Here is a 56,907-nt window from a genome sequence, read left to right as displayed (position 1 = left end):
CGCGGGCCAGAGCGTGTGCGTGCTGCGCAGGGTCTGCACCTCGCCGTTGGGGTCGGCGTAGGTGGCTTCGAGCACCAGGTCCTGCGCCTGGCGCGCGGCGGGCACGTTGTCGATGGCGATGCGGCCCGTGCCATTCTTGTCGAGCGTGAGCGGCAGCTTGTCGGCGATCACGCGCGTATCGCGGCTGGCAGCGGGCTCCTCGTCGTCGCTGGAATCACCGGATTGGCCCTTCCTGCGCGGCGGCTGGAAGCTGAAGGCGTCGAAGTCGCCGAACTGCAGGGACTTGCCGCGCACCATGGCCGACACGCGCACGGGCAGCCCGGCCGCGCCGCCGCCCGCCACGTAGCCGACCTGCACGTCGGTGGGCACGGAGCGCGCGCGCACCAGGGGCTTTTCTCGGCCGGCGCCACGCGGCCTTCGAACACCGGCAGGCGGAATTCCTCCACGCGGAAACTGCCGGACTCGAAGGACCGGCCCTCGCCCACGCCGCGCAGCTCCACCTGGTACAGGCCCAGCTTGGCCGCCGGCGGCACGGCGAATTCGCTGGTCGCGGACAGGCCGCCCGTGCCCGTCTTGCGCCACGCGAGCGGCTGCATGAACTGCTGGCCGCTGCCCACGTGGGTGATGACGAGCTGCTCCGGACGCGCTTCGGGCAGCGCGAAACCGCGGCTGTTCTGGGCGCGCAGCAGGTGCTTCATCGACACGGTCTCGCCCGCGCGCAGCAGCGTGCGGTCGAAGACGGTGTGGGCCACCTCGTCGGGGCGCGGCTCGCTGCTGGTGGGCACGTTGAAGCGCCAGGGCTCGATGCCGCGCTGCCAGTCGCTCCAGGTGAAGGCCATGTCGTCTTGCGCACGTGCGCTGACGAAGTAGGCATTGCGCCACTCGCCTTCGCCGTGGCACTGGGGCGGCTCGGGCGACAGACCTTGCAGCGCGGCCACGCCATCGGCGTTGGTGGTGGCCGTGGCCAGCTCGCGCCCGTCGCAGGCGGACACGCGCACCTTCGCGCCGGCCACGGGCTGGCCCTTGTCCAGCGTAGTCACCCAGGCCACGGCGTTCTCGCGGCCCAGCTTGAAGTGCACGCCCAGGTTGGTCACCAGCGCCGTGGTGCGCACGTACATGGTGCGCGACGCGCCGTGGCGCTCGTCGAGCAGCGACTGGCCGAGCAGCGGCGAAGCGATCTCCACCACGTGGAAGCCCGCGGGCAGCGGAATGCCCACGACCTCGAAGGGGCGCGGATCGCCACTGGCGGGCTTGGGGATGTCCAGCGTCTTCACGCCTTGTGCGCCCGCGAGCAGCGAGAGCATGCGCGTCTGCACGTGGTTTTTGTCGCCCTCTTCCAGCACCTTGGGCAGCGGGCCGCTCACGTCCCGGCCGGCCTGCTTGCGCGAGACGGCATAGGCGTCGTAGCGCTCCACCTTGCGCATCCAGGCGATGATGTCCTTGTCGCTCTCGGGCTGGAGGGTGCTGACCTTGCCCGCGCCGGGCTGCAGGCCCTGCACGGCGAGCTGCGCCTCCACGTTGCGCAGCGTGACGGGCAGCAGCGCCGGGCCATCGGGTCCCTCGGCATAGCGCTCCACCACGCCGAAGGGCGACGCGGCGAACTTGGCCAGCGGCGGCATGCCCCCGTGGCCACCTGGAGCGGGAAGCTCTGCGCGTTGACCAGCGGGCGGCCCGACGCGTCCTTGAACCCCGCGGGCAGCTCCAGCGTGAACTGCGTCTGCGCGGCCAGCGGCGCGGGGAAGGTGATGCCGGTGACGACGGAGTCGCCCTCGGCGCCGTCCTCGACCGTGGGCGCGAACGTCTGCCCGCCGCCCTTGAGGCGGATGCCCTGCGCGAGCTTGACGGGCACCGGCGCGTTGAACGACAGGCGCATGGGCCGGATCGGCAGGCAGGCGGCCTGGGCGTTCTCGCGCTCGCAGCCGAAGTCGGCGCTGAAGGGCTGGCGCACCGTGAAGTCGAAGCGCTTTTCCACGCTGTTGGCCACGCCGCTCTCGGTGGCCACGCCCTTGCCGAACACGAGCTGCATCTTGCTGCCCGCCGTGAGCCGGCGCGTGCAAGCCAGCGTGGCATAGCGCAGCGGCGCAGCGGCAGCGGCCTTGTCCAGGTGCAGCGACTGCAGCAGCTCGGCGCGCTGCGCGCCTTCGATGAGGCGCACGGGAATGCGCTCGCCCACGCCGTCGGCCGCGCACCACACGTGCTCGCGCACGCTGGCGGTGGTGGCCGCGCCGTTCAGTTGCAGGACGAAGAACTGCTCCTCGTCGATGGCCTGCCAGGTGCCCGGGCGGATGTTCTGCACGAACGGCCCGCCGGTATTGAATTGATAGCTGCTCGCGCTTGACAGCTGGGCGCCGGAGGCCGATTTGAACCCTGATCGGGCGCTGACCGTGCAGCGCACGCCCGGGGGCAGGTCCTGCGCGAAGTCGTAGACCCACTCGCGCTCGCTGGTCCAGCGGCCGGCGCCCTTGGCGGCATCGGCGTCGCTGCAGGCCACGGCGAAGGGCGCGGGCGCCTTGGGGTCGCCGAACTGCACGGCGGCGGCGTCGAACTTGGCCGCCACCTGGCGCACGCGCGCCACTTCGCCCTGGGGCGACAGGCTGGTCACGGTGAGGGCCTGGGCCGCTCCGGCGGCGGCCAGGGCCAGGGACATGAGCGTTGCGTAGAGATAGGTTTTTTTCGCCATGTGCTTCAGGAAAGTTGCTGCGCAGCGCGCAAGCCGCAAGCGTAGCCCATCCCACCGCGCAGGCAACCGGCCGGATCGCCTACACGCCGCCCGGCGGGGGCCGCCCACAATGCGGTACACGCCCCTCCACGCCCTCCTTCCATGCCCGCGCCCTCCTCCACCCGCCGCTGGGAAATCGATGCCGTCCGCGGCCTCATGCTGGTGCTGATGACTCTCACGCACCTGCCCACGCGGCTGACCATGCCGCTGGGGCAGCCGTTCGGCTACGTCTCGGCGGCGGAAGGCTTCGTGCTGCTGTCGGCCTGCATGGCGGGGCTGGTGTACGGGCGCCAGGCCCTGCGCAAGGGCGTGCCGGCCATGCGCCGCGCCTTCTGGCGGCGCGCGGTCACGATCTATGCGTGCCAATCGGCGCTGCTGCTGTTCCTGTTCACGGTGATCGCCTTCATCGGCCTCAAGGTGGACCAGCCCGCCGTGACGATGCTGATGAGTTTTTACCTCGACAAGCCGCTGGAGGCGCTGGTCGGCGGCCTGCTGCTGGTGTACGAGCCGCCGCTGCTCGACATCCTGCCGCTCTACATCCTGTTCATGCTGGCCAGTCCCTGGCTGATGACCTTCGCGCTGCGCCACGGCTGGGCGCCGGTGATGGCCGCGAGCATCCTGCTGTGGCTGCTGGCGCAGTTCGGCCTGTCCGAGTGGCTCTACGGCCATTTCATCGACGCGATCCCGCTGTCGGTGCCGTTCAGCGAGACGGGCGCATTCAACATGTGGGCCTGGCAGTTCCTCTGGATCATGGGCCTGTGGATGGGCACCAGCCGCAACGACCCGCAGGCCCCGCCCTTCGCGTTCCCGCGCTGGTCTCTATGGGCAGCGGGCGCCGTGGCGCTGGTGTGCCTGGTGTGGCGGCAAGCGGTCGGGCAGGTGCCGTTCCCGCAGGGCAGCGGGCTCAATCCGCTGTTCGACAAATGGCTGCTGGCGCCGCTGCGGCTGATCGACCTGTTCGCGCTGACCGTCCTGGCGATCCGCTTCGGCCCGGCGCTGCTGGTGCGGCTGCCGCGCCTGCACTGGCTGGAGACGCTGGGCTCGGCTTCGCTCGCGGTGTTCTGCGCCCACCTGGTGGTGGTGCTGCTGGCGCTGGGCCTGCTGGGGGCCGACTACGAGCGGCCCTGGCCGCAGGACCTGGCGCTGCTGGCCGCGTGCTTCGGCACGCTTTACGCCGTGGCGCGGATCACGCTGTGGCTGGACCGGCCGGACGACGATCCCTCGCCGCCCGCGGCGCGCGGACTCAGCGCCCCGCGCTGAGGTGCACCGGCGGCACGTCCTGCGCCACGTAGGCGCCGATGACCGAGCGCCACAGGTCGTAGCCCGCGTCGTTCATGTGCAGCCGGTCGGGTCCGAACAACTCGGCACGCGGAGCGCCGTCGGCGGCCAGCATGGGGGTGAAGATGTCGATGTAGTCGCTGCGCGGCAGCGTGCGCACGTAGCCGGCCAGCAGGGCGTTGGCCTCGCGCATGCGCGGCAGCAGCGCCGCGCGCAGCGGGCTGGGCTTGATGGAGATGTAGCTGATGCGCGTGTCCGGCAGTGCCGTGCGCACCGCCTCTGCGAAGGCGCGGAAGCTCTCCAGCACCTGCTGCGGCGTGCGGCCTTCGGCCAGGTCATTGTCGCCCGCGTAGACCATCACGTGGCGCGGGCGGTACTGCACCACCAGACTCTTCACGAAATAGTGGCAGTCGTCCATGGTGGAGCCGCCGAAGCCCCGGTTGATGACCACCGGCAGCTCGCGGAAGTCCTCGCGCAGGTCCGACCACAGGCGGATGGTGGAACTGCCGACGAACAGCACGCCGCCCGGCTGCGGGGGCTGTGCCTGGTCGGCCGCGGCGAACGACTCCATGCTCGACTGCCAGCGCGCGTAGGGCGCGGGCAGCGCCTGTTCCTGCACCGTGGCGGCGTGGCCGGCCAGGGCCAGCGCCGCAAGCGCCAGGCCCATGGCGGCGCGGGCGCGTAACAGGGAAGCGGACCGGTGAAGGAGCATGGCGGTTCCAAGGGGGTGCAGCGGCGTGGGATGGATTGTGGATCCAGACATTCCCCGGAGAAACCCCTTTTTACAAATTCGCCGCGCGCCATGGCGCGCTACTGGGGCCGGAAGCCGCTGTCCCGGATGATCCTGGCCCACACGGCCGTGTAGGCATGCTCGCGCGCGGCCAGCTGCGCGGGTGTCATCGCGCCCACGGTGAGGCCCATCGCGGTGAGGTGCGCGCGCACGTCGTCCTGCGCCACGGCCCGGGCGAGCGCGTCGGAAAAGCGCTGCAGGAAGGCGGCCGGCGTGCCGGCGGGGGCGTAGAAGCCGTAGTACGGCGTGTCCTCGAAGCCGGGCAGGCCCAGCTCGGCGAAGGTGGGCACGTCCGGCAGCGCGGCCTGGCGCCTGGCGCCCAGCACGGCCACCGCGCGCAGCTTGCCCGCGCGGTGGTTCTCGATGAAGTCCTGCACCGAGCCCACGCCGGCCGGGATCTGGTTGCCCAGCATGTCGGACATCAGCGGCGCGGCACCCTTGTAGGGCACGGCCACCAAGTCCAGCCCGTAGCGCTGGCCCAGCAGCCGCACCAGGAATTCGGGCGTGGACGCCGGCGCGGGGATGCCCACGGCGCTCTTGCCACCCTTTTCGCGCCGAACCCAGTCCACGTAGCCGGTGAAACCCTGCGCCGGCGTGCCGGCGGAGAGCGCCAGCGCGTTGACGAAGGTGGCGAAGCCGCCCGCCGCCACGAAGTCGCGCGCCGGATCGAAGCCGGGGTGCTTCACCACCTGCGGCAGGATGGAGATGGTGTGGTCGTGCGTGAGGAAGACGGTACTGCCGTCGGCCGGCGCGCTTTTCAGCACCTGCGCCGCGATCTGCCCGCCCGCGCCGGGGCGGTTGTCCACCACCACGGGCACGCCCAGCAGGTCCTTGAGCCGCTCGGCCAGCAGGCGGGCGATGGCGTCGGTGCCGCCGCCGGGCGGAAAGCCCACCAGCACGCGCAGCGGCTTGGGCGCATCGGCCCAGGCAGGTGCGAGGACGCTGGCGGCAAGGGCGCCGGCAAGCAGGCGGCGGCGGGTCTGGGGCATGGCGGTTTCCAGCGAGAGACTATGAATTCAGGAGCTGCTTGCGCTCTCTACAAGCCAGTTTCAGGTAAAAAACTACCTGAATCCCTTAATTGGCAAGCGTGACCAGCTCCTCTTTTTGCATCAGGCCAGCCGCGCGCGGTGCCGTGCGATCTGCGTGCGCACCTGCGCGGGAGCCGTGCCGCCCAGCGTGTTGCGGGCATTCAGCGAGCCCTGCAGGCTCAGGGCATCGAACACGTCCTTCTCGATGGCGGGGTGGAAGCCCTGCAGCACGGCCAGCGGCAGCTCCGACAGGTCCACGTTGTGCGACGTGGCGGCCTTCACCGCGTGGGCCACGGTTTCGTGCGCATCGCGGAACGGCAGGCCCTTCTTGACCAGATAGTCGGCCAGGTCGGTCGCCGTGGCGTAGCCCTTTTGCGCGGCGGCGCGCATGGCCTCCGCATTCACGGTGATGCCGCCCTCCTTCACGCCCGCCGCGTTGGCCTGGCCGCCGATCATCTCGGCGAAGATGCGCAGCGTGTCCTTGAGCGTGTCCACGGTGTCGAACAGCGGCTCCTTGTCCTCCTGGTTGTCCTTGTTGTAGGCCAGGGGCTGCCCTTTCATCAGCGTGATGAGGCCCATCAGATGGCCCACCACGCGGCCGGTCTTGCCGCGCGCCAGCTCGGGCACGTCGGGGTTCTTCTTCTGCGGCATGATCGACGAGCCGGTGGTGAAGCGGTCGGCGATGCGGATGAAGCCGAAGTTCTGGCTCATCCAGATGATGAGTTCCTCGCTCAGGCGGCTCACGTGCACCATGCACAGGCTGGCGGCCGCCGTGAACTCGATGGCGAAGTCGCGGTCGCTCACGCCGTCCAGGCTGTTCTGGCACACGCCGTCCATGCCCAGCGTACGGGCCACGCGCTCGCGGTCCAGCGGGTAGGTGGTGCCGGCCAGCGCGGCGCTGCCCAGGGGCAGCACGTTCACGCGCTTGCGTGCATCCCGCATGCGCTCCTGGTCGCGTGCGAACATCTCCACGTAGGCCAGCAGGTGGTGGGCGAAGCTCACGGGCTGCGCCACCTGCAGGTGGGTGAAGCCAGGCAGGATCACCTCCACGTTCTTCTCGGCCACCTCGACCAGCGCCAGCTGCAGCTCGGACAGCAGGCCGTCGATCAGGTCGATTTCGCCGCGCAGCCACAGGCGCACGTCGGTGGCCACCTGGTCGTTGCGGCTGCGGCCGGTGTGCAGGCGCTTGCCGGCGTCGCCCACCAGCTGCGTCAGGCGCGCCTCGATGTTCAGGTGCACGTCCTCCAGGTCGAGCTTCCAGTCGAACTCGCCGCGCTCGATCTCCTGCGTGATCTGCGCCATGCCGCGCTGGATGTCCGCCAGGTCCTGCGCGCCGATGATGGCCTGCGCGGCCAGCATCTCGGCGTGGGCCAGGCTGCCCGCGATGTCAGCCTGCCACAGGCGCTTGTCGAAGAACACGCTCGACGTGTAGCGCTTGACCAGATCGCTCATGGGCTCGGAAAACAGGGCCGACCAGGCCTGCGCCTTGGTGGCGAGCTGGTCCTGGGAAGGCTGCGAGGGTGAAGAAGAGGACATGAGGGCAATAATTCGGAGGTTACGCGGATGCCGCGATGCAAGAAACGCAAATTTTATCGACCCGCCCCCTGCTGCCTTCCGATGCCCCGGCACCGGCCGCGCGCGCACTGGTATTCGACGCCTGCCACGTGGGCGTGGTGCTGCGCGCGGTGCTGTTCGTGGAAGGCGTGCTGGCCGTCGGCGCGCTGTTCGGCGCGGCCACGGCCGGCGAATGGCTGGCGCGCGTGTCTTTGCTCACCGGCGGCGCCCTGCCCGCCACGCTGGCCTGGCTGGTCACCGCCTGCAGCCTGAAACGCCTGCTGCAGCGCCTGCGCGAGCCGATGCAGTACGCGGCGGGCGTGCTGCTCGGCACGCTGGCGGGCCTGTACGCCTGCGGCATGCTGGCCCTGGCCGGCGCGGCGGGCGAGCAGCCGCCGTGGCTGGCCAGCGCCGCCACCGGCGCGCTGCTCTCGGCCCTGCTGGTGGCCGCGCTGGTGCTGCGCGCGCGCGGGCGCACCCCGGCCGCCACCACGGCGCGCCTGGCCGAACTGCAGGCGCGCATCCGCCCGCACTTCCTGTTCAACACGCTCAACAGCGCCATCGCCCTTGTGCGCGAGGAGCCCGCCAAGGCCGAGGCGCTGCTGGAAGACCTGAGCGACCTGTTCCGCCATGCCCTGGTGGAACAGGGCGAATGGACCACGCTGCACGAGGAGATCGCCCTGGCGCGCCGCTACCTGGACATCGAGCAGGTGCGCTTCGGCGAGCGCATGCGCGTGCAATGGGTGCTGGACCCGCGCGCGGGCGGCGCGCGCCTGCCGCCGCTGCTGCTGCAGCCGCTGGTGGAAAACGCCGTCAAGCACGGCGTGGAGCCCAGCGCGCACGGCGTGGCCAAGCTGCGCATCGCCACCGAACTGCAGGCCGGCCGCGTGGCGCTGACCATCACCAACACCGTGCCCGCGCCCCAGCCGCACGACGCGCCGCCGGGTGCGCCGCGCGGCCACGGCATCGCCCAGGCCAATGTGCGCGATCGCCTGCGCCTGCTGCACGACGTGGACTGCGACTTCCAGGCCGGCCCGCACAAGGGCCTCTACCAGGTCCGCATCTCCCTGCCCCCGAGCTGACATGCACATCCTGATCGTGGACGACGAACCCCTGGCCCGCAGCCGCCTGCGCACGCTGCTGGCCGACTGCGCGCAATGCGGCGGCGAGCACCACAGCGTCTGCGAGGCCGCACACGCCGCCGACGCCCTGGCCCAGCTGCACGCCCCCGGCGGCCGCGCCGTGGACGTGGTGCTGCTCGACATCCACATGCCCGGCCAGGACGGCCTGGCGCTGGCGCACCACCTGCAGCAGCTGCCGCAGCCGCCCGCCATCGTCTTCGTCACCGCGCACGCGGACCATGCCCTGACCGCCTTCGAGCTCGATGCGGTGGACTACCTCACCAAGCCCGTGCGCCTGCAACGCCTGCAGCAGGCCCTGGCCAAGGCGCGCCGCACGGGCGGCCCGGCCGACGCACCACCGCGCCCCGCCTCCGCGCCGCCGCCCGACGGCGAGGCGCTGGTCATCCAGACCCAGGGCCGCACCGAGCGCGTGCCCCTGGCCGACGTGCTGTACCTGCGCGCCGAGCAGAAATACCTCACGGTGCGCACCGCCCTGCGCAGCTACGTCATCGACGGCGCACTGACCGAGCTGGAAGCGCGCCACGCCGCGCATTTCCTGCGCGTGCACCGCAACACCCTGGTCTCTCGCCGCGCCATGCGCGCGCTGGAGCGGCATGTGGACCCCGACGAGGGCGAAGGCTGGGCGGTGCGCCTGCATGGGCTGGCCGAGCTGCTGCCCGTGTCGCGCCGGCAGGTGGCGGCAGTGCGGGAAGAGCTGGCGCGCTGATTTCGCTACCAATCCAATAGCTGTCAGCGCTTGCTGCATAAGCGCTGCGGTCAGTTTTTACCCAAATCCCACCGCACCTGCCCCGGCGTCATGCCGTAGTGCTGCCGGAACGCCCGGCTGAGCGCCGAGGCTTCGGAAAACCCGCAGGCGTGCGCGATGTCCGAGATACTGCGCTGCGCGTTGCGCGGCTCCTGCAGCATGGCGCGGGCGGCCTGCAGGCGGGCCGTGCGCAGCAAGTCCTGAAAGCTCGTGCCCTCGCCCGCCAGCAGGCGCTGCAGATGGCGTGCCGAGATGCCCTGGCGCTGCGCCAGCCAGTCCAGGCTGAGGCGGCCGCTGCCCAGATGGGCAGCGATGTCGGCCCGCACGGCGGCCAGGCGCACGGCGGCCAGGCGGTGCTGCTCGGCCCAGGCGGCGAAGTCCGGCGACTGGCCCACGGCCACCGCCAGCATGTCCTGCAACTGGCGCCCGGCCAGTTGCTGGCTGGCCGCGCCGTGCAGCGGGTCGGATTCGAGGAGCCTGCCGAAGCGCACCAGCAGTTGCAGCATCGGCGTGCCCTGACGCAGCACCAGCATGGGGCTGCTGCCCAGGCGCGGCAGCATGCGGGCCATGTCGCGGTGCGGCACGCGCAGCATCCATGCGGCCCCGGCCTGCTGCACGATCTGCATGGGCCGCGCCTGTGACAGCAGCGCCGCTTCGCCGGGCCGCACGCGCAGCGCTTCGCGCCCCGGCTGCTCGATAAGCATCTCCGCCGCAGGCGCAACCAGCATCAGGTCGTCCTGCCCGTCCTTGCACAAGGCCGCCGTGCGCGTGCTGCGCACGCCGCTGGCCCGCGCGCTGCCCCAGCCCGCGCCCGGCACGGTGCGCAGCGTGGCCTGGTAGTGCAAGGGCCGGTCGGCATGCAGCGGCGCGATGTCCACCCGCATCACGCCGGACAGGTAGTCGCGCATGGCCTGCAAACCACGGTCGCCCGGCAGGCCGTCCAGGCGTAGCGCCGCCGTGGGGGCCGGGGTCATGTCGGATGCTGCGGGCGGTGTGTCCATGCGCTCTGCTGCCTTCAATAAATGGCGAAGTGTTGCAGATTCCACGCCATGTCGCGTGGGGTCAATGGCGCGTCGCGCCGTGTCAAGACAGCGGGGAGGGCTTTCCGAAGAATCGCCGCCATGACCACAGCCGACCAGCGCAAGCGCAGCCTGTGAACTACCAAAACGATAGCTTCCAGCGCTTTCCCAGCAAGCGCTGGAGGCCAAGAACACTTCAAACCACAGCCATGCTCCGCGCCCTGCTTTGCACCGCCCTGACTGCCTCTACTGCGCACGCGGCCACCTTCATCGTCACCAGCAATGGCGACGCGCCGCTGGGTGGCGCCACGCACTGCGACCCCGGCAGCACCACCTGCACGCTGCGCGCCGCCATCGAGCGGGCCAATGCCAACATCGACGCGGACACCATCGCCTTCGACTTCGGCGGCGTGCCCACCACCATTGCCGTCGGGGAGCCGCTGCCCGCCATCACGCGGCCGGTGACCATCGACGGCTACACCAACGGCGGCACGCCCAACACCTCGGCCACGGGCACCAACGCCGTCATCACCGTGCGCATCGACGGCGCGAACGTCGCCACACCCAACGCGAGCGGACTGCGCTTCCTGCCGGGCGCGGCCGATTCGGTGCTGCGCGGCGTGGCGGTCACGCGGTTCAACTACACGGGCGTGCTGGTCAGCGCCAACAACATCACCAACGGCCTGAACGGCGTGCGCATCCACGGCAACTTTATCGGCACCGACGGCAGCGGCGCGGGGGACGATGCCACGGGCCTGCTGGCGAACGAGCGGGGCGTCGCGGTCTTCAACAAGGCCCTGCTCACCCGCATCGGCAGCGACGATGCCGATGCGCTGGCCAACCGCAACCTCATCGTCGCCAGCCCCGGCGGCATCGGCGTCGCCAACTACACGGGCAACAGCCAGGTGCGCAACAACCTGATCGGCACCGACCGCAGCGGCAACAGCCCGCGCGCCACGGGCACTGGCGTTGCCATAGGCGGCGACAGCAACACGGTGCAGGGCAACGTGATCGGCGCGGCGCAGCATGGCATCGACATCAGCAACGAAAGCGACGGGAACCGGCTGCAAGGCAACCGCATCGGCGTAGGCGCGGACGGCAGCAGCCCCATTGCGGGCAGCGGGCACGGCGTCTTCATCCGCAACGCGGGCAACATCAACCAGTCCTTCCCCCGCTACACCGCCGTGGGCGGCACGGGCGCGGGCGAGGGCAACACCATCGCCCACTGGGGCGGCAACGGCATCCGGTTGGAGCGCGACAACATCTACGTGGCCTACCCGCAGGGACACAACTGGCAGGGCAACCGCATCCACGGCAACGGTGCTTTAGGCATCGAAATCCTCGACACGGCCTTCAATCAGGGCGCCGACCCCGCCCAGCCCCAGCCCGTGTGGGCGCAGCGCCCGCCGCTGATCGGCGGCGCCACCGGCACCCTGGCAGACACGCAGGTGCTCTACACGCTGCTGAACGCCGACCCCAGCGCCGACTACCGACTGGAGGTGTTCGCCAACACCGCCTGCGACCCCACGGGCTACGGCGAGGGCCAGGCGTGGCTGGGCGCGACCCAGGTGCAGACCTTCCCCAGCGGCGCGGTGGCGGGCGCGCTGGCCCTGCCCGCCATGCCGCCCGGCCACACGCACGTGACGATGACGGCCACACGCATCGGCAACAACGGCTACCGCGCCAGCTCGGAGTTCTCGCGATGCGTGGCGGTGCAGGGCAACCTGCCCGCCAGCAGCCCGCCCACCGTCGGCCCCGGCAGCGCCGCCGTGCAGGTCCACCAGCCCTTGAGCCACGGCCTGGCGCAGTACGTGATCGCCACCGATGGCGACCCCATCCTGTCCTACACGCTCATGGGCGCGCTGCCGCCGGGCGTGGGCTTCAACACCGCCACCGGCCTGCTGTCGGGCACGCCCACTGCGGCGGGCGAATACGCCTTCACCTTGCAAGCCACGGACAAGGACGGCACGGCCAGCGCGCCCTTCACCCTGAGCGTGACGGCGGGACCGCCGCCGGTGGACCCCGGAATGCCCCCCGCCAATCCAGACGGTGGCGGGCAGATTGCCGCCGTGCCCACGCTGGAAGGCGGCGGGCTGGCGCTGCTGTCCCTGCTGCTGGCGGGCCTGGGTGCCGCGCGGCGGCGCGGGCGCTGATTTCTATTCCCCTCTGACTCTCTCCGAGGACGACTTGCGATGCACCTGACTTTTCCACCCCTTCGCCGCACGGCGATCTGCGCTGCGGCGCTCGCCCTGGCCGCGCTGCACGGCCAGGCCCAGGCGGCGCTGTGCACCTGGACGGGCACGGGCGGCACCAGCGCCATGTCCAACACGGCCAACTGGGACTGCGGGGGCGGCCCCACGACGGGAGACTCACTGGTCTTTCCGGCCAGCGCCCCCAGCAAGAGCGTGAATGCCGATCTGTTCGAGGCCTTTGTGGACGCGACCTTCGCGGCGGGTTATGACCTGAGCGGCACGCTGTGGGTGCACAACCTGACGGACATTACCGCGCCTTTCTCGGCCAGCGGTGCCGTCATCAGCGGCGAGGGCACTGGCTCGGTCACCATCCACGGCAGCGGCCTGGCGGAAATCGGCAGCCTCGACAGCATCGAGGCACCCGGCAACATCCAGGTGACAGGCGACGCCCATGCCCGCATCAATGCAACGGTCGTCGTGGGCGAAGGCCCCATCACCGTAGGCGCGGGCAGCCGCCTGTCAGCGGGCCAGGCCGTGAAAGCCAGCACCCTGACCGTCGCCGCAGGCGGCACGCTGGCCGTGTCCGAGCCGCCCACCGGCGCCGTGGCGGGCAGCACCGTGGGCAGCCTGACGGTGACGACGGGCGCGGCCACCCTGGCGGCAGGTTCCACGCTGGAATACCTTGCGTCCACCACCTACGACTCCGGCCACCTGGTGGCGCAAAACGGTCTGGCGCTGAACGGCGCCACGCTGCGCATCGTGGTGGAAGACCCTGCCAACCCCGACGCCATCGGCTTCATGCGCACGCTGGCGGCCTACACCGATTTCGCCCTGCTCTCGGGCCGCTTCGCGGGCCTGCCCGCCACCGGCTCGCTGATCGAGGCCAGCAACGCGCCGGGGGTGTGGTACAGCATTTCCTACGGCGTCGGCAGCAACCCGTTCATGCAGATCACGCGCGTGGCCGCACCGGCGATGCCGCCGCCGGGCCCGGGCGGCCCGGCGTCCATTCCCGTGCTGGGCCCAGCGGGGCTGGTGGGACTGTCGGCGCTGCTGGCGGGAGCCGGCGCGCGGCTGCGCCGACGGCGCGGGCGCTGACCCACGTTCTCATTGCAAGCAATCTCCTCTTGTGCCCGGCCTTCGTGCCGGGCTTTTTTTCTGCTCTGCGCAGGCAGGTGCGGGACGTCGCTGGATTTGATGGAAATGGCCTCTATCGCTTGCCATTCAAGCGCTGGCAGCTATGGTTTGGGATGCACCCAACGCACCTGCCCCGACGTCATGCCGTAGTGCTGGCGGAATGCGCGGCTGAGTGCCGATGCCTCCGGGAACCCGCATGCGTGCGCGATGGCCGGGATGGCCTTGCCCGCGTTGCGCGGCTCTTGCAGCATGGCACGGGATGCCCGCAGGCGGGTGTGCCGCAGCGCTTCCTGGTAGCTGGCGCCCTCGGCAGCCAGCATGTCCTGCAGTTGGCGGGAGGCCGGTTGCTGGCTGGCGGCGCCGCACAGGGGTTCTGGCTCCAGCAGGCGGCCATAGCGCGGCCTCACGCGCGCAACGTCGGCGTGCGGCACGCGCAGCGCCCAGGTAGCGCCCGGCACGGTGGGCAGGCGGGACTGGCAGTGCAGCGGCTCCCAGGAATACAGCGGGCTGAAGTCCACCCGAATATCATCCAAAAATCCTATGTTTTTGTATAAAAAAATATTGATTGTTTGAATGATTTTGCAGACTTAATCTCCGCCCCGAGTGAAATCGCTGTTCACCTCAGGCCCCAGCAGCGGCTCAGCAGCGACCGCCTACACCACAAACGGAGACATGTTCATGCACCACCGCACCGAACCGAAACAAGGTTCCTATTCACGCCGCCGCCTGCTCGGATTGCTCTGCGCAATCCCCGCAGCAGCACATGTGCCCGCGGCCCTCGCGAAAGCCACCTGGACGCCTGACAGGCCCGTGAAGCTCATCATTCCTTATGCGCCGGGCGGGGGGCGGATGTCGCGGGACGCATCGTCGCGCAGGCCCTGCAGACGGTTTCCACCCAGCCCTGGGTGGTCGAGAACCGCCCGGGAGCGGCGGGCAACATCACCGCCGACGTCATCTTCGCCTCCAAGCCCGACGGCTTGACCTACCAGATCACCAATCTCGACACCAGCGTTCTCAACACGTACCTGTATCCCAGCCGCAAGCAGAAGATCGAGGCCGCGATTCCCGTGGCTTCCATCGCCCGCATCGGCACGGTGCTGATGGTCCGGCCCGGGCTGCAGGTGCGCGACCTGGCCCAGCTGGCGGCCGTTGCCAAGACCCGCAGCCTCACCTATTCCTCGTGGGGCGTGGGCTGCAGCGCCCATCTGGGGGCCCTGCTGCTGGAGCAGGAGATGAAGATGCCCGCCATGGTGCATGTGCCCTATCCAGGAGGCGGGCACGCCATGCAGGCGCTGCTGAAAGGCGAGGTGGACCTGTTCCTGGCGCCCATGCCGCTGGCCATGGCGCACCGCTCGGGCAACGTCGGCGCGGTGGGCTACGCGGCGGCGCAGCGCAGCGAGCTGTGGAGCGACCTGCCCACGCTCAAGGAGCAAGGCGGCCCTTCCGTCGATCTGGGCAATTGGTTCGCCGTGTCGGCCCCGCCGCAGACTCCGCCGGCCACCATCGAAGCCGTGAGCGGTTTCATCAAGGCGGCCCTGTCCGATGCCAAGGTGCTGGACTCGCTGAAGGCGCAATCCATGGTGCCGTTCCAGGCCGACAGCGCGCAGCTGGCCCGTTTCATTGCCGATGAGAAGAAACGCTGGGGCCAGGTCATCGCCGGCGCGAAACTCAATCTGGAGTAGTGCATGCAGCCCATCGACATAGGCAAGGCCCGCATCGAGAAGGTCGTCGAGATCGCCAGCATGGATCTGGCGGCCGACTGGCTCCTGCCCAACATCCAATCCACGGACATCGACGCCGAGATCGACTGGATGGACCCCTGCTGTATCGACAAGGTCAGCCGCAAGCTCAAGCTGAGCTTCCATTCCTTCGTCATCCGCACGCCCACCCGCAACATCCTGGTGGACACCTGCAACGGCAACCACAAGGAGCGTCCCTCGATGCCCGAGTGGCACCGGTTGAACACGAACTACCTGGAAAACCTTGCGCGCCTGGGCCTGCGCCCCGAGGACATCGACCTGGTCCTGTGCACGCATCTGCATGCAGACCATGTCGGATGGAATACCCGGCTCGACAATGGCCGGTGGGTGCCGACGTTCCCCCGCGCGCGCTATCTGATGGGCCGGCAGGAGTTCGAGCACTACCACCGCCTGCATGGCGAGAATCCAGCGGCGCCCATCAACCGCGGCTCCTTTGCCGACAGCGTGCTGCCGGTGGTCGAAGCGGGCCGCGCCGTGTTCGTCGATGCCGGGGACCAGGTGGCAACGGAGCTGGGAACGGACGTGCGCCTGGAAAGCGCGCCCGGCCACACGCCCGGCAACCTGCTCGTGCATGTCTGCCACGGCCACGAGCACGCGATCATGTCGGGGGATGTGATCCACCACCCCATCCAGTGCGCGCGCCCCCATCTCTCGAATGCGGCTGACTTCAACGGCGCAGCGGCGCTGCAGACGCGCCTGAACCTGCTCGAGAGTTGCGCCGACAACTCGAAGATCCTGCTGACGGGCCATTTCGCGGGCCCCACGGCGGGCCATGTCGTCTCGCACGGTTCGGCATTCAGGTTCCGGTTCCGCACTTGAGCGCCCCGCCCGACCGGGCCGAAGTTGGCACGACAGAAGAAACACGCCGCCACGGCGCTGGAGAAACAATGCACGAGTACGTGGACTACATCATCGTCGGCTCGGGGCCGGCGGGGTCCGTCATCGCCAAAAGGCTGAGCGAGCGAAGCCATCACAGCATTTGCGTCATCGAGGCGGGTTGCGAGGACAAGGATTTCTTCATTCGCGTCCCGGTCGGCTTCGTCAAGACCCTGTACGGCGGAAAAATCACCTGGAACTACCAGACCGAGCCGGCTGCCGCGACGAACAACCGGAGAATTGCCATGCCGCAAGGGCGGGTGGTGGGCGGCTCCAGCTCGGTCAACGGCCTCGTGTATTCGCGCGGGCAGCCCGAGGACTTCGACGACTGGGAAAGAATGGGCAACGCCGGCTGGGGCTATGCCGATGTGCTGCCCTACTTCAAGCGGTCGGAACGCCGGCTGGGGCCTTGCGATCCAGCGTTCCGCGGCACGGACGGGGAATTGCCCATCACGAATCCCGACTGGACTTCGCCGCTATGCGATGCCTTCATCAAGGGGTGCGAGGAATTCGGCATTCCCTACAACCCCGACTACAACGGCAAGGACCAACTGGGCGCGGGTTATTTCCAGCGCTACATCCACAGGAACCGGCGCGTCAATTGCTCCGACGCCTTCCTGCGGCCCGCGATGCAGACAGGGCGGGTACGGCTCAAGACCGAGTCCGTGGTGTCGGAAGTCCTGTTCGAGGGCAAGCGCGCCATCGGGGTGAGGTACATCAGGCACGGCGTGACCCATATGCTCTACGCCAACAAGGAGGTGATCCTCAGTGCGGGTGCTCTTCATTCGCCCAAGATCCTGGAGCTCTCCGGCCTGGGAGACTCCGAACTGCTGAGGGGCCACGGCATCGCCGTCAAGCAGCACCTGCCCGGCGTGGGCGCGAATTTCCGCGACCACTACACGGTGCGCAGCATCGCGCGGGCGCAGAACGCCACGACGCTCAACGAGCTGTCCCGAGGGTGGCGCCTGGGCAGGGAGGTGCTCAGGTGGTTCGCGGGCCGGCCCAGCATTCTGGCGTTGAGCCCTTCGCTCGTGCATGTCTTCTGGCGAACCCGGTTCAGCCCTGTGCGCGGCGACATCCAGATCCTGTTCACGCCGGCCAGCTACAAGGAAGGCAGCAACTACGTGCTCGACGACATGCCGGGCATGAGCACGGGCGCCCGGCAGCAGCGGCCCGAGAGCAGCGGCCATGTGCATATCCAGTCGAAGGACCCGCTGCAGGCGCCGCTGCTCCAGCCGAATTTTCTCAGCCATGAGCTGGACCAGCGCACGCTGGTCGAAGCGCTGAAGCTCGCGCGGCAGTTGATGGGCTCTTCGGCGATGGCGCCTTATCTGGCGAAAGAGCTGCAGCCGGGCAAGGACATCGACACCGACGACGAATGGCTGGACTACGCCAGGCAGAAGGGCACCACCGGCTACCACATGGTGGGCACCTGCAAGATGGGTCCGCCCGAAGACCGCATGGCCGTGGTCGACCCGTCGCTGCGGGTCTACGGATGTGAAAACCTGCGCATCGCGGATGCCTCCGTCATGCCCCAGGTTCCGTCCGCCAACACGCTGGCCGCCAGCCTGATGGTCGGCGAGAAGGCCGCCGACCTGATTTTGGCGAAGTAAGGCATCCATGACTGGAGATAACGCAATGACAGCATCCATCCCCCAAGTTTTCGAATCCGTTTCGACGCTGAGCCTGATCGCGGGCCAGCGCGTGAGCAGCGGCACCCGCTTTGCCGTGCGCAACCGCTATTCCGGCGAGGCGATAGCCCACGTGGACCAGACCTCCCGCGAACATATCCAGGAGGCCGTGGCCGTGGCGCGCCGCCATTTGAAGCAGGTGCCGGACGGCTACAAGCGCTCGCGCATCCTGCGCAAGGCGGCGGACATCATCCAGGCGCGCAAGCAGCAGTTCGTGGACATCATGATGCTGGAGGCGGGATTCACCGCGGTGGAGTCGTCCGGCGAGATCGACCGCGGCCTGGATACGCTGGAAATCTCGGCCGAGGAGGCCAAGCGCATCTGCGGCGAGATGATCCCCATGGACGGCAACCCCGGCCAGAAGGACCGCATTGCCTTCACGCTGCGCACGCCGGTGGGCGTCGTGTGCGCCATCACGCCCTTCAATGCGCCGTTCAACGCGCTACTGCACAAGATCGCGCCCGCCATTGCCGCGGGCAACGCCGTCATCCTGAAGCCCTCGGGGTACACGCCATTGACCGCGAGCCTGATCTGCGACGTGTTGCTGGAGGCCGGCTGGCCCGGCGAGCTTCTCTCCCTGGTCCATGGAGAAGGCGCGGAAGCGGGGGAATGGCTGCTGGACGAGCAAGGCATCGACTTCTACACCTTCACCGGCAGCACGCGGGTCGGCCGCATCATCCAGCAGAAGGCCGGCCGCCGGCGCACGCAGCTCGAACTGGGCAGCATCGCCTGCACGGTGATCTGTGCGGATGCCGATCTCGACATGGCCTTGCCGCGCATCCTGCGCGCCACGTTCCGCAAGGCGGGCCAGGTGTGCACGTCGATCCAGCGCCTGTATGTGGCGCAATCCCGGGCCGAGGAAGTCGCGGCCAGGCTGGAACAGGCCACGCGCGCGCTCAAGAGCGGCGACCCGCGGCTGGCCGACACCGATGTGGGGCCGATGATTGCCGAGAAGGAGGCGAGGCGCGCCGAGGCCTGGGTTCAGGAAGCAATTTCCCTGGGCGCACGGCTGGTCGCGGGCGGCAGGCGCGACAAGTCCGTGCTGGAGCCGACGATCCTGTCCGATGTGCGGCCGGGCATGAAGGTGGTGGACCAGGAAATCTTCGCGCCCGTCGTGACCCTGATGCCGTTCCAGACGGTTGCCGAGGCCATCGAGAGCATCAACGCTACGCCCTATGGCTTGGCCACGGGCGTGTTCACCAATGACGTGAACACCGCCTTCTACATGGCGCGCAACCTGCGCGTCGGCGGCCTGCATGTGAACGAAACCTCCAGCTCGCGCAACGACGGCATGCCTTATGGCGGCGTCAAGGACAGCGGCTATGGCTTCGAAGGGCCGAAATACGCGATCCGCGACATGACCGACGAGAAGGTCGTGAGTTTCTCGCTGAGCGACCCCGCCTGAGATTGACCGGCGTTCCACCACGGACGCCGCCGAATTCCACCAGCGTACATGCGCCCTTCGAGAGCGCAATGGCCTGGGCTTGCCGTTCGAAAAACGAGTTCGACCGTTGTTTGATTGATTGGAGACACACCATGCATGCGAAGAAGACTTCCCGCACCTCGAAAACCATGCGCCTCGTGCTCGGCCCTTTGGGCCTGGCGTTAAGCCTGGGCGCGCAGGCCGGCGCCTATCCCGAGCGGCCCATCAGCCTGATCGTGCCGTATACCGCAGGGGGAGCGACGGACGTTCTGGCAAGAACGCTGGCCAAAGGGCTGGCCCAGGAACTGAAGCAGTCCGTGGTCGTGGAGAACGTTCCCGGCGCCGGAGGGTCGATAGGCCAGGCGCGCGTGGCCAGGGCCGCGGCCGACGGCTACACCATCCTGCTGGGCAACGTCGGGACACTGGCCGCGAATGCCTCCGTCTACAAAAACCTGCCCTACGACGTTCTCAAGGACTTCACCCCGATCGCCTCGGTGGCCGATGCGCCGCAGGTGCTCTCCGTGCGCGCCGATTTCCCGGCATCGAACCTGGATGAATTCGCCGCCTATGCCAAGACCCATGGCGCGAAAATGAACTTCGGCGATGCTGGCGTCGGCTCGGGCGCTTTCCTGGGAGGGATGCTGCTCAACGCGGGCCTGGGCATCAACATCACGCCCGTGCACTATCGCGGCGCGGCGCAGGCGACGTCCGATGTCATGGCCGGGCAGATCGACTACACGGTGGAGAGCAGCAGCACCGCCGTCAGTTCGATCGCATCGGGCAAGATCAAGGGGCTGGTGGTGCTGAGCCCGCAGCGCGTGAGCGTCCTGCCGGATGTCCCCTCGGCCAGCGAGACATCCTACAAGCATCTGAACTACACCATCTGGAACATGGTGCTGGTCAAGAAAGGCGTTTCCCCGGCGATGGCCGACACGCTCAACGCAGCCATCAACAAGACACTGGCCCAGCCGGACCTGCTGGAGCGGTACAAGCAAATGGGCCTCGCGGTTCCCAGCGCCGCGCAGCGCAGCACGCCAGGGGCGGAAAAGCTGCTGGCCGAGGAGGTGGCGCGCTGGCAGAAGCTCTTGAGCGAAGCGGGCGTGAAGCCGGAATAGCGTTCACTGGAAGGTGGAGATGGTCTTGGCCAACGCCACCAGCTTGCGGATCACGGTCTGGCTTTGGTCCATGCCCCATGCGGCATTGAAGGAAATGCGGGGAAAAGCCGGCGCGCCCTTCAGCGCAACGAGTTCGCCGCTCTTCAGCTCCGATTCCATCATGGGATAGGTCATCAGGCCGATTCCCGTGCCGCAGCGCAGCAGTTGCTTCAAGGTCAGCACGTCGCCACAGACGTCGATCTTGATGCGCAGGTTGTTCTCCTTGATGAGCTTCACCAGGATCGGATGCATGGGCGACTCCTTGGACAGCGACCACACCGGCTGCGAGCGCATCGCCTCCAGCCAGTCGACGGCGGAGTGCGCGCCGTCACGCCCCACGAGGGCGGGCGAGCCGACCAGCAACACGTCCACGGAGCCGATGGGCTCCACATGGAAACGGTCGGAGGTCAGGGAAGGCGTGGCCATGAACACCAGGTCCAGATGGCCTGTCTCCAGCTTGTTGACGCTCAGGGAGGTCTGCCCGACCTCTACGTCGAAGTTCAACTGCGGCATGGCCGCCCGCGCAGCGGTGACGAACTGCGAAAACCAGGTCTGGCCGATCAGCCCGGCAATGCCCAGGCGTATGAGCCCCGAGGCATGGGAGGCATCGTCGAGCGTGTGGATCACGTCGTCGATGGCGGCCAGCAGGGGCTTGATCTGCTGAACCAGTTCCCGCCCCTGCGTCGTCAGATCCATCCTGCGGCCGCGCTTGTGGAACACCGGAAAACCCAGCCTGGCCTCCAGCTCCCGCATGCGCGCGGACACCGTGGGCTGGGTGGTGTACATATGGTCTGCGGTGGCCTGGAAACTGCCGAGCTGTGCAATCTGGCACAGCGTCTGGAGATGCAGGATATTGATTTTCGCCATGCGGCCGTGCTCAGTGACCATGGGCCTGGCCGTGCGCCAGGCCACTCACCACCGTGACCATCACCATTCCCAGCAGCAGGAACACCACCTGCACCACCGTCTCGCGTGCCGACAGGCGCCGCTGCAGTTGCGGGATCAGGTCAGCCAGCGCCACGTAGACGAAGCTGCTGGAAGCCACGGCCAGGAAGTACGGCAGCCAGTCGTGCAACCGCTCCACAAGGAAGAAACCCGCCAGCCCCCCGAGAGCGGTCACCGCCCCGGCCAACGACACCTTGACCAGCGCCATGCGGCGGCTGGCGCTGGTCTGGCGCAGCACCAGCAGATCGCCCATATGGTGCGGCACCTCGTGCGCCAGCACCGAAATCGCCGCGACCAACCCTAGCCGCAGATCTGCCACGAAGGCCGATGCGATCAGCACGCCATCCCCAAAGCAGTGCACGCTGTCACCCGTGAGCACGGCCCATCCGCCCGCACGCGGGCCGTTGTGGTGATGGTGGTGCGACGCATGCGCGCCATGGTCGTGGCCGTGCGCTTCGCCCTGCGCATGCGGGGCTTCATGCCCATGCCCATGTTCATGACCGTGGTGCCACAGCTCCGCCTTGTCGAGCAGGAAGAAGAACACCACCCCTACAAGCAATGTGGCAAACAGGTCGTGCGCGCTGGCCTGGCTTTCGAAGGCCTCGGGCAGCAGGTGCATGAAGGCCGTGGCCAGCAGCGCGCCTGCAGCCAGGCTCAACAGGTGCTGCGGCCCCACGCGCCAGCGCCCGCCCAGGCCCGCGCGCAGCAACGCCGCGGCGACCCACACACTGCCGATGCCTGCGGCCAGAGTGGCCAGGATGATTGCTACCAATGTCATAGCTTTTAGCGCTTGCCCCTATTGGGTCGAGCGCGGATTTTCCTCGAAATTTCAGTCCATTCCGCACACGCAAAAAAAGCCCCGAAGGGCTTTGTGGCTGCGCCGTGGCTCAGGCCACGCCGTGTTGCTTGAACCAGGCCAGCGCGCGTTTCCAGCCGTCTTCGGCGGGCTCCTTGCGGAAGCTCGGGCGGTAGTCGGCATGAAAGGCGTGCGGCGCGTCGGGGTAGACCACGAATTCGGACGCCTTGGCGGCGGCCGAGCCCTGTGCCAGGGCCGCTTTCATCTTATCCACCGTGTCAAGAGGGATGCCGGTGTCTTTCTCGCCATAGAGGCCGAGCACCGGTGCCTTGAGGATGGGCGCGATGTCCAAGGGATGCTTGGGCGTGAGGTCGCTGGTCTGCCCCACCAGGCGCCCGTACCACGCCACGCCCGCTTTCACGGGGCCGTGGGCGGCGTACAGCCAGGTGATGCGCCCACCCCAGCAGAAGCCGGTGATGCCCACCTTCTTCAGGTCGCCGCCATTGGCACCGGCCCATTGCACGGCACCGTCCAGGTCGGCGAGCACCTGGGCATCGGGCACCTTGGAGACCACCTCAGCCATAAGCTTGGCCATCTCGCCATAGGCACCCGGATCGCCCTGGCGCGCATACAGCTCAGGCGCGATCGCCAAGTAGCCCGCGCGCGCGCGAAGCGGCGGCACACGTCGGCGATGTATTCATGCACGCCGAAGATTTCCTGGATGACCAGCACTACGGGCAACCCCGTCTTGCCCGCCGGCGCGGCGCGATAAGCCGGCACCTTGAAGCCGCCTACCGTGTAGTCGATTTCGCCCACGGTGAGGCCGTCGGACGGGGTCTTGATGGCGGTCTGTGCCATCACGGGCGCGGCCGCCGCCGCGTAGCCCGCGCCCAGCATCAGTTGCAGGGCGGCGCGGCGGCTGGCACCTGCGCTGGGCACGAGGGCGTCGAAGTCTTTCCTGAGGTCATCTCGCAGCATGGCGTCTCTCCTGAAGGGGTGAGCCGCCAAGTGTAGGGGTCAATCCAGCTGGATGTTCAGGGTGCGGATCAGCTCCTGCATCTTGCGCGCCTCGCTCTTGATGACGGCGTCGAACTGCTCGGGCGTCCCTGCGACGACTTCCGAGCCGATTTCCAGCCACTTGGCCTTGAAGGCCTCGTCTCCGAAGATGCCGCGCAACTCCGTGTTCAGGCGCTCGATTACAGGCTTGGGTGTTCCTGCCGTGGTGGAAATGCCGTGCCAGGCGTAGTACTCGAAATCCGGATAGCCCAGTTCGCTGATGGACGGCACCTGCGGCAGCATGGCAGAGCGTGCCTTGGTAGTGACAGCCAGGGGCCGCAGCTTGCCGGACTTGATGTGCTGCATGGAACTGCCCAGGATGTCGAACATGCTCGTGATTTGCCCTCCCATCAGGTCCACGATAGCCGGGCCGGCGCCTTTGTAAGGCACGTGGGAAATATCGATCTTCGCCATGGCCTTGAACAATTCGCCGCCCAGGTGCTGCGGCGAGCCGTTACTGGCCGAGCCGAAGGTCACACGGTTTTCGGGCTTGCGCGCGTATTCCACATAATCCTTGAAGCTGGTGATCGGGCTTTTCTCCGACACCTCCAGCACCAGCGGGAACTTGGAGATCTGCATGACCGGCGCCAAGTCCTTGACCGGATCGAAACCCAGCTTGTTGTAGAGGAACTGGTTGGCCGACAGGTTGCCGCTCGCAGCCAGCAAAATGGTGTAGCCGTCGGGCTTGGCTCGCACCACCTGCCCCGTACCGATGTTGCCGCTGGCACCCGCCTTATTTTCCACGACCACAGGCACCTTGAGCCTCTCGGAGAGCGGTTTGGCGATCAGCCGTGCCATCAAATCGGTAGGCCCGCCCGGCGGATAGGGCACCACGAACGTGATCGCTTTCGAAGGCCAGGCGTCCTGGGCTGCGGCGGCCAAAGGCAGCGCGAGCGCGGCGATGGCAAGGGCTTTTTTGAGCATGCAATGTCTCCTTTGTAGAAATTGGAAGCGTCAGCGGGCGTCGTGCGAATGGATCTGCAACGCCTCCAGGAAGCGCGAGACCATGTTGTAGGCGGCCACCGTGGCCGTCAGTTCCACCAGGCGCGGCGGCTCGAAATGCGCGGCCACGGCGGCGAAGACTTCGTCGTTCACCTGCACCTGTCGCGTCATCGCATCGGTGTAGGCCAGCACGGCGCGCTCGCGCGCGTCGAACAGCGGACAGTCCTCCCACTGCGCTAGCGCATCCAGCTTGCCCTGCGACACACCCTCGCGCAGCGCAATGGGAGCATGTTGATCCGCCTCGTAAGGTGCATGGTTGAGCAATGCCACGCGCATGATGACCAGCTCGCGCACATCGCCCGGCAGGCTGGACTTCTGACGGATGGCTGTCAGATAGCCCAGCCAGCCCTCGGCTACCGGCGCGCTGTGCAGCAGCATCTGGTAGAGGTGCAGGATGCTGCCGCGCTCGGCGGCGATACGGTCGGCCAACGGGCGCACGGCGGCGCTGGTGCAGTCGGCATAGGGAATACGGGCCACGGAGTTCGCTCCTTTGCTCTAGGGATGCCAATCGTAGGCAGAGACGATATATTTTTGAAATTCTTTGTATCTATCGATTTATCAGGTGAAGGAATGAATGTCTCCCCCAGGCAGTTGCGCATGTTCCTGGCTTTGTCGGAATCGCTGAACTTCAGCAAGACGGCGGAGCGGCTGTTCATGACCCAACCCGCGTTGAGCAAGGCAATCCAGGACCTCGAAACCACACTGGGCCTGCCCCTGTTCGAACGCACCACCCGCAGCGTGCGGCTCACCCCCGGCGGCGCCCGCATGGCAACGCTCGCGCGCTCCATCGTGGGCGAGTTCGAAACCGGCCTGCAGCGCATGCAGTCCTCGGCGGAGCGCGAGGCGCTGCAGTTATCCATCGCCTGCTGGCCGTCGCTGGCGTATGTGGTACTTCCCGATGTCTGTGCCGCCATGGAGCGGCGGTTCCGCGCACCGCAGGTCACCGTATACGACTGCGCCAACAGCGCCTGTATCCAGCGCCTGCTCGACCACCAGGCCGACTTTGCACTGGCATCCGTCGCTCCTTCGCACCCGGACCTGGTCTACGAAGAATTGCTCCGCGACCGTTTCGTGCTGCTGGCCAGCGGCAGGTGGCGCAAGCAGGTGCGCCCACGCATGCACCTCGAGGAATTGCTGGCCCTGCCCCTCATCACACTCACCGACGCCAGCACTGCCATGCGCTACATGAGTGCGGCGTATCTGCAGCGCGGCATCGAATACCGGCCCAAGATGCAAGTCGATCAGGCCACTACCGTAGCCGGCTTGGTGAAAAAAGACGTGGGTGTGGCAGTGCTGCCCTACCTGGGTGTAGTGCCCATCCTCGGTATGCGCGGCATGCAGATGTGCGAGATCGTGGACGGGCCACTGCGCTCTGTCGGCATCGTGACCCGCCGCATGGGCAACCCCACGTCGGTGGCGCTGGCGGCGATGGAGGAGGTGCGGGCCATCACGCAGCAGATGATGGCGCGGCATGCAGGCTGGATCATCCCTCCCTCACCCGGCACAGTGCGGCAAGGCGAGAAGCCGCGCCGATGAAGCGTTTTCTCCGTTCACCGATGCGTCTGGCGGCCCTGCGCCACGACGATGTCCCGCCCGACCGCGCTCGCTCTGAACGCGCCGTCCTCCCAAACGTCGATGGCCAACGTCTCGCCAGGAAATACGGGAGCGGCGAAGCGCATGGACACGCTCTCGAATGCGTCCTCGTCCACCTTGCCGAGCCTGCGCGAGACGGCATGGTTGACTGCGGCGAAGGTGCACAGCCCATGCAATATGGGCCTGTCGAATCCTGCGGCCTTGGCCGCGCCCGGGTCGCTGTGCAGGGGGTTGCGGTCGCCGTTCTGCCTGTACAGCAAAGCCTGTTCCGGGCGTGTATGCACGGTCTCCCGCCAGCGCGGCCCACCTTCCGGAAAGGAAGGCGCCGCGCGCGCCTGCGTGGGCGCGCCAGCCATGCCCCCGTCCCCGCGCAAGACATGGGTGGCCGCGGTGCGCGCCAGCAGGCGGCCGGATACCGCCTCGCGCAGCTCCTTCTCGGTATAGAGCAGCAGGCCCTTGTCGCCTTTGTCCACGGCTTCCAGCACGCGCGTCTTGCCAACAACCTCGCCGCTGGGCGGCAAGGGTGCCAACAGCGTCACCGACTGCTCCCCGTGCAATAGCCGGGTGACGTCCGCACCGATCCCCGGCGCCTTGAGCCAGAACCCCGGATAGCCCAGGACGACCGCCATGGTCGGCAGGATGCAAGGACCGTACTGTTCATCCACGTACCGGAGATCCAGCGCATCCAGCGGGTCCTGGCCCAGGCCGACCGAGAGCGCATAGACGATGGCGTCGCGCTGTGAATAGGCGTGGCGCACCTCGGGGATGTCATGCCTCAGCAGTTCTTCATAGCTCAGATGCATGGGCGCTCCACTTCAGATCGGGTCCCAGCTCAGCACGTCCGGCGAACGCTCCAGGGGATAGAAGTGCTTCTTCATCGCGGGAATGGCGATCTGCGCAATCAGCTCGGGCGTCCAGCCGTCGCCGTGGTGCACCGAGCGCAAGGGACGCGGCTGGCTCATCAGCATGATCTCGTTGGCCCGCACCGCGAAGATCTGCGCCGTCACCTCGCTGGCGGCGTCGGAGAGCAGGTAGACGGCCATGGGCGCGATCTTGCCGACCTCCATCTTCTTGAGCTTTTCCACGCGGTCGCGCTGCTGCGGCGTGTCCGTGGGGATGGAGCTCGTCATGCGGCTCCAGGCCGACGGCGCGATGCAGTTGGAGCGCACGTTGTACCGCGCCATGTCCAGCGCGATCATCTTCGAGAGCGCCACGATGCCGAGCTTGGCCGCGCCGTAGTTCGCCTGCCCGTAGTTGCCGATCAGTCCGGAGGTCGACGTCATGTGGACGAAGGCCCCGGACTCCTGCTCGCGGAAATGGGTTGCCGCAGCCCGGCTCACGAAGAAGGAACCATCCAGATGCACGGCGATGACGGCACGCCATTCGTCTTCGCTCATCTTGTGGAACGAGCGGTCGCGCAGGTTCCCCGCGTTGTTGACGACGCCGTCGATCCTGCCGAAATGGTCCACCGCGCTTTCGATGATGGCGTTGGCGCCCTTCGACGTGGCCACGGAGTCCAGGCTCGCAACTGCCTCGCCCCCCCGTTCTCGGATCTCCCTCGCCACGGCCTCGGCAGGCGAAAGCGCCTGCCCCGCCCGCTCCAGCGCCTCGCCCTGGAGCGTGACGCCGATGTCGTTGACCACCACCCGCGCGCCCGCATCCGCCATCTGCAGCGCGATCTCGCGGCCGATGCCTCCGCCCGCGCCCGTCACCACGACCACCTTGCCTTCCAGCATGCGTTCCATTGCCATATTCCTCCATCCAATCACAACAGGCCGGAGCCACCGTCACAGGGCCGAGAGCTTCGCGGCCTTGACCACTTTGTTCCACTTCTCCGTCTCAGCACGGATGAAGCTGTCGAACTCAGCCGGCGTGTCCGCCGACGGCACCGCGCCCTGCTCCGAGATCTTCTGCTGGACTTCCGGAGTCCGCAGGATCTCCACGATGGCGCGGTTCAGCTTCTCCACGATCGGCGCCGGCGTCCTGGCCGGCGCCCAGAGCCCGAACCAGGACATCACCTCGTAGTCCGGCACCCCCGCCTCCACCATGGTCGGCACATCCGCGAGCTGGGGCACCCGCGTGCCCGACGTGACTGCCAGCGCCTTGAATTTTCCGGCCTTCACGTGGGGCAGCGCGGAAGGCATGTTGTCGAAGATCATCGAGATCTGATTGCCCATCAGGTCGGCCACCGCCGGCGCGCTGCCCTTGTAGGGCACGTGCACCATATCCACCTGCGTCATCATCTTGAACAGCTCACCGGACATCTGCAGCGTGCTACCCTGCCCCGACGAGCCGAACGTCAGCTTGCCCGGGTTCGCCTTTCCGTACGCGATCAACTCCTTGACGGAATTGAACGGCGCGCTGGCGTTCACCACCAGCGCATTGGGCACCATGGCCGTACGCGTGATGGGCGCGAAATCCTTCAGCGCGTCATAGGGCATGGTGGCGTACAGGCTTGGGTTGATGGCATGCGTGCCGATCGTGCCCATCACCAGCGTATAGCCATCCGGTGCGCTGCGCGCCACCTGGGCCGTGCCGATATTGCCGCCGGCGCCCAGCTTGTTGTCCACCACCACCGCCACCTTCCAGCGCTCCGTGAGCTTCTGGCCGATCAGGCGGGCAAGGATGTCGGTGGTTCCTCCCGCGGAGAACGGCACCACGATGGTGATGGGCTTGCTCGGGAAATCGTTGGCGCTCTCGGCCATGGCCGAAGGCAGCACGCCTCCCAGGGCGAGCCCGAACGCTGCCAGGCCCGCGATGGCCCGGCGGCGCGAAGGGATCGGTTTCCCGCTGCACTGTTGATTGGCTTTCATGTCATGTCTCCTTCGTTATAGAAATGCTTTCAAAAACCCAGGGGTCGCCTGCCTCAGCCCAGTTCCACCAGAACCTGGCCTTCCTGGACGTCGTCGCCTTCCTGCACCAGAAGCCGTGCGACACGCCCGCTCGCCTCGCTCTCGACCGGGATTTCCATCTTCATGGACTCGATCTTCAGCACCTCGTCGCCGGGCCCGACCTCATCGCCCTCCCGTACCGAGCACTGCACGACCTTCCCGGACACCGTTGCGCAAACCGTTTTCATACCGTCTCCTGTTCCTTGCCTGCCATCGTCGATGGCGCTGCCTGCCGTTCCTGCAGCGCCGCGGATAAACCGTCCACCGTCATGCTCCCGCGCCTGAACGCCGGGCTCGAGAGCACCTGGGACACCATGGGGATGTTGGTCTTGATTCCCTGGATGCGCGTGCCATCGAGCGCCGCCAGCAAGCGGGCGATCGCTTCGTTCCTGTCTGCGCCATGTGCGACCAGCTTGGCGACCATCGGGTCGTAGTGGCTGCCTACGCTGTTGCCCTGTGCGTAGCCCGTCTCCACGCGAATGCCGGGCATCCGGGCGGGCAGGCTGAACTCGTGCAGCACGCCGGGAGACGGCAGAAACCGCACCGGGTCTTCCGCATAGATGCGGGCCTCGATCGCATGCCCCGCCAATGCCGGCCTGGCTGCAACGACCGAGGAAAGCAGCTCACCTCCAGCCAGCCGGATCTGCGCCTGCACCAGATCGACCCCGGTCACGGCCTCGGTCACGGCATGCTCGACCTGCAGGCGGGTGTTGACCTCAAGGAAGGAAAAGCCGGTATCGGGGGTGTAGAGCATCTCCACCGTGCCGATCACGTCGTAGCCGGCATTGCCGAGGAGGCGTTCGAGCCGGGCGCACATGTCCTCGACCGCCGCGCGCTCGATGCTCGGCGCCGGAGCTTCCTCGATGACCTTCTGGTAGCGCCGCTGCGTCGAGCAGTCGCGCTCGAAGAGCGACATGACATGGCCATGCCGGTCCGCGATGAACTGGAACTCGATGTGGCGCGGCGACTGCACGAACCGCTCCAGGTAGAGGGATGGATCGGCAAAGGCCTTGCCGGCCAGTTGGCCAGCGCGCTGCCAGCCCGCCTCCAGCGCATCGGCTGCATGCACAGGCACCATGCCGATGCCCCCACCGCCGCCGGCGGGCTTGATGAGCACGGGGTAGCCCAGCCGTTGCGCTGCGGCATGCACGGCGGCCATGTCGTCCATGGGCAGCACCGGCGAGCTATCACCCAGAGCCAGCCCGTGCTCCCGCATGAAGCTGCGTGCGGCCGCCTTATGGCCCAGCAGCTCGATCCAGCGGGGCGATGGGCCGATGAAGCAATGGCCCGCCTCCTCCACGCGCCTGGCGAAAGCGGCGTTCTCGGAAAGGAACCCATAGCCCGGATGCAGCGCATCCGCCCCCGACCTGCGCATGCATTCCAGCAGAGCCTCCTGGTTCAGGTAGCTTTCCCGCGCCGGCGCGGGGCCGATGCAATAGGCTTCCCGGGCCTGTTGCACGTAGGGCAGTTGGGCATCCGCCTCGGAGTACACGACCACGGGCTTCAGGCCCAGCGCCTCCACGGCCCGGATGATCCGGCTGGCGGCGGCGCCCCGGTTGGCGATCAGAACCTTGTTCATGGTGCTGGCACCTCCCTCATGGCCGGTAGCCGACACGCGTCTCGCCCGGCGTGCGCAGCGGCGCGGACAGCCGTGCGAACTCTTCCAGCCGCTGGCGCGTCTGCGCGGGGTCGATGATGTCCTCGATCACGAACGCCTCGGCGCTGCGGAAGGGCGAGGTGAGGCTGCGCACGCGCGCCTCGATCTCCGCGCGCTTGGCCTGCGGGTCCGGCGCGGCCTCGATCTCCGCGCGGTAGGCCACCTCCAGGCCGCCCTCGATCGGCAGCGAACCCCACTGCGCAGAGGGCCAGGCATAGCGGAAGTTGAAGCGGCTGGAGTTCTGGTGCCCCCCGCCGCGACGCCGAACGCGCGCCGCATGATGAGCGAGAACCACGGCACCGTCGCCTGCGCCACCGCTGTCAGTGCACGCACCCCCGCACGCATCACGCCGTCCTTCTCGGCCTCCAGGCCGATCTGGAAACCCGCGATATCGACTATGTTCACGACGGGCAGGTGGAAATGCTCCGCCAGGTCCACGAGGCGCACGAATTTCTCCGCCGTCTGCCGGTCCCATCCCCCGCCATAGAAGTAGGGATTGCTGGCCGCGAACACCACGGGCCAGCCGTCCACGCGCGCCAGGCCGCCGATGATGGCCTTGCCCCAGTGGCGCCCGATCTCGAACACGCTGCCCTGGTCGAACAGCGTTTCGACGATGGGCTTGATCTTGTAGACCTTGCGCGGATCCTTCGGGATGGCGTCGCGCAGCCAGGCCTGGTCCGCCACCTCGGCGGTTCCGTCGCAGCGCCCGGCCACTTCGTAGACCGACGACGGCAGGTAACTCAGGAAGCGCCGCGCCGCCGCGAACGCCTCTGCCTCCGAGGCCACCTCGTCATCCACCACGCCGTTGCGCGCATGGATCTGACTGCCGCCCAGTTCGTTCTTGGAAAGATCCTGCCCGATCTTCGCGACCACCGGCGGGCCTGCGATGAAGAGTTGCGACGTGTCCTTCACCATCACCGAGTAATGGCTGCCCGCGACGCGCGCGGCGCCCTGTCCTGCAACCGAACCCAGCGCGAGCGACACCACGGGAACACGGCTCAGGTTGCGCGCCACGTAGGGCCAGATCTTCATCTTGGGCAGCAGCGCATGCCCCATCTTCTCGATGTTCTTGACCGAGCCTCCGCCGCCCGTGCCATCCACCAGCCGCACCATGGGCAGGCGCAGGTCATAGGCCATCTGCTCGGCGAAGGCCATCTTGTCGCCCACGGCGCCATCGTTGGCGCCGCCGCGCACGGTGAAGTCGTCGCCAATGACCACCACGGGCCGCTGGTTCATCTGCGCCCGGCCCAGCACCACGTTGGAGGGTGACACGTGCTGCAGCACCCCGTTGTCGTCGTACTGGCCCGTCCCGGCAAGGCCACCCACCTCGGTGAACGAGCCTGCATCCACCAATTGTTCCACCCGCTCGCGCACGGTGAGTTTGCCGTTGCGGTGCTGCCGCTCCACCTTCTCTGATCCGCCCATGGCCTGCGCGAATTGCCTGCGCCGGTCGAGCTCCGCGAGTTCTGCACTCCAGTTCATTGCTGCTCCTGATCGTTATGTGTTGGGTTTGCGTGCGCGCCTGCTCATGGCTCCAGCACGGCACAGTCGTCTGCGCGCCGCAGCGGCACGCCCGTGCGTAGCTGCAATTGCTCGAAGGCCAGCCCCCGCACCATCCCGCGTACCAGCAGCCCCCCGGGCTGGACGTCCACCACGGCGAGATCCGTGTAGATGCGATCCACGACGCCCGCGCCGGTCAGCGGATACGTGCATTCCGGGACGATCTTGGGCGCGCCGTCCTTGTCCTGGTGCTGCATCATCACGAAGACCTTGCGGGCGCCCGCCGCCAGATCCATGGCACCGCCCACCGCGGGGATCGAGTCGGCCTGGCCCGTATCCCAGTTCGCGAGGTCGCCCCGGCCGGACACCTGGAACGCCCCCAGGATCGTCAGATCCAGGTGGCCGCCGCGCATCATGGAGAACGACACCACGTGGTCGGTGATGGATGCGCCGGGCGTGAGCATCACGGGATCCTTGGTGGCGTTCATCAGGTCGGGATCGGGCTCCTCGCCTGCCTCCAGTCCGCGCATGCCCAGGATGCCGTTCTCGCTGTGCAGCACGATGCCGCGCGAGGGATCCAGGCAGTCGGCCACCAGCGTGGGCATGCCGATACCCAGGTTCACGTAGGCATTCGGATCGATGTCCGCAGCCACGAGCTGCGCCATGCGCTCGCGCGACAACCTATGCTCGACCACGGCGAACCTCCACGACACGTTGAACGAAGATGCCCGGCGTCATCACATGCTCCGGCGGCAGGCTGCCCAGCGGCACCACCTCGTCCACCTGCGCCACGGCAAGCCGGGAGGCCATGCACATCACAGGGCCGAAATTGCGGCTCGCATAGCGGTACATCAGGTTGCCGTGCCCATCGGCGCGATGCGCGCAGACGAATGCCACGTCGCCATGCAGCGGGTGTTCGAGCACGTACCCCCGGCCGCCGAACTCGCGCGCTTCCTTGCCTTCCGCGAGCCGGGTGCCGTAGGCGGTGGGGGTATAGAACGGCCCCACGCCCGCACCGGCGGCCCGCAGGCGCTCGGCCAGCGTGCCCTGCGGGACGACTTCGAGCTCGATCTTTCCAGCCCTGTACCACTCGCCGAAAGCCTCCGCATTGGGCTTGCGGGGATTGGACGAGCGCGCGAAGGAACAGATCATCTTGCGCACCCGCCCCGCACGGATCAGCTCGCTGAGCCCGGCCTCGCCATTGCCCGCGTTGTTGTTCACGATGGTGAGTTCACGCGCGCCCGTGTCCAGCAACGCACGCAGCAGCTCCGTGGGCACGCCGGAGGGCCCGAACCCGCCGATGAGCAGCGTCGCCCCATCCCCAATGCCTGCCACCGCGGCCGGCAGCGAGGGCATCACCTTGTTCAACATGTTTTCTCCACCGAAGAGTCCAGCCCCATGCAAAGCGTCATGGCAGGGTGATGCCCGCGGTGTCCACCACCTTCTGCCACTGGCGCACTTCCTGATCCACATAGCGCTGGAATGCTGCGGACGGCTCCCCGCCGGGCTCGCCGCTCCATTCCGCGATCTGCTTGCGCACGTCGGCCTGTTTGAGGATTTCCGCGACCTCCGACTGCAGCCAGGCCACGTGCGCCGCCGGCGTGCGCGCGGGATAGAACAGGCCGAACCACGCCACCACGTTGAAGCCTTCCATGCCGGCTTCCGCCATCGTGGGCACGCCGGGCAGGCTCCTCCACGCGCTTCGCGCTGGTGACGGCCAGGGCCCGCAGCTTGCCCGCCTGTATGTGGGGCAGCGAGACTGCGACGTTGTCGAACATCATCTGCACCTGCCCTGCCAGCAGGTCGGCGACGGCGGGCGCGTTGCCCTTGTAAGGCACGGTGATCACGTCGATGCCGGTTTCCATGCGGAACAGCTCGGCCGTCATATGCGTGGACTGGCCGACGCCGGAGTTGGCGAGCGCCAACGTGCCCGGCTTTTCCCTGGCCAGGCGGATCAGCGACTTCACGTCCTGGGCCGCGACGCCGGGATTCACCACCAGCACATTGGGCACGGCAAACACCTGCGTGACCGGTGCGAAGTCCTGGGGCCCATAGTTGAGCTTCTTGTTCAGCGCATAGTTGATGGCGTTCGAGCCCACGTTGCCCATCAGCACCGTGCAGCCATCGGGCCGCGCATGCGCCACGCCCGATGCACCGATCGTCCCGCCGCCACCGGCCTTGTTCTCCACCACCACGGACGTGCCGGCGCGGCGGGCGAGGTGGTTCGCGACGAGGCGCCCCACGAGATCCGTCGTGCCGCCGGGTGCCGCCGGCACCACCATGCGCATCGACGCTCCCGGGCAGGCCGGCATGGCGGCCGGCTGGGCCATGGCGGCCGTGCAGGCCATCGCAGCCATGGCGATGCCCGTGGTCATGCTCCACGACGTTGTCATCCGTGTCTCCTTTTCTTGGTGAACCCGGTTCAGAGGGTCTGTTCTGTGCCCAGCAACGCCGTGGACTGGCTGGACAGCGTCCCGCCATTGCCATGCACCACCGCCAGATGCGGATCGTTCAGTTGCCGCTGCCCGCATTCGCCGCGCAGCTGCCGCACGGCCTCGATCATCAGGAACACGCCGTACATGCCGGGATGCACGCACGACAGGCCTCCGCCATTGGTATTGACGGCCAGCCGCCCGCCCGGGGCGATGGCACCGTCGTCCACGAACGCGCCACCCTCCCCCTTGGCGCAGAAGCCCAGGTCTTCGAGAAAGAGGATGGTGTTGATCGTGAAGGCGTCGTACAGCATCGCGAGATCGGCATCCTTCGCCCCATAGCCGGCCATCTCGAAGCAACGGCGGCCCGATTCGCTGGCGGCCGTGACCGTCAGGTCCTCCATCGAGGACACCTGCCGGTTCCAGCAGGCCGTGGCATTGCCCAGCACATAGACCGGCTTCTTCGCGAGGTCCCTGGCCCGGTCCGCCCGCGTCAGCACGTAGGCGCCTGCGCCGTCGCTCACCATGCAGCAGTCGCGCACGGTGAACGGCTCCGCCACGGGACGCGCATGGATCACGTCGTCGATGCCGAGGTCGCCGCGCAGCACCGCCTCCGGATTGCGCTGCGCCCACTTGCGCGCCGCCACCGCCACCTCTGCCAGCTGCTTGCGCGTGGTGCCGTACTGGTGCATGTGGCGCTGCGCCGCCAGCGCATAGGCCGCCACGGGCATGGGTGCGTCGTAGGGTGTTTCGAACGGCTGCGGGTCCATGACCTTGCGCACCCGGGTCAGCTCTGCGCGATTGAAGGCTGCCGTACGCTGCGTGCTGCCATAGCAGACCAGCACCGCATTGCATTGCCCCGACTCCAGCGCATGGATGGCCGGCAGCAGGTGGGCCACGTAGCTGGAGCCGCCGATCATCGTGCTGTCGATGAAGGTGGGCCGGATGCCCAGGTATTCGATGACAGGCATCACCCACATCGTGGACAGCGAGCTGCAGGTCGTGATGCCGTCGATGTCCTTCAGCGACAGCCCGGCATCCTTGACCGCATTCAGCGCCGCCCGGCTCAGGATCTCCTGTTCGGTGAAGCCTTGCGCCTCCCCGAGGCCCTCTTGCCCCACTCCGGCGATGGCCACCCGCCCGCGCAAATCGTTCAAGCGCATGGCATGGCCTCCATCCGGTCGAAAACCAGGCGGGCGCCGCCCTCCCGCTTTTCGATGCGTGCCCGCACCCGCTGGCCGATCTTCACCTCCGAGGGCAGGCAGCCCTGGACACAGCCCATGAGCCGCACGCCTTCATCGATATCGATCAGGCTGACGTTGTAGCTGCCGCCCTGCTCCGGCGAGCGGTAAATCGTGCTGGACGAATAGACGGTGCCCGCGCCCTGGGGCGCAAACCATTTCAGCGCATCCTCTCCGCAATGGGGGCAAGCCACCCTGGGATAGAAGACGGCGCGCCTGCAGTGGGTGCAGGACTGTATTTTCCATTCGCCATTTTCCAGGAACTGGAAATACAGCTTTTCAGGGCCTGCGGCTTCATCCGCCAGCATTGGATTTTCAACCACCATTTCACCCAGGCAATTCGTTGATCGGGGGGTTCGCCCATTCACCGGGCAAGAACCGTATTCGTGTCAACGCAATGTAGGCAAGCTGGTTTCCTTGAAAAATCCCCCGCTGGAACAAACACTCTTAACCCGGATTCAACTATCTCAGGGGTTATCCCCTGCCCTCATCCGGCGGGCGGCAGGCCCATCGCCTTTTCCCAAGGCGGATAGGAGGGGATCGCCTCGAGCATGTGCTCGATGAAGGTTCGGAGCCGGGGCGACTGGAATTTGCTCGGCTGGTACACCAGCTGGATCTCCGGCCCTTTGGGCATCCAGTCGTCCAGAACCATGCGCAGCCGCCCGTCGATCACCGCTGGCGCCGCGATGAAACTGGCCATGCGCGCGATGCCGGCGCCGCTGAGCACTGCGTCGAGAATGGCTTCCGGATGGTTCACGCCGACATTGCCGGCGGGCGTGAGGACATACTGCTCATCACCCTTTTCATAAATCCACTGGTGGATATTCCCCGTCTGCCACTGGACATAGGCGATGCAGTTGTGCCGCTCAATTTCCAGAGGAGATCGGGGCACGCCCCATCGCTCCAGATAGGCAGGCGTGGCGCAGGTGACATAACGCAGGTGCGCCAGCTTGCGCGCGACCATGCGGGAATCCGCCACGCCGCCAATCTTGACCAGGACGTCCAGCCCCTCCTCCACCAGATTGGGCATGCGGTCGCTGAAGTCGGCATTGACCACCAGGTCCGGGTACTTCTTGGCCATGGTCATCAGCAGCGGCATGACGACCCGGCGCCCCAACCCCACCGGCGCATGGATCTTCAGCTTCCCCTTGAGGTCTTCCTGGCCCCCGGACAATTCGCCTTCGGCGGCCTGCACCGCCAGCAGGATGTCGCGCCAGCGTGCCAGCAGCCGCTCGCCGTCGTCCGTCAGCGAAACGCTGCGGGTCGAGCGGTTGAGCAGCTTCACGCCCAGCGCTCTCTCCAGCCGGGTCACGCCCTTGCTCACGCCGGCAGGGGTCACGTTCATGCGCTGGGCCGCCACCGTGAAGCTGCGGTTCTCGGCCACCTGGATGAACATCATCGTTTCCTTGAAGCACTCGATGAGCGCTCCATCGCCGAAGGGCCGTGCCTGCTTCATCCTCCGCCGGCCTTCAATGCGCCTTGTCCCAGTCCGGCCCCACGCCCACCTCGGCCAGCAGCGGCACCTGGAGTTCGGCCACGCCCGCCATGATGCGCGGCACCTCGGCGCGCAGCCAGTCCACGTCGCCCTCGGGCAGCTCGAAGACGAGTTCGTCATGCACCTGCATGATCATGAGCACCTCGGGCCTGGCGGCGTCCAGCAGGTCCTGCACCTGCACCATGGCCTTCTTGATGAGGTCGGCCGCCGTGCCCTGCATGGGCGCATTGATGGCGGCACGCTCGGCGGCGCTGCGGCGCGGGCCGTTGGGGGAGTTGATCTCGGGCAGGTACAGGCGCCTGCCGAATACGGTCTCCACATAGCCGCGCGCCTTGGCCTGGGCCTTGGTGTCCTGCATGTACTGCCACACGCCGGGGTAGCGCTGGAAGTAGCGGTCGATGTAGTTCTTGGCTGCCGTGTTGTCGATGCCCAGGTTCTTCGCCAGGCCATAGCTGCTCATGCCGTAGATCAGGCCGAAGTTGATGACCTTGGCGTAGCGGCGCTGCTCGCTGCTCACCTGGTCCAGGGCCACGCCGAACACCTCCGCCGCTGTGGCGCGGTGCACATCCAGCCCTTCCTGGAAGGCACGCAGCAGGGCTTCGTCACCGCTGATATGCGCCATGATGCGCAGCTCGATCTGGCTGTAGTCGCAGCTGGCGATCACGCGGCCCGGCGGGGCGACGAAGGCCTCGCGCACGCGGCGGCCTTCGGGCGTGCGGATGGGAATGTTCTGCAGGTTGGGGTCGTTGCTCGACAGGCGGCCCGTGACGGCGACGGCCTGGGCATAGTGCGTGTGCACGCGGCCGGTGCGCGGGTCGGCCAGCTGCGCGAGCTTGTCGGTGTAGGTGCCTTTGAGCTTGCACAGGCTGCGGTGCTCCAGCAGCTTGGCGGGCAAGGGGTAGTCCTCGGCCAGCTTCTCCAGCACCTCTTCGTCGGTGCTGCGCGCGCCGGTGGCGGTCTTCTTGACGACCGGCATGCCCAGCTTGTCGAAGAAGATTTCGCCGAGCTGCTTGGGGCTGGAGAGGTTGAAGGGCTGGCCCGCGATGTCGTAGGCCTCCTGCTCCAGCTTCAGGATGCGCTGGCCCAGGTCGTGGCTCTGCGCCGCGAGGCGCGCGGCGTCGATGCGCACGCCATTGCGCTCGATGCGGAACAGCGTCTCGCTGCAGGCCATCTCCAGTTCGTAGATGGCGCGCAGCTTCTCGTCGGCCTCCAGCAGCGGCCAGAGCACGCGGTGCACGTCCAGCGTCTGGTCGGAGTCCTCGCACGAATAGGCGGCTGCCTTGTCCACGGGCACCTGCGAGAACGGGATCTGCTTGGCGCCCTTGCCGCACAGGTCTTCGTAGCTGATGCCGGTGCGGCCCGTGTGGCGCTCGGCGAGGCTCGCCAGGCCGTGGGGCTTGTGCACTTCGAGCACGTAGCTCTCCAGCATGGTGTCGTGCGCGTAGCCGCGCACGTCGATGCCGTGGTTGGCGAACACGTGGCGGTCGTACTTGACGTGCTGGCCCAGCTTCAGACGGCCAGGGTCTTCCAGCCACGGCTTGAGGCGCGCGAGCACCTCGGCCAGCGGCAGTTGCGCAGGCGCGTCCGGGCCGTCATGGGCCAGGGGAATGTAGGCGGCGCTGCCCGGCTCCACGCTGAAGGAGATGCCGACGATCTCGGCGCGCAGTTCGTCGAGCGAAGTGGTTTCGGTATCGACCGCGACGAGCGGCGCGGCCTCGATGCGGGCCAGCCACAGGTCGAGTTGCTCCCAAGCGAGGATGGTGTCGTAGACCACTTCGCGGTGCTGCGCGACGACGGCGACGGTGCTCGCGTCGGGCTGGGAAAACAGATCGCCCCCCGCGGGCTGCACCTGCGCCGCCTGCAGCGTGCGGGCAAGGCTCTTGAAGCCGTATTTTTGATAAAAATCGGCCAGAACGTCCGTCTGTTCAGCGCCGACAGCTATCACATCCATAGCAGGAAAGCCCGCCACGTATGGCACCAGGTCGCAGTCGGTCTTGATGGTGACGAGCTGGCGCCCCGTGGGCAGCCAGGCGAGCGCGCCGCGCAGGTTCTCGCCCGCCACGCCCTTGATGGCGCCCGCATGGGCCAGCAGGTTGTCCAGCGAGCCGTATTCCATGAGCCATTTGGCGGCGGTCTTGGGGCCGACCTTGGGCACGCCCGGCACGTTGTCCACCGCATCGCCCACCAGCGTCTGGTAGTCCACCATGAGCGTGGGGGGCACGCCGAACTCTGCCGTCACGCCGGCCACGTCGCGCTTCTTGCCGCTCATGGTGTCGATGATGGTGATGCGCTCGTCCACGAGCTGGCTCAGGTCCTTGTCGCCGCTGGAGATGACGACCTGCATGCCCTGGCGCGCCGCCTGCGTGGCCAGGGTGCCGATCACGTCGTCGGCCTCCACGCCCTCGATGCACAGCACCGGCCAGCCCAGCAGGCGCACCACTTCGTGGATGGGCTCGATCTGCGCGCGCAGTTCGTCGGGCATGGGCGCGCGGTGGGCCTTGTACTCGGGGTACAGCGCGTCGCGGAAGGTCGGGCCCGAGGCATCGAACACGCAGGCGGCATAGTCGGCCTGCACCTCCTTCTTCAGCGCCTGCAGCATGTTGATCATGCCGCGGATCGCACCCGTGGCGGGGCTCGCGGGGTCGCCCGGCACGGCGCGCAGGTCGGGCATGGCGTGGAAGGCGCGGTAGAGGTAGCTGGAACCATCCACCAGCAGCAGGGTTTTGGATTCGCTCATGGGCCGATTGTGCACAGGATGCGGGCCGCGGGCGGCGGCACAATCGGCCGTAGCGCGGGGCGCCCGCCCTGCTTCCCTGAGAAAGCGTTCTCCCATGAAAAAGCTATTCGCGCTGCTGGCCTGCACCGCCTGCACCCTGGCAGCGGCGGACACCGCGTTCACCAACGTGCCCCCCACGCTGCAGAAGGCGCTGCACGGCAGCGCGATCCAGTCGGCGCGGCTCGATGCCGGCGTGCTGCGGCTGCAGATGGACAAGGCGCAGGTGACCGAGCTGGTGTACGCCACCTTCGTCTTCCACAACATCTGCGCCCAGCAGTGGCGCCATCCGGAGCAGTTCGCCGGCTACGGGCTCACGCGGGTGGAACTGCTCAACACCGGCGCCACGCAGGGCTTCGCGTTCGACGCGCGCGGCGACGTGTGCGCCGAAATGGGCCAGATGGGCAAGAACTTCCGCAGCTTCATCGCGCAGCGCACCGTGTCCTGCGACGCCGGCACCTGTCCCGCACGGCCCTGAGCCTGCGGGCAAGTCCCATGGCACGCCGCGCGGGCGGGCTGTCCAATCGCGCGATGCCGTCGAAACCCCTCAAGAAACCCGCCCTGGGCCAGTGGGCCCTGGGCGCGCTGTGCGCCGTGGCCCTGGCCGCCGTGGCCTGCTGGTTCAGCCTGGACAAGGAAACGCGCGGCCTGCTGCGGACCGTGCCCACCAACCGCGACCTGCTGTTCTGGAACCAGCCGCAGCGCGACGCGGCCTTCCGCGCCATGGACCGGCTGCCCTTCTTGGTGCGCTGGCACACCGTGCAGCCCGGCGGCGATCCCCGGCCCCTGCCACCGGGGCCGCCGCTCGCACTGCCGCTGGACATCGACGCCTACATGGCTGGCCAGCGCAGCGCCGCCCTGCTGGTGTTGCAGGGCGGGCGGCTGCGCCTGGAGCGCTACGGCCTGGGCTTCGAGGACGGCGGGCGCTGGACCAGCTTTTCCGTGGCCAAGTCCTTCACCTCCACGCTGGTGGGCGCGGCACTGCGCGACGGCCACATCCGCAGCATGGACGACAAGGTGAGCGACTACATCCCCGGCATGAAAGGCTCGGCCTACGACGCGGTGAGCATCCGCCAGCTGCTGACCATGACCTCCGGCGTGCGCTGGAGCGAGGACTACGCCGACCCGCAGTCCGACGTGGCCCGCTTCAACAGCCACCGGCCCGAACCTGGCGTGGACGCCCTGGTGAGCTACCTGCGCCAGCTGCCGCGTGCGGCGCCCGCGGGCACGCGCTGGAACTACAGCACGGGCGAAACCAACCTCGTGGGCGTGCTGCTCGCCCAGGCCACCGGCAAGCCCCTGGCCGCGTACCTGCAGGAAAAGGTCTGGCAGCCCGCGGGCATGGAGCGGCAGGCCACCTGGCTGCTCAGCAAGACCGGGCTCGAGATCAGCGGCTGCTGCATCCAGGCCTCGCCGCGGGACTTCGCGCGCTTCGGGCAGTTCATCCTGGAGGGCGCGCGCGTGCAGGGCCGGAGCATCGTGCCCGACGGCTGGCTGCAGGAAGCCACCACCGCGCGCACCGGCATCGGCCAGCCCGGGCGCGGCTACGGCTACCAGTGGTGGACATACGACGACGGCAGCTTCACCGCGCGCGGCATCTTTGGCCAGGGCCTCTTCATCGATCCGGCGCGCCAGCTGGTCATCGTCTCCCATGCCAACTGGGCCGGCGGCGCACGCGACCCCGTGGCCGGCCCGGCGCGCGAGGCGTTCTACCGGGCGGTGCAGCAAGCCGTGGACGACGAAGCCGCCAGCCAGCGCTGACGCCTACAATCGCGCCATGCGCGCCGTTCCTATCCTGATGCTGCTGGCCCTGGCCAGTGCCCCCGCCTTGGCCCAGAATATGGGTCAAAATGCCGTCCAGCCCAATACTGGCGAGCGCGAGCAGCTCCTGAAACAAGAGCAAAAGGACGGTGAAGGCCGCCATAACCAGCGCGTGGAGCGCATCGTGGTGGAAGACGCCGGCAGCCGCGTGGACGAGTTGCGCGTAGGCGGCCAGACTCAGAGCATCACCGTGCAGCCCAAGACCGGCACGCCGCTGCCCGCCTACGAGGTGCGTTCCAACGACGGCGCACGCGCACGGCCGGGCAATTTCAACGAATCCGACTCCATCAACGCGCCGCGCGTGTGGAATCTGCGCCAGTTCTGAGCGCACCTTCTCAACAACGCCAGGCGCCGTCGCAGCGCCTGTTTCTTTTTTGCCTTACTGATTCCCGATGGCCGTCTTCACCGAAGTCTCCACCAAGGACGCGCGCGAGCTGCTGCGCCGCCTGCAACTGGGCAAGCTGGCCGAGCTGCGCGGCATCGAGGGCGGCATCGAGAACACCAACTACTTCGTGACCAGCGACCAGGGCGAGTACGTGCTCACGCTGTTCGAGCGCCTGACGGCCGAACAGCTGCCGTTCTACCTGCACCTGATGAAGCACCTGGCGCACGCGGGCATTCCCGTGCCCGACCCCCAGGCGGACAAGCACGGCGCCATCCTGCACACCGTGGCGGGCAAGCCCGCCGCGCTGGCTACCAAGCTGCGCGGCAAGAGCCAGCTCGCTCCCGAGCCCGCGCACTGCGCGGCCGTGGGCGCCATGCTGGCGCGCATGCACCTGGCCGGGCGCGGCTACGAGCGCCGCCAGCCCAACCTGCGCGGCCTGCCCTGGTGGAACGAGACGGTGCCCGTGGTGCTGCCCCACATCGGCGCGGAACAAGCCGCGCTCCTCACGTCCGAGCTGGCCTACCAGAACCACGTGGCCGCCTCGTCCGCCTACGCGGCGCTGCCGCGCGGGCCCATCCACGCCGACCTGTTCCGCGACAACGTGATGTTCGACGGCGAGGAGCTCACGGGCTTCTTCGACTTCTACTTCGCCGGCGTGGACACCTTCCTGTTCGACCTGGCCGTGTGCCTGAACGACTGGTGCATCGACCTGCCCACCGGCCGGCATGCGCCCGAGCGCGCCGAGGCCCTGCTGGCCGCCTACCAGGCAGTGCGCCCGCTCACCACGCACGAGCGCCCGCTGCTGCCCGCCATGCTGCGCGCGGGCGCGCTGCGGTTCTGGATCTCGCGCCTGTGGGACTTCTACCTGCCCCGTGAGGCCAGCATGCTCACGCCCCACGATCCCACGCACTTCGAGCGCGTGCTGCGCCAGCGCGTGGCGCACCCGCTGCTGGCCGAAGAGGCCCTCGCATGAAACTGCACATCGTTCCCGCACGCACGGGCCTGGAATGGGTCCGCCTGGGCATCCGGGTGTTCTGGCGCCAGCCCATGGCCCTGTCCGCCCTGTTTTTCACCACCATGGCCGCCATGTCGCTGGTCACCGTACTGCCGCTGGTCGGCCCCGCGGTGGCGCTGGCGCTGCTGCCTTCGGCCACCCTGGCCATGATGGTCGCGGCCGCGCAGGCCAGCCAGGGCCGCATGCCCACGCCCGCGCTGCTGCTGGTCGCCTTCCGCACCGGCCGCCAGCGGCTGCGCGCCATGCTGGCGCTGGGCGCGTTCTATGCCGCGGGCTTCCTGCTGGTCATGGGCGTGTCGGCGCTGGTAGACGGCGGGCAGTTCGCACAGGTGTACCTGGGCGGGCAGCCGCTCACACGCGAGCTGGCCGAGTCCGGCGACTTCCAGGTCGCCATGTGGCTGTCGCTGCTGCTGTACGTGCCGCTGTCGCTGCTGTTCTGGCATGCGCCGGGCCTGGTGCACTGGCACAACGTGCCGCCCGTGAAGGCGCTGTTCTTCAGCATCGTGGCCTGCTTGCGCAACCTGGGCGCGTTCACGGTGTACGGGCTCGCCTGGGTGGGCGTTTTCCTGGGCGCTGGCATCGCCACCAGCCTCGTGGTGTCGCTGCTGGCGCTGGCCGGCCTGGGCGCCGGCGCGGCCGGCGGCGTGATGGTGGCAACGGCGCTCATGCTGGCGGCCATGTTCTTCACGTCGGTGGTGTTCACCTTCCGCGACTGCTTCGAGGCACCCGAGGCCCCGCAGTCCGAATCCCCCGCCGCGTAGGCGCCTCCCCCCGAAAAAAAGCGCACACGCTGAACGCGTGTGCGCGATGGATGCGGTCCGACCTCCAGCCTGAAGGCAGGAGGCACGCTCCGTCAGACGCCTACGACGCCGCCGTCGGTGCGGGTGATGACGATGGTGGCCGAGCGCGGGCGGGCGCTGCCGCCGTCGGGCCAGTGGCTCTGGAACTTCGACGGATCGCCGATGTCCGCGTCCTTGGTGTCCTCGCCCGGGTGCTGGATGTTCACGAAGATCGCGCGGCCATCGCCCGACTCTGCGATGCCCGTGATCTCGCAGCCCTTGGGGCCGATCAGGAAGCGCTTGAGCTGCGTGTCCTTCTCGCCGGGCTTGGCGCCGACGATGGTCTCCTGGGTGCGCGTGGTGTCGCCGCTCTTGTTGATGAGGGTTTTCCTGCCGCCATCGCCCACCTTGCCCGGCACTGCAGCCAGCATCATGCAGTTGGTCACGTCGGTGTAGGCGCCATCGTCGGTCTGCAGCCAGGCCAGCCCGGCCGAGGCCTGGCTGAACCACAGGCCGTCGGGGCTGGAGAAGTCGTTGTCGGCCGTCAGGCCGGAGACGTTGACGTCCGCGCCCGCCGTGGAGCGCGCGCCGAACAGGTACACATCCCAGGTGAACGTGGTGCCGGCGTTGCCCGCGTTTTCGGCGAAGCGCACGATGTGCCCGTTAGGGTTGCCGGTCTGCGCCGTCTGGGCGGAACCCTTGGGGTCGTTGTAGAAGCGCGGGTTGGCGGCGTCGGTCTTGTCGATGGGGCGCGACGAGGCGTTGGTGTTGGTCAGCGTCACGTAGACGTCGCCCGTCTTAGGGTTCACGGCAGTCCACTCGGGGCGGTCCATCTTGGTCGCGCCCGCCGCATCGGCGGCCAGCCGCGCGTGCAGCACCACGTCGGCCTGGTCGGCGAAGCCGTAGGCGGCGTTGGACGAGGTGATGCCGTTCTTGCCCAGCGCCAGCTCCAGCCACTCGCCCGTGCCGTCGGCCTTGAACCGGGCCACGTAGAGCCGGCCGTCGTCCATGTACTTATCGCCGGCGGCCAGGCCGCCGGTGGCATCCTGCGGGTCCCAGTTCTTGTTGGAGACGTACTTGTAGATGTACTCGTTGCGCGCGTCGTCGCCCATGTACCACACCAGCGGCTTGCCGGCCTCCACGCGGCCCAGGCAGGCGCCTTCATGGCCGAAGCGGCCCAGCGCGGTGCGCTTGCGCGGCGTGCTGTCCGGCGTGAAGGGGTCGATCTCCACCACCCAGCCATAGGTGTTGTGGGCGTTGCGGTAGTCGGCGGTGGCGGCCTCGCCCTTCACGTCGAGGTTCCAGCGGTCGAAGGTGTCCTGCTGCTCGGCATCGGCGGCGCCTTGCGTGGTGCCCCACAGGCCGTAGAACTCCTGCGGGCCCACGCCGTAGCGCTTGATGGCAGCCAGCTCGCGCGCGGAGCGCCGGGCGTCGTCGCTGGCCGAGGTGCGGTAGAAGTAGCCGTACCAGTTTTCCTCGCAGGCCAGGTAGGTGCCCCAGGGCGTGGTGCCGTTGGCGCAGTTGTTCACCGTGCCGCGCGTGCGCGTGCCGTTGGCCGAGTAGCGGGTCTTGGCCGCATCCACGCCGCGCGCGGGGCCGGACAGCTCCATCGGCGTCAGCGTATGGACGCGGCGGTTGAAGGCCGAGTCCTGCTTGTAGCTCCACTTGCCGTCGGATCCCTTCGTGGTCTCGATCACGCTCACGCCATGCAGGTAGAACTCGCGCACCACTTCGCTGGGCACGGTGCGCTGGCCCTTGACGACCGTGCGGCCGGCAGGGTGCAGGAACACGGGGGTCAGCGACTCGTGGTTCATCACCAGCAGGCCGCGGCCGCTGGCCTTGGCGTCCCACCGGCCGTTGGCGCCCACGCCGAACCAGGTCATGCCGTCGTGGTGGTCGCCCGCACGGCGGTCGTAGGTGGCAGGGTCGTCCGTGCCGTCGTTCTTGTACGCGGCCACGCCGGCGGCGATCGGGTCGCCCAGGCGGTAGAGCACGCTGGCGGTATAGCCCGCTGGCACGACGACGGCATCGGCCAGGCTCTTGGCCACGGGGTTGAAGCCCAGCTTCAGGCCTGCCGCCGGGGGTGCCGGATCATCGTCGCCACCGCCGCATGCGGCCAGCGAGATGCTGCCCAGCATGGCGCCGCCCGCCGTGGCGAAGCTGCCGCGCAGCAGGTTCCGGCGGCTCAGGCGCGCATCGACTATCGTGGAGAACGACGGGTTGTCGGTGGTGTTGTAGCCGATGTCATCGGGATCGATCATGAAGTTCCTCGTGGTGGGTTGTGCAAACCCGCCCAGCGTAGGAAAGCCCCATGACAGTGGTGTGACCCCTAGGGTCTGTTCACCTCAAAACCGGGGGTGCGAAGGATGAATGCCGGGATGCAGTGCAAGGCGCGGTGCGCCGCCAATAGCCGCAGCTATTGGCAAGCGCCGCAACGCCGCAATGCGCCCGGCATTCATCCTTCCTGCGGGTTGCCCCGCCGTGGGGGCATCTGCTTTGTCGCACGGCTTGCCAATAGCTGCGGCTATTGGCCGCGCCGCGCTTCGCGCACCTGCCCCCACGGCGGGGCAACGCACCCCCGGTTTTGAGGTGAACAGACCCTATTCCACCAGAGCGCCTATTGATAATTAGTCGCATTTCTATAATCCCGCACCTTCAACGCATTCCCCAGGAGTACCCATGGTCCGCCCGTCGATCCGCACTACCGCCCTTGCCAGCCTGCTGGCCCTTGCCGCCTGGGCGCCTGCCGCCCATGCGCAGGCGGCGGCTGCGGCACCCGCCGTGGCGGCCCAGGCCGTGAGCGCCCAGGCCGTGGCGGTGCAGTACGCCGCCCTGGTGCATGCCAACTACGCCGACACGCTGGCGGCGGCCCGGGCGATGCAGACGGCCATCAAGGCATTCACCGCCAAGCCTTCGGAGCAGACGCTGGCCGAGGCGCGCAAGACCTGGCTCGCCGCGCGCGAGTTCTACGGCCAGACCGAGGCCTTCCGTTTCTACGGCGGCCCCATCGACGACGACAACGGCCCCGAGGGCCAGCTCAACGCCTGGCCGATGGACGAGTCCTACGTCGACAGCGTGGAAGGCAAGCCCGATGCGGGCCTGGTCAACAACCGCAAGTTCGCCATCAACAAGAAGAACCTGGCCGCGCAGAACGAGCGCGGCGGCGAGGAGAACATCGCCACCGGCTGGCACGCGATCGAGTTCTTCCTCTGGGGCCAGGACCTGTCCGACACCGGGCCCGGCAACCGCAATTTCGAGGACTTCGTGGACGGCAAGGCCAAGAACGCCGACCGCCGCCGCCAGTACCTGAACGTAGTGACCGACCTGCTGATCGACGACCTGACCTTCCTCGTCAAGGCGTGGGACCCGAAGGCCAAGAACAACTACGGCGCGCAGTTCGCCAAGGGCGGGCAGGAGTCGCTGCGCAAGATGCTCGTGGGCCTGGGCTCGCTCTCGCGCGGCGAGCTGGCGGGCGAGCGGCTGGAGGTGGCCCTCAACAGCCAGGACCAGGAGGACGAGCACTCGTGCTTCTCCGACAACACCCACCGCGACGCGGTGACCAACGCACTGGGCATCCGGAACGTGTGGCTGGGCCAGTACAGGCGCGCCGACGGCAGCGTGCTCAAGGGCGCTTCGCTGCGCGACCTGGTGGCCGCCAAGGACGCGCAGCTCGCCGAGAAGGTAACCAGGCAGATCGCGCAGTCGGTGGCCGCCGCCGAGGCGATCCAGGCGCCGTTCGACCAGGAAATCATCGGCGGCAACGACGCGCCGGGCCGCCAGCGCATCCAGAAGACCATCGACAGCCTGACGCAGCAAAGCAAGGACCTGGTGGAAGCCGCCAACACCATCGGCATCACCAAGCTCACGCTGGTGCAGCCTTGAGCGCGCCGCGCCGCGCCATCCGCCCGGCAGCGGCGGCCGCCGCCCTGCTCGCCGCGGGCGTGCTCGTCGCCGGCACGGACCCCGACGCGCTGGGCGAGAAAGCTGGCGGCGACACCACGGTGTACGCCACGGGGCGCAATGCCTTCTCGTTCCCCGCCGCCAACCTCGAAGACCCGGAGCGCACGCGCTTCGTGATCGGCAACTCGTTCTTCCGCCGCAACTGGGTGGAGGCGCCCGCCTCCACCAAGGCGCGCGACGGGCTGGGGCCGCACTTCATCGCGCGCTCGTGCGGCGGCTGCCATGTGCAGGACGGGCGCGGCGAGCCGCCCGAGATCCTCAACCGCCTGGGCGAGACGAAGGATCCGACGGTGGCGCTGCTCATCCGCCTGTCCATCCCCGGCCAGGACGCGCACGGCGGCCCCAGACATGAGCCGGTGTACGGCGACCAGTTCAACAACGCCGCCATCCAGGGCGTCAAGCCCGAGGGGCGCGTGACGCTGCGCTACGACACGGTGGAAGGCCAGTTCGCCGACGGCACGCCCTATGCGCTGCTGCACCCCCGCTACGGCTTCGCCGACCTGGGCTACGGCCCCATGCACCCACAGGTGATGGTGAGCCCGCGCATCGCGCCGCAGGTCATCGGCGTGGGCCTGCTCGAAGCCATCGACGAGGCCGACATCCTCGACAACGCGGCAACCCAAGCTGCCGCACCCGGCCCCGTCAAGGGCCAGGTCAATCGCGTATGGGACGCACCCTCGGGCCGCATGATGCTCGGGCGCTTCGGGTGGAAGGCCAACGTCGCCACCCTCGCGCACCAGACGGGTGCCGCCTTCCAGGGCGACATGGGCATCACCTCGCGCCACTTCCCCTCCGAGGCCTGCACGCCTGCGCAGAAGGACTGCCTTGCCGCGCCCAGCGGCAGGAGCGCCGCGCGGCTGGGCGATCCGGGGGTGGAGATCGATGACAAGACCTTCGACGACGTGGTGTTCTACCAGGCCACCGTGGCCCCGCCCGCGCGCCGCAACGCGGGCGACCCGCAGGTGCTGCGCGGCCAGGCGCTGTTCGCCCAGGCCCAATGCGCCACCTGCCACCGGCCGAGCTACGTGACGAAGGAAGGCCCCTTCCCCCGCCTGACCAGCAAGGCCCTGTCGGGCCAGCGCATCTGGCCCTATACCGACCTGCTGCTGCACGACATGGGCGACAGGCTGGCCGACGGCCGCCCCGACTTCCAGGCCAGCGGCCGCCGGTGGCGCACGCCGCCGCTCTGGGGCACCGGCCTCATCAAGGACGTGAACGGCCACACGCGCCTGCTGCACGACGGCCGCGCTCGCGGCGTGCTCGAAGCCGTGCTCTGGCACGGCGGCGAGGCCGAGGACGCCAGGCAGAACGTCTTGAACATGCCCCGCGCCGACCGCGAGGCCCTGGTGAAATTCGTGGAATCGCTATGAAACTCCGCCCCGCACTCGCACTGGCCGCGCTCTGCGCGCCTCTGGCCCTGCACGCCCAGGGCAGCTGGCAGCACGATGCCGTGCCCTTCTACGACACCACGCACGCGCTGCAAAGCCTGTACGGCCACTGGGGCCAGCCGCGCGCCGCCGCGTTCGCCAAGGATGCGCAAGCGCTCGCGCCCGCATTGCGCGCCCTGTGCGAAGCGCAGCCCGCCCAGGCGACTCCCGCCCTCGATGGCGCGCGCGGCGCATGGCGCAGCGCCATGCTGTCGTGGGAAAGCCTGGCGGCCGTGGCCGTGGGTCCGCTGATCGAGCGGCGCTCGCAGCGCCAGATCGACTTCGCGCCCACGCGGCCGCAGCTCATCGAGCGCGCCATCAAGACCCAGCCCCTGGGCGCCAGGGCGTTCGAGCGCATCGGCACCCCCGCCAAGGGCCTGCCCGCGCTCGAATGGCTGCTGTGGACGCAACCGGCCAAGCCCGGCACGCCCGCCTGTGGCTATGCCGTGGAAGTCGCGCTGGACGTGCAGCGCGAGGCCGACGCGCTCGCCGCCGCGTTCCAGAAAGCCGCCACCACCCCTTGGGGCGAGGAAGAGGAGCAGGAACGCTCCACCACCGCGATGGCCGAATTCATCAACCAGTGGGTCGGCGGCATCGAGCGCCTGCGCTGGGCGCACATGGAAAAGCCGCTGCGCGCCGCGCAGGGCACGCGCGCCCCCGACTACCCGCGCGCCGCCAGCGGCCAGACCGCCGCCGCCTGGGCCGCCGAGTGGAACGCGCTGCGCACCCTGGCCGTGCTGCCCGAAGGCAGCGCCGTGCCAGCGCCCGGCCAGGCGCTGGTGCCGCTGGAGACCTACCTGCGCGGCCGCGGCCTGAACCCGCTGGCCGACCAGCTCGCCAAGACCACGCGGGACATCGACGCCGCCTTCGCCGCGCTCGGCAAGGCCGGCAAGAACAACGGCACGCAGGTGCAGCAAGCCGCGCGCGCCCTCTCCGCGCTCAAGCGCCTGGCCGAGGCCGAGATCGCCCCCGCGCTGCAGGTCAGCATCGGGTTCTCGGATGCCGATGGCGATTGACCGCCGCCAGGCGCTGGCCCTGCTCGGCGGCCTCGCCGCCGTGCCCTATGCCCACGCGGGCGCCCCGCTGCGCCTCGCCGCGGCCTGGCAGCAGGAAGACGGCGGCCACCGCATCGGCGTGCTCGCCACGGGCGGCGCACTCACCGTGCAGCACGCGCTGGAAGTACCCACGCGCGCGCACGGCGTGCACGTGCTGCCGGATGGCACCCTGCTCGCCGCCGCGCGCCGCCCCGGCGACTGGCTGGTGCGCTGGCACCCCGGCCGCCGCGTGGAGCCGCTCTGGCACTGGATCGACGCCACGCGCTCGTTCAACGGCCACGTCATCGCCAGCGCCGACGGCCGCTGGCTCTACACAACCGAGACCGACATCGACACCGGCGCCAGCCTCGTCGCCCGGCGCGATGCGCGCAGCCTGGAGACCGATGCCGAGTGGCCCACGCACGGCATCGACGCGCACGAGCTGATCTGGGACGGTGCCACGCTCATCGTCGCCAACGGCGGCGTGCCCACCGCGCCCGAAACGGGCCGCGTCAAGCGCGACCTGCACACCATGGATTCGTCCCTGGTACGGCTCGATGGCCGCACCGGCCGCCTGCTGGGCCAGTGGCGCCTGGAAGACCCGCGCCTGAGCCTGCGCCACCTCGCCTGGAACCCCGGCCGCACGGTGCTGGGCATCGCGCTGCAGGCCGAGCACGATGACACCGCCTCCAAACACGCTGCGCCCATCCTCGCCCTGTTCGACGGCCAGCGCCTGCGCGCCGTGCCCACGCCGAACGCGGGCGGGACCGGCATCCACGGCTACGGCGGCAGCATGGCCGCCACGCAGGATGGCTGGGCCGTGAGCTGCCCGCGCGCCAATGGCATCGCCACCTTCACGCCGCAAGGCGAATGGCGGGGCCTGGTACCGCTGCCCGAGGTCTGCGCGCTGGCCGTGAACGGGCGGCAGCTCTGGGCAGGCGGCCTTGGCAGCAGCTTGCAGGATGCGCTGGCGGCCCGGCCTTCCGTGCACCCTCACGCCGCCAGCCTGCAAGGCGCGCAGCTGGACAATCACTGGGTGGGTTTAGGGTAAAAAACGGCTCCAGCGCTTATGCAGCAAGCGCTGGCAGCTATCTTTTTCGACGATCAGCCGATGCGCCGGTGCACTTCCGGCATCACCTCGTTAGCAATCCGCCGCATGGAGTCGTGCACCAGCTTGGAGTCGAGCACGCCGAAGTTCTGCAGGAACATCACGTGGTCGATGCCCATCTCGTGCAGCGCGACCAGCTGGCTGGCCACCGTCGCGGGTGCGCCAAACATGCCCAGCCCACCGCCAACGACCGTGTCGTAGGTGCGGCGCGTGTCGTAGAACAGGCGCGTGTCCAGGTACAGGTTGAACGCCTCCTCGGCATTCACCTTGGCCTGCGCATCGGTTTCGGCCACGTGGCAGTGGAAGGCCAACACGGCCTCGCCGCGCCCCGGCGCGCCGGACTCCTGGTAGCCCTTGCGGTAGTCCTCGATCAGCCCGCGGATTTCCTCGGCCGAGGTCAGGCACGAATACGGCAGCGAGAAGATGTTGCGGCCCTGGCGGCCCACGTGGTAGGCGGCCTCGCGGCGCTGGATCGCCACGTGGATAGGCAGGCCGCCCTGCTGCACCGGCTGCACGTTCAGCGCCACGCCGGGCAGGTCGTTGTACTTGCCCTGGAAGGTCACGGGCTCGCCCGTCAGCGCGCGCGTGAGCACCTGCAGGTTCTCGTCGAAGCGCTCGCGCTTCTCGTCGGGGCTGATGCGGTGGCCCTCGAATTCATGCCGCAGGTAGCCCGAGCCCACGCCGAGCGTCAGGCGCCCGCCCGAGAGCATGTCCACCATCGCGTAGTCCTCCGCCACAGTCAGCGGGTTGTGGATGGTGATGTTGGAGACGGCCACGCCCAGGCGGATCTTCTGCGTCTCGCGCGCCAGCGCGGCCAGGAACACGGCCGGGTTGGGCACCGAGCCGCATTCGTGGAAGTGGTGCTCGGCCACGAAGAAGGTGTCGTAGCCCAGGGATTCGGCCAATTGGGCCTCGCCGATCACCTGCTCGTAGAGCTGCGCGACCGAGCGGTGCAGCGCGGGGTGGTGGTCCTGGACGGAGAAGATCGAGTAACGCATTCAGCGCACCTTTTGGATGCGTTCGATGTTCTCGGCACCGAACTTCTGGTTGAAATCCTTGTAGCTGGCCTCGAGCGCGGCGACGAAGGGCGCCTTGTCCACCTGCTCGGCCACCGACATGCCGCGCTGCTTGAGGTTCTGCACGCCCGACAGCTCGTCCTGCGCCACGCGCGTGCGCATGGCCGCCGCCCCGGTGCGCGCGGCAGCGCGCAGGGCGTCCTGGTCCGCCGGCGCGAGCTTGGCGAACAGCGCGGGCGAGACGAGGAACAGCGCGGGCGAATACAGGTGCTGCGTGAGCGAGAGGTATTTCTGCACCTGGTACAGCTTGGACGCCTCGATCACCGAGATCGGGTTGTCCTGCCCATCCACCGTGCCCTGCTGCAAGGCAGTGAACGTCTCGGGCCAGTTGATCGGCGTGGGGTTCGCGCCCAGACCGCGGAACGCCGCCATGTGCATGGGGTTTTCCTGCGTGCGGATCTTGAGGCCGCGCAGGTCCTCGGGCTTGGCGATGGGGCGCTTGTTGTTGGTGACGTGGCGAAAGCCCCCTCGCCCCAGGCCAGCGCGACCAGGCCGCGCGCGGAGAAGCGATCGAGCATCTCCGTGCCGATCGCGCCGTCGAGCACCGCATGGGCGTGCGCGTAGTCGCGGAACAGGAAAGGCAGGTCGAAGATCGCCACCTGCGGCACGAAGTTGGGGATGGCGCCCGTGGACACCAGCGCCAGGTCCTGCGTGCCGATCTGCACGCCCTCGATCATCTCCCGCTCGCCGCCCAGGGCGCTCGACGGGAATTGCTGGATGGTGAACCGGCCGCCCGTCAGCCGCGCCAGTTCGCCGGCGAAGGCGGTGGCGGCGGCGCCGAACTGCGAGTTGAGCGGCAGCGGGTAGCCCAGCTTCCACTGCGTGGCGGCGCGGGCAACGCCAAGGGAGGTGAGCGACGCGGCGGCCGCCGATGCGATGAACGCACGGCGCCCCACGGTAGCGGGGATGGGCATGAGGGCAGACTCCTGGGGTAGGTCCCGGACCGGGAACTTCACCGCCGGGGCATCGCGCAAGATGCCGGCAACGGAATGGTGGAAAGGCGGATTGTAGAAGCCCGGCGGCAGCGCTCCGGATTTGAAACAAAACAGGCCGCCAGCGCCCGTCCAGAAAGCGCGAGCAGCTCCTGTATCAGGAGCACCAGCTCCGCATAGCGTGCAGTCGATGCGGCTGCGCTCGCAAGGCCGGGCATTAACACCACGGCATATCCCCACCCATATTCAGCACTCGGCATCACGCAACCGTGTGCCTAGCATCCGGCCGGTGCCGCAATGCCTCTTCGGGCCGCGCCCGGCACCCGACACCGCTCACACCAAAACGGCGCCGCTGGCGCACAGACACAGGAGACACACCCGTGAAGGCTTTCCATTTCCCTGCCGCTTTGCTGTTCGCACTGGCCGGCTCCGTCGCCAGCGCGCAGGATTTTCCCAAGACGCCCATCCAGATCGTCGTGCCTTATGCAGCGGGAGGCAACCTGGACGTCACCACCCGGCTCATCGCCCCGTTCCTGGGCGAGGAATTGGGAGCCTCCGTCATCGTGCAGAACAAGCCGGGCGCGGGCGGCTCCGTGGGGGCCACCCAGGTGTCGCGCTCGCGGCCCGATGGCTACACCTTGCTGACCACGGCGACGACCGAGCTGAGCGTCACGCCGCACATCACCAATGCGCCCTATTCCATCAAGAGCTTCGAGCTGGTGGGCAGCATCAATACGGTGCCCATGGTGGTGGAAGTCACGCCGCAGAGCCGCTTCAAGAGCTTCGAGCAATTCAAGGCCGCCGCTTGCGCGGAGCCGGAGAGCGTGACCGTGGCCATCGCGGGCGTGGGCTCGGTGAACTACATGGCGCTGATGCGCCTGCAGGAAGCGACCCGGTGCCGCTTCAAGATGGTGCCCTACAACGGCTCAGGCCCCGCGCTGCAGGGCGTGCTGGGCCAGCAGACGGATGCGATCATCGACCAGGTGTCCAGCTCGCGCCCCTACCTCGAATCCAAGCGGCTCCTGGCGCTCGTGGTTCTGTCGGACGACAAGGTGGGAGGCCTGGAGGGCGTGCCCTCGCTGAAAGAAGCGGGCGTGCGGGGTGCGGACATGGCCACGGTGGCGGCGCTGGTAGCGCCCGCCGGGCTGCCCGCGGACGTGGCCGCCAAGCTGCGCAAGGCGCTCAAGAAAACCATGGCCCGCAAGGAGGTCCAGGAGAAGATCGCGGTACTTGGCGGGGTGGCCTACACCGCCGAGGCAGACAACTTCATGGACGTGATCCGCCCCCTGGAAGAGCAAGCCCTGCGCTACAAGGCCGAGGGCAAGCTGCAGACGAACTAACCCGCATTCTTCCGATGGACCCGCTGCCCACCTGCCTGCCTCCCCCGGACACGTTCTCGCCCATCGGGTTCGACGTGCCTGCCGGGGCCTGCGATACGCACGCCCACGTCGTGAGCGAGGATCTCGCCCGCTATCCACTGACCGCCGACCGCAGCTACACGCCCGCGCCGGCGCCGGAGGCCGCCTATCTGCGCATGCTCGACCGGCTGGGCATGCAGCGCGGGGTGCTGGTGCAGATCAGCACCTACGGCACCGACAACCGGTGCATGCTGGCCACCCTGGAGCGCCACCCGCAGCGCCTGCGCGGCGTGGCCGTGGTCGACCGCTCCGTGTCCCGCGCGGCACTGGAGGACATGCACGCCCTGGGCGTGCGCGGGGTGCGCATCAACACACTTCTCAAGGGCGGCGTGGGCTACGACCAGGTGGAGGCCATCGCCGACCTCGTCGCACCGCTGGGCTGGCACCTGCAGTTCCTGATGCACGTGCGCGACCTGCCGGGGCTGCTGCCCATGCTGTCGCGCCTGCCCGTGCCGGGGGTGGTGGACCACATGGGCGACATGCATGTGGGCGACGACCTGGAGGGCAAAGGCTTCCGCACCCTGTGCGAACTGGTGCGCGACCACGGCTGGTGGGTCAAGCTCTCGGCGGCCTACCGCATGGGAGTGCCGCCGGACCGGCTGGACGCCACCACCGCGATCGCCCGGCGCCTGCTGGACACGGCGCCGGAGCGCATGCTGTGGGGCAGCGACTGGCCCCACGTCAACGTGGAGGCCATGCCCGATACAGGCGCGCTCCTCAACCTGCTGGCGCGGTGGGTGCCGGACGCCGGGCTGCGCCGGCGCCTCCTGGTGGACAACCCGGCACGGCTCTATGGTTTCCCCTCCTAGCCCGTCGCGTCATTGATCGGCGTTCGGCCTTGATGGAACAATCCCATCCCCTTCGCAGATCGAATGCCGTACCAGGCTCTCCAGAGGCTCCATGAAATTCAGACTTCGGCAAATGGAAGTCTTCCGTGCCGTCATGCTCACGGGCTCCATCAACGGCGCAGCCAAGCTGCTGTTCACGTCGCAGCCTGCGGTCAGCCGCATCGTCTCGCACACGGAACAGACCCTGGGGCTGCAACTGTTCAACCGGGTCAAGGGCAAGCTTGTCCCGACGCCCGAAGGCGAGGCGCTGTTCCGCGAGGTCGATGACTTCTACCAGCACGCGCTGCGCGTCGACGATTTCGCCCGGGGCCTCACGCAGGGCCCCACCGGAACGCTGAACATCGCGGGCAGCCCCTGCCTCAGCCACAGCCTCCTGGCGGGCGCCATCACGCGCTTCGTGCAGCGCTACCCCAACATCCGCATCAACTACCACACCACCTTGCTCAACGGAATGGCCCAGGAGGTCCTGAGCAACAAGGTCGATCTGGCCGTCTCCGTCCTCCCCCTGGAACACCCCAACCTGACCGTCCAGCCCTTCACCGAAGGACGCATGGTCTGTATCGTCCCGCGCGGACACGAACTCACCCAGCAGCCATCGGTCAGCATTGCCGCACTGGCCGCCTACCCGCTCATCGCCCACCACCCGTCCATTCCCTTCGGGCAGCTGGTATCGGCCGCATTCCGCAAAGCCGGGGTCACCCTGGCCTCGCGCATCGACATCCACCAGACCGACGTGGCGTGCTCCCTGGTGCGTGCGGGTGCAGGCGTCGCGATGGTGGACCAGTTCACGGTCGCTGGCGTCGCGTGGGACGACCTGCAGGTGCTGCCGCTGGCCGATGAGATACGGCTGACGCCCAGCATCGTGCGCTCCGTGTTCGATCTGCACAGGAACCACGCGGACAAGTTCATCGACATCCTCATGGCTGCCGCGTAGCAGGCTGCGCCCCGGGAGGGATTAACACAAAGCTATATCCCATCCCCGAAACAGCACTCGCCACGGTATACGCCGGCTCCTAGGATCGCAGTCCATGCACTGGGCCTTCGCCACGGTGCTCCAAACCCTCAACAGGAGACTGCATCCACCATGAAGATCGGACTCATCGGCGTCGGCAACATCGGCATCCATTTCGCAACGCGCCTCCTGGCTGCGGGCCATGCCCTGGTGGTGCACGACAGCAACCCCGCCGCACAGCAGCGGCTGGCCGCCCAGGGCGCGAG

Annotated in this window: 47 protein-coding genes and 5 pseudogenes (2 of these 52 cut by a window edge); 24 read left to right on the top strand and 28 right to left on the bottom strand. The window is 68.3% G+C overall.

Annotated features, from left to right (window positions below; genetic code table 11):
• Positions 1-2,647, bottom strand: a pseudogene (locus AAG689_RS03245) (alpha-2-macroglobulin family protein) (it extends 3,246 nt beyond the left edge of the window).
• A gap of 174 nt (positions 2,648-2,821) precedes the next feature.
• On the opposite strand from AAG689_RS03245, the gene AAG689_RS03240 reads away from it, so the two are divergent.
• Positions 2,822-3,979 carry an OpgC domain-containing protein gene (locus tag AAG689_RS03240; protein WP_406624738.1) on the top strand — a complete coding sequence of 386 codons (1,158 nt, stop codon included), beginning with the start codon at positions 2,822-2,824 and terminating at the stop codon, positions 3,977-3,979.
• Here the strand turns inward: AAG689_RS03240 and AAG689_RS03235 are convergent.
• The 3 genes from AAG689_RS03235 to argH form a co-directional block, all read right to left on the bottom strand.
• The gene (locus tag AAG689_RS03235) at positions 3,963-4,664 is read right to left on the bottom strand and encodes an SGNH/GDSL hydrolase family protein (protein WP_406624737.1); all 702 of its coding nucleotides are present in this window, start codon (positions 4,662-4,664) and stop codon (positions 3,963-3,965) included. The two genes, AAG689_RS03240 and AAG689_RS03235, sit on opposite strands and share 17 nt — an antisense overlap.
• A 143-nt stretch (positions 4,665-4,807) precedes the next feature.
• A complete protein-coding gene (locus AAG689_RS03230; RefSeq protein ID WP_406624736.1) occupies positions 4,808-5,776 on the bottom strand; it encodes a Bug family tripartite tricarboxylate transporter substrate binding protein in 969 nt (322 codons plus the stop codon).
• Positions 5,777-5,896: 120 nt separating this feature from the next.
• Positions 5,897-7,351, bottom strand: a complete 1,455-nt coding sequence (gene argH, locus AAG689_RS03225) for an argininosuccinate lyase (protein ID WP_406624735.1) — start codon at positions 7,349-7,351, stop codon at positions 5,897-5,899.
• A 35-nt stretch (positions 7,352-7,386) separates the two neighbouring features.
• Between argH and AAG689_RS03220 the strand changes: the two genes are divergently transcribed.
• Positions 7,387-8,451 (top strand): sensor histidine kinase, encoded by a 1,065-nt coding sequence (locus tag AAG689_RS03220; protein WP_406624734.1) that lies wholly within the window; start codon positions 7,387-7,389, stop codon positions 8,449-8,451.
• Between the two features lies 1 nt (position 8,452).
• A complete protein-coding gene (locus AAG689_RS03215; RefSeq protein ID WP_406624733.1) occupies positions 8,453-9,217 on the top strand; it encodes a LytR/AlgR family response regulator transcription factor in 765 nt (254 codons plus the stop codon).
• Between the two features lie 50 nt (positions 9,218-9,267).
• Here AAG689_RS03215 and AAG689_RS03210 read toward each other — a convergent pair whose 3' ends face one another.
• Positions 9,268-10,257, bottom strand: a complete 990-nt coding sequence (locus AAG689_RS03210; protein WP_406624732.1) for an AraC family transcriptional regulator — start codon at positions 10,255-10,257, stop codon at positions 9,268-9,270.
• Between the two features lie 227 nt (positions 10,258-10,484).
• On the opposite strand from AAG689_RS03210, the gene AAG689_RS03205 reads away from it, so the two are divergent.
• Entirely contained in the window at positions 10,485-12,428 is a 1,944-nt protein-coding gene (locus AAG689_RS03205) for an IPTL-CTERM sorting domain-containing protein (protein WP_406624731.1), read from the top strand.
• Between the two features lie 39 nt (positions 12,429-12,467).
• Positions 12,468-13,562: an IPTL-CTERM sorting domain-containing protein gene (locus AAG689_RS03200; protein ID WP_406624730.1), complete on the top strand. Its 1,095-nt coding sequence runs from the start codon at positions 12,468-12,470 to the stop codon at positions 13,560-13,562.
• 140 nt (positions 13,563-13,702) lie between these two features.
• On the opposite strand, the gene AAG689_RS03195 is transcribed toward AAG689_RS03200, so the two are convergent.
• A complete protein-coding gene (locus AAG689_RS03195) occupies positions 13,703-14,119 on the bottom strand; it encodes a helix-turn-helix domain-containing protein (protein WP_406624729.1) in 417 nt (138 codons plus the stop codon).
• 345 nt (positions 14,120-14,464) lie between these two features.
• On the opposite strand from AAG689_RS03195, the gene AAG689_RS03190 reads away from it, so the two are divergent.
• The 5 genes from AAG689_RS03190 to AAG689_RS03170 all read left to right on the top strand — a co-directional run bounded on the left by AAG689_RS03190 (position 14,465) and on the right by AAG689_RS03170 (position 20,466).
• Positions 14,465-15,283 (top strand): tripartite tricarboxylate transporter substrate binding protein, encoded by an 819-nt coding sequence (locus AAG689_RS03190; RefSeq protein ID WP_406626276.1) that lies wholly within the window; start codon positions 14,465-14,467, stop codon positions 15,281-15,283.
• A gap of 3 nt (positions 15,284-15,286) precedes the next feature.
• Positions 15,287-16,180 carry an MBL fold metallo-hydrolase gene (locus tag AAG689_RS03185; protein WP_406624728.1) on the top strand — a complete coding sequence of 298 codons (894 nt, stop codon included), beginning with the start codon at positions 15,287-15,289 and terminating at the stop codon, positions 16,178-16,180.
• Positions 16,181-16,260: 80 nt separating this feature from the next.
• The gene (locus tag AAG689_RS03180) at positions 16,261-17,850 is read left to right on the top strand and encodes a GMC family oxidoreductase (RefSeq protein WP_406624727.1); all 1,590 of its coding nucleotides are present in this window, start codon (positions 16,261-16,263) and stop codon (positions 17,848-17,850) included.
• 25 nt (positions 17,851-17,875) lie between these two features.
• Positions 17,876-19,333: an aldehyde dehydrogenase family protein gene (locus tag AAG689_RS03175; RefSeq protein ID WP_406624726.1), complete on the top strand. Its 1,458-nt coding sequence runs from the start codon at positions 17,876-17,878 to the stop codon at positions 19,331-19,333.
• Between the two features lie 167 nt (positions 19,334-19,500).
• On the top strand, positions 19,501-20,466 hold the full coding sequence (locus AAG689_RS03170; RefSeq protein ID WP_406624725.1) for a Bug family tripartite tricarboxylate transporter substrate binding protein: 966 nt from the start codon (positions 19,501-19,503) through the stop codon (positions 20,464-20,466).
• Positions 20,467-20,469: 3 nt separating this feature from the next.
• Here the strand turns inward: AAG689_RS03170 and AAG689_RS03165 are convergent, their stop codons facing one another.
• The 5 genes and pseudogenes from AAG689_RS03165 to AAG689_RS03145 all read right to left on the bottom strand — a co-directional run bounded on the left by AAG689_RS03165 (position 20,470) and on the right by AAG689_RS03145 (position 24,781).
• Entirely contained in the window at positions 20,470-21,372 is a 903-nt protein-coding gene (locus AAG689_RS03165; protein ID WP_406624724.1) for a LysR family transcriptional regulator, read from the bottom strand.
• Between the two features lie 10 nt (positions 21,373-21,382).
• On the bottom strand, positions 21,383-22,228 hold the full coding sequence (locus AAG689_RS03160; protein WP_406624723.1) for a ZIP family metal transporter: 846 nt from the start codon (positions 22,226-22,228) through the stop codon (positions 21,383-21,385).
• Between the two features lie 109 nt (positions 22,229-22,337).
• Positions 22,338-23,224: pseudogene (locus tag AAG689_RS03155) on the bottom strand (dienelactone hydrolase family protein).
• Between the two features lie 39 nt (positions 23,225-23,263).
• Entirely contained in the window at positions 23,264-24,226 is a 963-nt protein-coding gene (locus tag AAG689_RS03150) for a Bug family tripartite tricarboxylate transporter substrate binding protein (RefSeq protein WP_406624722.1), read from the bottom strand.
• A 30-nt stretch (positions 24,227-24,256) separates the two neighbouring features.
• On the bottom strand, positions 24,257-24,781 hold the full coding sequence (locus AAG689_RS03145) for a carboxymuconolactone decarboxylase family protein (protein ID WP_406624721.1): 525 nt from the start codon (positions 24,779-24,781) through the stop codon (positions 24,257-24,259).
• A gap of 93 nt (positions 24,782-24,874) precedes the next feature.
• On the opposite strand from AAG689_RS03145, the gene AAG689_RS03140 reads away from it, so the two are divergent.
• The gene (locus tag AAG689_RS03140) at positions 24,875-25,840 is read left to right on the top strand and encodes a LysR family transcriptional regulator (protein ID WP_406624720.1); all 966 of its coding nucleotides are present in this window, start codon (positions 24,875-24,877) and stop codon (positions 25,838-25,840) included.
• A 14-nt stretch (positions 25,841-25,854) separates the two neighbouring features.
• Here AAG689_RS03140 and AAG689_RS03135 read toward each other — a convergent pair whose 3' ends face one another.
• The 14 genes and pseudogenes from AAG689_RS03135 to polA form a co-directional block, all read right to left on the bottom strand.
• Complete coding sequence (locus AAG689_RS03135) at positions 25,855-26,700, bottom strand: MaoC/PaaZ C-terminal domain-containing protein (RefSeq protein ID WP_406624719.1); 846 nt, start codon at positions 26,698-26,700, stop codon at positions 25,855-25,857.
• Positions 26,701-26,712: 12 nt separating this feature from the next.
• The gene (locus tag AAG689_RS03130) at positions 26,713-27,642 is read right to left on the bottom strand and encodes an SDR family NAD(P)-dependent oxidoreductase (protein WP_406624718.1); all 930 of its coding nucleotides are present in this window, start codon (positions 27,640-27,642) and stop codon (positions 26,713-26,715) included.
• Positions 27,643-27,684: 42 nt separating this feature from the next.
• Positions 27,685-28,710: a Bug family tripartite tricarboxylate transporter substrate binding protein gene (locus AAG689_RS03125; protein WP_406624717.1), complete on the bottom strand. Its 1,026-nt coding sequence runs from the start codon at positions 28,708-28,710 to the stop codon at positions 27,685-27,687.
• Between the two features lie 53 nt (positions 28,711-28,763).
• Positions 28,764-28,976: an acetyl-CoA carboxylase biotin carboxyl carrier protein subunit gene (locus AAG689_RS03120; protein WP_406624716.1), complete on the bottom strand. Its 213-nt coding sequence runs from the start codon at positions 28,974-28,976 to the stop codon at positions 28,764-28,766.
• The gene (locus AAG689_RS03115) at positions 28,973-30,367 is read right to left on the bottom strand and encodes an acetyl/propionyl/methylcrotonyl-CoA carboxylase subunit alpha (RefSeq protein WP_406624715.1); all 1,395 of its coding nucleotides are present in this window, start codon (positions 30,365-30,367) and stop codon (positions 28,973-28,975) included. The genes AAG689_RS03120 and AAG689_RS03115 overlap by 4 nt, the downstream gene beginning before the upstream one ends.
• A gap of 16 nt (positions 30,368-30,383) precedes the next feature.
• A pseudogene (locus AAG689_RS03110) lies at positions 30,384-31,927 on the bottom strand (acyl-CoA carboxylase subunit beta).
• A gap of 44 nt (positions 31,928-31,971) precedes the next feature.
• Positions 31,972-32,610: a 3-oxoacid CoA-transferase subunit B gene (locus tag AAG689_RS03105; RefSeq protein WP_406626275.1), complete on the bottom strand. Its 639-nt coding sequence runs from the start codon at positions 32,608-32,610 to the stop codon at positions 31,972-31,974.
• A 16-nt stretch (positions 32,611-32,626) separates the two neighbouring features.
• Positions 32,627-33,316, bottom strand: a complete 690-nt coding sequence (locus AAG689_RS03100) for a 3-oxoacid CoA-transferase subunit A (protein WP_406624714.1) — start codon at positions 33,314-33,316, stop codon at positions 32,627-32,629.
• Positions 33,317-33,353: 37 nt separating this feature from the next.
• Positions 33,354-33,599, bottom strand: coding sequence for a hypothetical protein (locus AAG689_RS03095; RefSeq protein WP_406626274.1), 246 nt, complete (start codon positions 33,597-33,599; stop codon positions 33,354-33,356).
• 100 nt (positions 33,600-33,699) lie between these two features.
• Positions 33,700-34,227: pseudogene (locus AAG689_RS03090) on the bottom strand (Bug family tripartite tricarboxylate transporter substrate binding protein); the annotation flags it as partial.
• Positions 34,228-34,367: 140 nt separating this feature from the next.
• Positions 34,368-35,540, bottom strand: coding sequence for a thiolase (locus tag AAG689_RS03085; protein WP_406624713.1), 1,173 nt, complete (start codon positions 35,538-35,540; stop codon positions 34,368-34,370).
• Entirely contained in the window at positions 35,531-35,944 is a 414-nt protein-coding gene (locus tag AAG689_RS03080) for a Zn-ribbon domain-containing OB-fold protein (RefSeq protein WP_406624712.1), read from the bottom strand. Before AAG689_RS03080 ends, AAG689_RS03085 begins: the two co-directional genes overlap by 10 nt.
• A gap of 161 nt (positions 35,945-36,105) precedes the next feature.
• Positions 36,106-37,074 carry a LysR family transcriptional regulator gene (locus AAG689_RS03075; protein WP_406624711.1) on the bottom strand — a complete coding sequence of 323 codons (969 nt, stop codon included), beginning with the start codon at positions 37,072-37,074 and terminating at the stop codon, positions 36,106-36,108.
• Positions 37,075-37,087: 13 nt separating this feature from the next.
• Positions 37,088-39,850 carry a DNA polymerase I gene (gene polA, locus AAG689_RS03070; RefSeq protein WP_406624710.1) on the bottom strand — a complete coding sequence of 921 codons (2,763 nt, stop codon included), beginning with the start codon at positions 39,848-39,850 and terminating at the stop codon, positions 37,088-37,090.
• Between the two features lie 94 nt (positions 39,851-39,944).
• Between polA and AAG689_RS03065 the strand changes: the two genes are divergently transcribed.
• The 5 genes from AAG689_RS03065 (at position 39,945) to AAG689_RS03045 (ending at position 43,868) form a co-directional block, all read left to right on the top strand.
• The gene (locus AAG689_RS03065) at positions 39,945-40,364 is read left to right on the top strand and encodes a hypothetical protein (RefSeq protein ID WP_406624709.1); all 420 of its coding nucleotides are present in this window, start codon (positions 39,945-39,947) and stop codon (positions 40,362-40,364) included.
• Positions 40,365-40,417: 53 nt separating this feature from the next.
• A complete protein-coding gene (locus AAG689_RS03060) occupies positions 40,418-41,647 on the top strand; it encodes a serine hydrolase domain-containing protein (protein WP_406624708.1) in 1,230 nt (409 codons plus the stop codon).
• 16 nt (positions 41,648-41,663) lie between these two features.
• Positions 41,664-42,032 carry a hypothetical protein gene (locus AAG689_RS03055; protein ID WP_406624707.1) on the top strand — a complete coding sequence of 123 codons (369 nt, stop codon included), beginning with the start codon at positions 41,664-41,666 and terminating at the stop codon, positions 42,030-42,032.
• Positions 42,033-42,099: 67 nt separating this feature from the next.
• Entirely contained in the window at positions 42,100-43,065 is a 966-nt protein-coding gene (locus tag AAG689_RS03050; protein WP_406624706.1) for a homoserine kinase, read from the top strand.
• The gene (locus AAG689_RS03045; RefSeq protein ID WP_406624705.1) at positions 43,062-43,868 is read left to right on the top strand and encodes a BPSS1780 family membrane protein; all 807 of its coding nucleotides are present in this window, start codon (positions 43,062-43,064) and stop codon (positions 43,866-43,868) included. Before AAG689_RS03050 ends, AAG689_RS03045 begins: the two co-directional genes overlap by 4 nt.
• A gap of 92 nt (positions 43,869-43,960) precedes the next feature.
• On the opposite strand, the gene AAG689_RS03040 is transcribed toward AAG689_RS03045, so the two are convergent.
• Positions 43,961-46,147, bottom strand: coding sequence for a PhoX family protein (locus tag AAG689_RS03040; protein ID WP_406624704.1), 2,187 nt, complete (start codon positions 46,145-46,147; stop codon positions 43,961-43,963).
• A gap of 418 nt (positions 46,148-46,565) precedes the next feature.
• Between AAG689_RS03040 and AAG689_RS03035 the strand changes: the two genes are divergently transcribed.
• The 4 genes from AAG689_RS03035 to AAG689_RS03020 are packed head-to-tail and all read left to right on the top strand — an operon-like array spanning position 46,566 to position 51,358.
• The gene (locus AAG689_RS03035; RefSeq protein ID WP_406624703.1) at positions 46,566-47,768 is read left to right on the top strand and encodes an imelysin family protein; all 1,203 of its coding nucleotides are present in this window, start codon (positions 46,566-46,568) and stop codon (positions 47,766-47,768) included.
• Complete coding sequence (locus AAG689_RS03030; RefSeq protein WP_406624702.1) at positions 47,765-49,216, top strand: di-heme oxidoredictase family protein; 1,452 nt, start codon at positions 47,765-47,767, stop codon at positions 49,214-49,216. The genes AAG689_RS03035 and AAG689_RS03030 overlap by 4 nt, the downstream gene beginning before the upstream one ends.
• Positions 49,213-50,289 (top strand): imelysin family protein, encoded by a 1,077-nt coding sequence (locus AAG689_RS03025; RefSeq protein WP_406624701.1) that lies wholly within the window; start codon positions 49,213-49,215, stop codon positions 50,287-50,289. The genes AAG689_RS03030 and AAG689_RS03025 overlap by 4 nt, the downstream gene beginning before the upstream one ends.
• Positions 50,279-51,358: a DUF1513 domain-containing protein gene (locus tag AAG689_RS03020; RefSeq protein ID WP_406624700.1), complete on the top strand. Its 1,080-nt coding sequence runs from the start codon at positions 50,279-50,281 to the stop codon at positions 51,356-51,358. The genes AAG689_RS03025 and AAG689_RS03020 overlap by 11 nt, the downstream gene beginning before the upstream one ends.
• A 53-nt stretch (positions 51,359-51,411) precedes the next feature.
• Here AAG689_RS03020 and AAG689_RS03015 read toward each other — a convergent pair whose 3' ends face one another.
• Entirely contained in the window at positions 51,412-52,413 is a 1,002-nt protein-coding gene (locus tag AAG689_RS03015) for an LLM class flavin-dependent oxidoreductase (RefSeq protein WP_406624699.1), read from the bottom strand.
• A pseudogene (locus tag AAG689_RS03010) lies at positions 52,414-53,405 on the bottom strand (TRAP transporter substrate-binding protein).
• Between the two features lie 398 nt (positions 53,406-53,803).
• Between AAG689_RS03010 and AAG689_RS03005 the strand changes: the two are divergent.
• From AAG689_RS03005 to AAG689_RS02990, 4 genes are all read left to right on the top strand, one after another.
• The gene (locus AAG689_RS03005; protein ID WP_406624698.1) at positions 53,804-54,763 is read left to right on the top strand and encodes a Bug family tripartite tricarboxylate transporter substrate binding protein; all 960 of its coding nucleotides are present in this window, start codon (positions 53,804-53,806) and stop codon (positions 54,761-54,763) included.
• Positions 54,764-54,777: 14 nt separating this feature from the next.
• Entirely contained in the window at positions 54,778-55,650 is an 873-nt protein-coding gene (locus tag AAG689_RS03000) for an amidohydrolase family protein (protein ID WP_406624697.1), read from the top strand.
• Between the two features lie 91 nt (positions 55,651-55,741).
• Positions 55,742-56,623, top strand: a complete 882-nt coding sequence (locus AAG689_RS02995; protein ID WP_406624696.1) for a LysR substrate-binding domain-containing protein — start codon at positions 55,742-55,744, stop codon at positions 56,621-56,623.
• A gap of 36 nt (positions 56,624-56,659) precedes the next feature.
• Positions 56,660-56,907 carry the 5' end (the start) of an NAD(P)-dependent oxidoreductase gene (locus tag AAG689_RS02990; RefSeq protein ID WP_406626273.1) on the top strand. 754 nt of this gene lie beyond the right edge of the window, so 248 of the gene's 1,002 nt are visible here — the first part of the coding sequence; its start codon is at positions 56,660-56,662; its stop codon lies off the right edge, out of view.

It is taken from the genome of Acidovorax sp. SDU_ACID1 (assembly GCF_045291395.1).
In the GTDB taxonomy this organism is placed as follows: domain Bacteria; phylum Pseudomonadota; class Gammaproteobacteria; order Burkholderiales; family Burkholderiaceae_C; genus MR-S7.
The sequence above is the reverse complement of the archived record's forward strand: the minus strand, read 5'-3'. Positions and strand labels throughout refer to the sequence as shown.

What these genes read in the sequence shown, in the direction of transcription:
- AAG689_RS03120 (WP_406624716.1), bottom strand. Translation starts at nt 28,976, where the DNA reads ATGAAAACGGTTTGCGCAACGGTGTCCGGGAAGGTCGTGCAGTGCTCG.
- AAG689_RS02995 (WP_406624696.1), top strand. Translation starts at nt 55,742, where the DNA reads ATGAAATTCAGACTTCGGCAAATGGAAGTCTTCCGTGCCGTCATGCTC.
- AAG689_RS03130 (WP_406624718.1), bottom strand. Translation starts at nt 27,642, where the DNA reads ATGGAACGCATGCTGGAAGGCAAGGTGGTCGTGGTGACGGGCGCGGGC.
- AAG689_RS03235 (WP_406624737.1), bottom strand. Translation starts at nt 4,664, where the DNA reads ATGGGCCTGGCGCTTGCGGCGCTGGCCCTGGCCGGCCACGCCGCCACG.
- AAG689_RS03065 (WP_406624709.1), top strand. Translation starts at nt 39,945, where the DNA reads ATGAAAAAGCTATTCGCGCTGCTGGCCTGCACCGCCTGCACCCTGGCA.
- AAG689_RS03230 (WP_406624736.1), bottom strand. Translation starts at nt 5,776, where the DNA reads ATGCCCCAGACCCGCCGCCGCCTGCTTGCCGGCGCCCTTGCCGCCAGC.
- AAG689_RS03105 (WP_406626275.1), bottom strand. Translation starts at nt 32,610, where the DNA reads ATGGCGCAGCTCGTGGCTGCGGACATCGATCCGAATGCCTACGTGAAC.
- AAG689_RS03135 (WP_406624719.1), bottom strand. Translation starts at nt 26,700, where the DNA reads ATGCATCTGAGCTATGAAGAACTGCTGAGGCATGACATCCCCGAGGTG.
- AAG689_RS03210 (WP_406624732.1), bottom strand. Translation starts at nt 10,257, where the DNA reads ATGGACACACCGCCCGCAGCATCCGACATGACCCCGGCCCCCACGGCG.
- AAG689_RS03075 (WP_406624711.1), bottom strand. Translation starts at nt 37,074, where the DNA reads ATGAAGCAGGCACGGCCCTTCGGCGATGGAGCGCTCATCGAGTGCTTC.
- AAG689_RS03220 (WP_406624734.1), top strand. Translation starts at nt 7,387, where the DNA reads ATGCAAGAAACGCAAATTTTATCGACCCGCCCCCTGCTGCCTTCCGAT.
- AAG689_RS03020 (WP_406624700.1), top strand. Translation starts at nt 50,279, where the DNA reads ATGGCGATTGACCGCCGCCAGGCGCTGGCCCTGCTCGGCGGCCTCGCC.
- AAG689_RS03150 (WP_406624722.1), bottom strand. Translation starts at nt 24,226, where the DNA reads ATGCTCAAAAAAGCCCTTGCCATCGCCGCGCTCGCGCTGCCTTTGGCC.
- AAG689_RS03015 (WP_406624699.1), bottom strand. Translation starts at nt 52,413, where the DNA reads ATGCGTTACTCGATCTTCTCCGTCCAGGACCACCACCCCGCGCTGCAC.
- AAG689_RS03080 (WP_406624712.1), bottom strand. Translation starts at nt 35,944, where the DNA reads ATGGTGGTTGAAAATCCAATGCTGGCGGATGAAGCCGCAGGCCCTGAA.
- AAG689_RS03205 (WP_406624731.1), top strand. Translation starts at nt 10,485, where the DNA reads ATGCTCCGCGCCCTGCTTTGCACCGCCCTGACTGCCTCTACTGCGCAC.
- AAG689_RS03200 (WP_406624730.1), top strand. Translation starts at nt 12,468, where the DNA reads ATGCACCTGACTTTTCCACCCCTTCGCCGCACGGCGATCTGCGCTGCG.
- AAG689_RS03160 (WP_406624723.1), bottom strand. Translation starts at nt 22,228, where the DNA reads ATGACATTGGTAGCAATCATCCTGGCCACTCTGGCCGCAGGCATCGGC.
- AAG689_RS03000 (WP_406624697.1), top strand. Translation starts at nt 54,778, where the DNA reads ATGGACCCGCTGCCCACCTGCCTGCCTCCCCCGGACACGTTCTCGCCC.
- AAG689_RS03240 (WP_406624738.1), top strand. Translation starts at nt 2,822, where the DNA reads ATGCCCGCGCCCTCCTCCACCCGCCGCTGGGAAATCGATGCCGTCCGC.
- polA (WP_406624710.1), bottom strand. Translation starts at nt 39,850, where the DNA reads ATGAGCGAATCCAAAACCCTGCTGCTGGTGGATGGTTCCAGCTACCTC.
- AAG689_RS03115 (WP_406624715.1), bottom strand. Translation starts at nt 30,367, where the DNA reads ATGAACAAGGTTCTGATCGCCAACCGGGGCGCCGCCGCCAGCCGGATC.
- AAG689_RS03185 (WP_406624728.1), top strand. Translation starts at nt 15,287, where the DNA reads ATGCAGCCCATCGACATAGGCAAGGCCCGCATCGAGAAGGTCGTCGAG.
- AAG689_RS03175 (WP_406624726.1), top strand. Translation starts at nt 17,876, where the DNA reads ATGACAGCATCCATCCCCCAAGTTTTCGAATCCGTTTCGACGCTGAGC.
- AAG689_RS03060 (WP_406624708.1), top strand. Translation starts at nt 40,418, where the DNA reads ATGCCGTCGAAACCCCTCAAGAAACCCGCCCTGGGCCAGTGGGCCCTG.
- AAG689_RS03085 (WP_406624713.1), bottom strand. Translation starts at nt 35,540, where the DNA reads ATGCGCTTGAACGATTTGCGCGGGCGGGTGGCCATCGCCGGAGTGGGG.
- AAG689_RS03050 (WP_406624706.1), top strand. Translation starts at nt 42,100, where the DNA reads ATGGCCGTCTTCACCGAAGTCTCCACCAAGGACGCGCGCGAGCTGCTG.
- AAG689_RS03165 (WP_406624724.1), bottom strand. Translation starts at nt 21,372, where the DNA reads ATGGCGAAAATCAATATCCTGCATCTCCAGACGCTGTGCCAGATTGCA.
- AAG689_RS03170 (WP_406624725.1), top strand. Translation starts at nt 19,501, where the DNA reads ATGCGCCTCGTGCTCGGCCCTTTGGGCCTGGCGTTAAGCCTGGGCGCG.
- AAG689_RS03045 (WP_406624705.1), top strand. Translation starts at nt 43,062, where the DNA reads ATGAAACTGCACATCGTTCCCGCACGCACGGGCCTGGAATGGGTCCGC.
- AAG689_RS03040 (WP_406624704.1), bottom strand. Translation starts at nt 46,147, where the DNA reads ATGATCGATCCCGATGACATCGGCTACAACACCACCGACAACCCGTCG.
- AAG689_RS03025 (WP_406624701.1), top strand. Translation starts at nt 49,213, where the DNA reads ATGAAACTCCGCCCCGCACTCGCACTGGCCGCGCTCTGCGCGCCTCTG.
- AAG689_RS03140 (WP_406624720.1), top strand. Translation starts at nt 24,875, where the DNA reads ATGAATGTCTCCCCCAGGCAGTTGCGCATGTTCCTGGCTTTGTCGGAA.
- AAG689_RS03125 (WP_406624717.1), bottom strand. Translation starts at nt 28,710, where the DNA reads ATGAAAGCCAATCAACAGTGCAGCGGGAAACCGATCCCTTCGCGCCGC.
- AAG689_RS03215 (WP_406624733.1), top strand. Translation starts at nt 8,453, where the DNA reads ATGCACATCCTGATCGTGGACGACGAACCCCTGGCCCGCAGCCGCCTG.
- AAG689_RS03095 (WP_406626274.1), bottom strand. Translation starts at nt 33,599, where the DNA reads ATGGAAGGCTTCAACGTGGTGGCGTGGTTCGGCCTGTTCTATCCCGCG.
- argH (WP_406624735.1), bottom strand. Translation starts at nt 7,351, where the DNA reads ATGTCCTCTTCTTCACCCTCGCAGCCTTCCCAGGACCAGCTCGCCACC.
- AAG689_RS03100 (WP_406624714.1), bottom strand. Translation starts at nt 33,316, where the DNA reads ATGTTGAACAAGGTGATGCCCTCGCTGCCGGCCGCGGTGGCAGGCATT.
- AAG689_RS03055 (WP_406624707.1), top strand. Translation starts at nt 41,664, where the DNA reads ATGCGCGCCGTTCCTATCCTGATGCTGCTGGCCCTGGCCAGTGCCCCC.
- AAG689_RS03035 (WP_406624703.1), top strand. Translation starts at nt 46,566, where the DNA reads ATGGTCCGCCCGTCGATCCGCACTACCGCCCTTGCCAGCCTGCTGGCC.